Genomic DNA, 56045 nt, shown 5'->3' with positions numbered 1-56045 from the left:
GGAGCTCTGAGTTGTGCCGTCGGGCTCCTGGGCGTGCAAGCCGTCGGCAGCCCCATCACCCTGCCCGGCGTCTCGATGGTGATGGGCCGTGACATCGCAGACCACTCGTGCCCAACGGTCATCGCTGCTGACAATATATAGGTCAATTTCATGGACAATTCTAGTGGTAGTTAACGTAATATCCTTGGTTAAGCTATGCCGATGAGCACAATCCGACGGTCAGCAGTTCAGTGACAAATTGCGACAATGACCGCGAGTACATGAGCACGCACCCATGGATCGACTTTGATGCCGGTGTTGTGCAGCGCATGGACGCACGTTCGTGGATGCGCATCGGCGAGGCGTATGCGCTGTGCGCCGAGCTATCGGGCACGCCGCTCGTTCCCGCCGCGGCAGCGAGACTTCACGAAGTCGCGCTCGTCCGCGGCGCGCAGGCGACCGTAGCCATCGAAGGCAACACCCTGACCGTCGAACAGGTCGAAGGCATCCGCTCAGGGGCGTTCTCAGCGCCTGACTCGCGTGCGTACCAGGAACGTCAAGTGCGCAATGTGCTGGACGCATTCGTCCGATTGAACGAGATGGTCATGAGTGACCGCGAGATTCGCTTGAGCAGCGGACTGGTGTGCGACCTGAACCGGTGGGTACTTGACGGCGTTGATCCCGACGTCGAATCTGAGCCCGGCACGATCCGCACGCATTCCGTTGCCGCCGGCCTCTATCTCGGACCCCCCGCCCGGGACTGTCAGTACCTATTGGAGCGACTCGTCGATTGGATCGATAGCGATGCCTTTCGGCCGCAATCGGGAGGGGCCGAAGAGCGGCGCGACGCGTTCGCGCTCTGCGTCTTGAGTGCTCTGTTCGCGCACGTCTACATCGCGTGGATCCACCCGTTCGCCGACGGCAATGGCCGCACAGCCAGGCTGCTCGAGTACCTGATCCTCGCCCGCTCAGGAATGATCCCCTTGGCCGCGGCAAACCTCATGGCGAATCATTTCAACCTCACTCGCGACAGGTATTGCCAGCGCCTTGCTGCTGCAAGTCGGGAGCGAGACGTACTCGGCTTTCTGGCGTACGGAGTCGAAGGGCTCGTCGACGGTCTGTCCGACCATTCAGCGGCTGTACGAGAACAGCATCTCCATCTTGCTTGGGCGAGCTACGTAGCAGAAGTGATGTCGACGTTCCCAACGAGTCCCGCTTCGGAGCGCCAACACGCATTGGTAATCGCATTGAAACAAGGAGAGTCGGTTCCACGTGTGGATGTACCCGGGCTGACACCGCAACTGGCTCAGATGTACGCCCGCACTGGACCGCGCACCATCGCCCGCGATCTGAACCGTCTCAAGGACGCAGGCCTGATCGAGGTCGATCGCCGCGGCGTGCGCCCTCGGATCGATCTCATGTCAGCGTTCCTGCTACCGACGTCGAATTGAGGGACGAGGATCGGAACCGCGCCGTATGGCGGTCTCGGGAGGACCGAGAGGGCCTCGGGTAACGTCGAGTGCGCCGCAGGGGAATCAGGGGGGAACTGCCATGGCTTACGTCGAGGACAGGATCATCCACGACGCGGACGCTCACACCATGGAGCCGCCCGAGTGGCTGGAACCGTTCGCTTCCGCCGAGGTAGTCCGGTATGCGCTCGACCACTTCTCCATCGGCGACAACGAGAAGGCTCTCGCCGACATCGAGAAAGCACGCGCTCGCCAGGCCGACCCTGAGTTCCGCGCCGGGGCTGCCGCCGAAGTGATGCTGCGCAAGAACTACCTCGCGCCCGGCGCGTGGGATTCCGCTGATCGCACCCAGGCGCTCGACGATCTGGGTTTCTCCAGCCAACTCATCTTCCCCTCCATGCCGAACACGCTCATCGAAGAGATGGAGCACCAAGCCGAGCCCGATCTCACCTACGCCACGGCAACGGCGGCGAACCGTGCCCAGGTCGCGTTCTGTTCGGGCGATCCGCGCCTGCTCCCGGTGTGCTCGGTGCCGCTGCAATCGATCGAGCATGCGGGTTCGCACGCCCGCCAGGCCATCGACGGCGGCGCAGCGGCGCTGCTCATCCCAAACCGGATGCCCAAGCTCCATGCTCACAGTCACGTGGGCTTTGACCCGGTGTGGGCTGCAGCCCAGGAAGCCGGCATCCCGGTCGTCATGCATGTCGGCATTCCCGAGTTGGTGATGCCGCCGCAGCATCGCAACAACGGCCTGCCGCCCGAGCCTGACTTTCACGGCGGCGGCGAGAACTTTCGCTCCGTGTCGTATATGGCGATCTGTGCCGCGCCGCTCCAAGCGCTGTCAATGCTGATCTTCGACGGCGTGCTCGAGCGTTTTCCTGCGTTGAAGATCGGCGTGATCGAACTGGGCGCGGTGTGGCTGCCTGGCTTCCTGCGACAGCTCGAGGCCGCGTTCGACGCCTTCGAGCGGCACGAGCAACGCTTGGGCAAGCTCAACCTGCGCCCTTCGGACTACGTGCGGCGTCAAGTGCGGGTCACGCCCTACCCCACCGAACCCACTGGCTGGATCATCGAGAACTCAGATCCCGAGATCTGCATGTTCAGCTCGGATTTCCCGCACGTGGAGGGCGGCCGCAACCCGCTGCGGCGTTTCGACCGTGAAGTGCAGCACCTGCCCGCCGACCTTCAGGAACGCTTCTTCCGGCTCAACTTCGAGGACCTCATGGGCACGGCTGCTTACGTACCGGCGGCCGCGTCCTAGCGGTCGGGCATCCGGCAGGCCACGCAGGGATCAGATATGGGAATCCGGCTCGAAAAACCGTGGCAGCGGCTCCACGACGAGGTAATTGCAGTGCTGCCTGCGCAGCTGGGCGTGTACCACGTGGCCGACGCCGATAGCACGGTGCTGTCGGTCGGCTTTGCCGGTGCCCGTGAGCCGTTCGGCATGCAGTCTGCGCTCCGCCGGGAAATCGAACAGCTCGGCCAAGCTGCCAGACAGTTCCGCTGTGAGTTCACGTCGAACTACCGCAGCCGCTGGGACGAGCTACTGATGCTGCACCTCGCCGACTATGGCGAGCTGCCGACGCCTCAGCGCGATCAGGCGCAGCGCGTCGGCCGCCTCAGCCCTGCCTGAGCTGCACTGCTGGACTGGCACTCCCGCTGCTGCCAGCGTCATCGCAGCGTCTGCCCGCGACCGACCCGATGTCCACTCCGACACCAGCGCATCCACCTCGTCCATGCGCGCAGCCCGGTCAGCATTGTGACGGTACCGATCGTCGCCGATCAGTTCGTCCCGGCCGATGACCTCCAGAATCACGCGCCAGTGACGGTTCGAGGTGGAGATCACGGCGATGTAGCCGTCGCTGCAGGGGTACACGTTCTGGGGCGCCACGCTCATCGCCGAGTTGCGGTTGGCGGTGCGCGGCGCCGCTCCGGTCTTGCGCCACGCCTGCAAGGCCGTGGTCAGCGTGAAGTACGCAGCTTCGGACATCGACGTCGACACCATGCGGCCGACACCCGTGCGCTGCGCTTCGAACAGCGCCGTCACCACTGCGCCGTACAAGTGCGAACCGCCCAGAAAGTCCACGAACGCCGCTCCCGACTTGACGGGCGGCCGGTCCGGATAGCCGGTGATGGCCATGGCCCCCATGTGCGCCTGCACGGTGATGTCCATGGCGGTGCGCTCCGCATCGGGTCCGTCGAGGCCGTACCCGCTGGCCTGAGCGAACACCAGCCGGGGGTTCACCTTCTACAGCGAGGGCGCATCGATGCCCAGCCGCTCGGGCACGCCGGGGGCGAAGTTGCACAGCACCGCGTCGGCCGCCGCAGCCAGCTGCAGGAACAGCTCGCTGCCCCGCGGCGCCTTCAGGTTCAGCGTGACGGCTTCCTTGGCGGAGTTGATCATGGCGTAGGGCAGCGAGTCGCCCAACGCACGCAGGGTGTCGCCCCTCGTGTTCTCCACTTTGATGACTCGCGCCCCCGACATCGCCAGCAGGAACCCGGCGTAGGGCCCCTGGTAGATCTGCCCGAGATCGAGCACCGTGATGCCCTCGAGGGGCAGCGGGCGGGACAGCCCGTCTGCGGGGGTCACTTGAAGCTGCCGCCGAGGATGTCGCGGGCCATGATCAGCCGCTGCACCTCGCTGGGGCCTTCGCCAATCCGGCGGATGCGCAGCTCCCGGTACCAGCGCTCGAGCGGCAAGTCCTTGGTGACGCCGATGCCGCCGTGAATCTGAATGCAGCGATCCACCACACGTCCAGCAGCCTCGGAGGCGACGAGCTTTGCCATGGCCGCTTCAGTGCGGAAACGCTCGCCCCGGTCGGCCTTCTGGGCGGCTTCGAGCACGCACCAGCGCCCGTGACGGATGTCGATCTCGTTGTCGACGATCATCCACTGGATTGCCTGCTTTTCGGCCAGAACCGATCCGAACGTCTCTCGGCTGCGGGCCCATTCGATCGCCATCTCCTGCGCCTTGATGGCCGGACCCAGACAGCCCGCCGCGTACGGGATTCGCTGACGGCTCAACCGGTCGTTGGCAATGCCGAAACCGCCGTTCAGCTCGCCGAGCACCTGGTCTTCGGGCACCCGCATGTCGACGAACTCCAGTTCGGTGGCGTAACGGGTTGCCCGCAGCGTGTGCACCACCCGGCGAACGTTGAATCCCGGGGTGTCGGTGTCGACGATGAACGCTGTCACGCCGTTGCGCCCCGGGTCGTCGGACGTCCGGGCGAACAGCAGCGCGTAGTCGGCCTTGTCGGCCCCGGAGATGAACAGCTTGGAGCCGTTCAGCACCCATTCGTCACCGTCCTTGAAGCCCCGGGTTCGGATGGCTCGACCCGGATCGGAGCCACCCGACGGCTCGGTGAGGGCGAAGCAGCCGGTTTTCTCGCCTCGCAGGGTCGGGTAGAGCCATCGTTCCTTCTGCTCGTCGGTGGCCTCGTAGAGCTGCGTCAGACCTGCGCCGCCGAACACCCCGTAGCACGGGTTGTAGAGCCCGGCCCGATGCTTGGACATCTCTATGGCCATGAGAGCCCGCGTGGTGGTGTCGAGGCCCGGTCCTCCGTATTCGGCGGGTATGTCGAGCCCGTAGAAGCCCATGTCGCGGGTCATCTGCGTCAGCCGGGCGGCATCGTCGGGCGCCAGCTCGCCGGCGTCGGGATCCAGGTCGGCCTCGAGAGGAATGATCTCACTCTCCACAAAGCGCTGAACGGTCTCGACGATCATCGCCTGCTCGTCGTTCATGGAGAAGTCCACGCCCCGCCCCCTTGTGTCGTCAGTCAGGTCAACAGCACGCGACGGTATTGCAGCAGAGCCGAACGGCCCACGATGTCAACTACGACTACCTCGAACCGACTCCCGTCGGAGTCAACCATGTCGAGCGGGTCGCCGAACGCAAAGTTCACCGGCTGCTGTAGACCCTGGTTGACAGCGATATTGCTCGCATAGATGTAAGTCCGTCCAAGGTTGTCGAGGATCGGATTCAGTCGGCCGTTCAAGCCCGGAAGATGGCCGGTCGACTCGGCGAAAATCGCCGAACCGCCGTCGGCCAGTGCTTCGAGATTGAACGACATCGCTCCGTCAGCGGGCACCCATCGCCCACTGTGACCCGCTTCGCGGCCCGGCGCCGCGGCGAAGACGGTCAGCGGCAAGTGCGTCGCGTACAGGTCGAGCATCGCTTCGCCATTGCCGTCGGTCGTGGCCCGCTTGTGGGTCTTGTTCGGGAACAAGGCCAGAACCTCCGCTCCTTCGAGCGGCGTTGCATCCCCGTACACGGTCACCACTGTCGTCGCAGGGGTCGGGTCAAGCGATGCGGCGGGGATTGTCAATACGAGATCGGTGTCGTCGATGAGACGGTATTGGGCATCCTTGCCGCTCGCCGCGTGGGTCTCGTTCAAAATGATCGGAACGCCGTCGCCGCGCCGCTCGACGAGGAATCGTCGCTCGCCGGCACCGTCGATTGCGCCAACCTCGATGCGCTGAACGATGGAGGCGATGGTCTCGTTGCGCGTCACCTGCCGCGAAGCCATGCTCTCGATGGTCAACCCATTGGGCAGAGTTCCAGGCGAGATAATTTCCAGCCGGTCGTCGAACATCATGAGGCGGATTGCGCTCGCTGCAATGGCGTAGTCACGATGAATTACCGCATTCACCACAGCCTCAAAGATCGCCTTGGTGCTGTATTCGGGGATGTCGACGCGATCTGGGGCTTTGCGTGCGGCGATCTGGTTATGGCGTCGCACGAATGCCATCGCCTCGACGATCTGCTTCCGCAAGTGACCTGAGATCTCGCGGGCATCCGATTGGCCCGACGATTGCGATCGTCCTGCATACCGAGTGGCAGTGATGCGTGCCTGGGGCAGCCAGTCATGGGGCCTCTCGCTGCACAGCAGAATCCCTGCAACAGTCGCTCGCAAGGCACCGTCGGAGTCCTCGACCAGAATTCCCATCTGCATCAGCGACTGTTCTGGATGCGACGCTCCCTGAGCACTGAGCAACGGTTGCCAAAGTGCCGGATCAAGGCTCCCAAATCCCGTGCCTGACACCGGCTGTTTGTCGAACCAGAGATACCGGCCTTGTGCACGGCGCTCGGCCAATCGCAGCCGCTCGTCGCTGGTCATCAGCCGCTTCGAGCTTCCGACGCGCACAAAGCTTCGCCCCCTGACTTCATGCGCGGTCGTTCCAGAAGGGATTTCGGCGACAAGGAGAGCGCGCTTGTCCAGCTCACGTCGGTGGATGCCGGGAACGAGCGGCGGTTCGATGGAGTCTCGACAAATCTCGACGACGAGTGACTCGACCTGGTCAAGTTGGGCCCGACTCGTGGGTTGAACGTCGCCGCTGTCAGTCACGTCACAGAGAAGCAGTCCGCCTTGGGCGTTGGCGAATGCAGCGATTTCCTCCGCGAGGTCGTCACGCTTCGGTGACACCGGACGGTCGCCGCTGAACTCGAATTGCTTGAACTCCCAGCGCGAGTCCTCGCCAAGTCGCAAACGCGTCCGCAGCTCATCGTCGCTGATTGGCACCCGAGTGTCCTCCGAGGTGGCTCTCGGCAAGGTTATGGCGGGTTGGACCAGGCCAGTTGGGCGAATGCGGGTGCGACGACGAGTCGGTCTCCGACAGTCACTGCCATGTCGACGCTGAAGCCGGCGTCATCGACGGTCGCAATGGTGCCGGCGCACGACACTGCGTTGCCGGCCAGGACAGGGGCTCGGTTTCGGTAGGCCAGGCGGGTGAGGCAGGCGCCCGGTCCGGCGAAGCGCAGCACGCACTCGGCCAGCAGTGCGCCGAGCATCTGGCCGTCCACCAACGGGGCCGGTGCGCCCAGTCGAAGCGCGTGTGCGGGGTCGTAGTGCAGCCGGTGCCAGTCCCAGGTTGCTGCGCCGTAGGCGACCATGTCGGGCAGCGCGATGCGGCGGTTCAGCGGCGGGATTTCGGTGCCGACGTGTGGCCACTCCCCCGGTGCCAGCCGTCGGGCGTGGGAGGCGCTTGCCTCAGGTTCGCTCGCTGATGTCAGCTGCTCGGTGTGGGGAGCGCTGGCCTCGGGTTCGCCCGCTGATGTCAGCTGCTCGGTGTGGGGAGCGCTGGCCTCGGGTTCGCTCGCAGATGCCGTGGCCTCGGCATCGGAGGCTGCCCCCTCGGGCTGAGCGGATCCGAGCGGACGGAAGATCATCGTCTCGGCGTTCGTCGCCAGGAGATCGTCACTAGCCGTGTAGGCGGCCTCGGCGGTCACGAACAACAGCGGATCGCCTGCCCGATTGCGCCGCTCAGTCGCATCGACCAGCGTCCACGAGGTGCGGATCACGTCGTCGAACCGGGCAGGCCGGAAGAACTTGTAGTCGTTGCCGCCCCGGAACATCGCGCACGGCCGCGGCAGCGGCAGCTCCCAGGTGTGGCCGAGATACGAATTCCCGTCTGGTGCCGAGCGGCCCGTCAGCTGTGCCGTTTCGCAGATGAGCGTCGGCGGCGCCTCGTCGCGCCACCGCTCGGGATCGGCTCCGATGGCCAGCGCGAAGTACCGGATCGAGGCCCGGCTGAGCTGCTCCGGTGCGACATAGGTCACGGAGGTGCCGAGCGTCGCTCGCACCTCTTCGGTCAGCAGCTGTGTCATGCCCCGGTCATTCCCCGGCTCAGGGCATCAACGCGATGGCTTCTACCTCGATCAGCCACCTGCGACTCAGCAGCCCCGAGACCACAACACCGGTCGAAGCAGGGAACGGTCGCCCGAGCACGTTCTGGCGTACATCTCCGACAGCCCGGTAGCCGTCGACGCCGTCGGGCGTCACGTACTCGACGGTCTTGACGAGGTTGTCGATAGAGGTGCCCGCCATCTCGCAGATGTTGGCGATCTCGCTGTACACGAACTCGGCCTGGCCGCCGATGTCGCCCTCGGCGACGGTCTCGCCCGCCGACATGTTGAAGGCCGTCGTGCCGGAGATGAACAGCAGTCCGCCGGCCTCTACTGCGGGGCTGAACGTCAGCGACGAGTACACCTCGGCCTGGTAGGGCACGACCGTCTTGGGGTGTGCGGATGCCCACATGTCGAGCGCGACAAGCGCATCGGGATGGGGCAGTTCGGGCATCAGCAATCCGGTCGAAGACGGGAATTGCGGTCCAAGAAGCCGCCGACGCGCCTCGCCCGTGTCGTTGTACCGGCGGCGGGTGGCCGGTGTGGTCTGCTGGACCACACGCACCACATGGGACAGATCCATGCCGTGACGCTCAAGCCGTCGTCCGGCCTCTTCGAGCGCCCATTCGCACTGGCCCACGAAGTCGCCGGGCAGCACCACGTTGCCGTCGTCGTCCACCGGCATGACCTGCGGAATGTGGACAAGGCCGTCAACCCGACCGGCCACTACCTCTACTTCGACCAGTGCCTCGGGCCGCACCAACGCTTCCACGATGAACGTCGAGGGTCGCACCCCGCCGACCGCCGAACCCAAGCTGTGGGGTCGCTCCCCTGCGATCGCATCACGCTCAGGGGCGCCGGCCACCGTGATGTACTCGGTGACCTCGGTGCACGCACTGATATCTCGACCGGCCGTGTCGAGCACGGCTTCTACCTTGGCCCAGCACACACTGGCCTGTTCGGCCCCATCGCCGCGCACTGTGACCCGGCCCGTCTCGGCGTCGTACGCACCCGCGGTCTGGCCCGCCAGCCACGCGGCACCTGCGGCCTCGATGCCCTGTGAGAACGAATAGCGACTGGTGTCCAGCCAAGGGAAGGGCTCCGGGGCGATCTCCCTCCGGGACATGGTGTGCGCTCCTCGTGCACGTGCAACGGTGCCGCCGCTGCCACTCACACTCTGTCTAGTGCGCGCAAGCGTTCTGCGCTAGGACAGTCGCCCCCGCACTCATGCGAGATAGTGCAAGGCTGCGCCGGGTTTGGCAGGCAGCCCTGCTCGCCGCCGCGTGAATCAGTTGCCGGTGAAGTTGGGCGCGCGCCGCTCCACGAACGCTGCGATGCCTTCGCGCCCGTCGTGGGTGCGCATTGCGGCGGTGATCGTGGTGCCCTCCACCTCGCCGGCCTGTTCCAGCGGCGTGTCGAAGCCTTCGTACACGATGCGCTTGGCGTGCCCGAGCGCCCATGCCGGGCCGTCTGCGAGCGACTGGGCCAGATCGCCGGTGGCCGAATCGACCTCGTCGTCGGGCACCACCCGGTTCACGATGCCCCACTGCTCGGCTTCGGCCGCGCTGAGCGTGCGATTCGTGAGCGTCAAGTCGAGCATGCGACGGACGCCAATGTGCCGGGCGAGGAAATAGGTGGACGTGCCGTCGGGAGTGACCCCCGCCCGTGTGTAGGCCATCGTGAAACGGGACGACTCGCCGGCCACGACCAAGTCGAAAGCACTCACGATGGACATGCCGGCGCCGCCTGCCGCGCCGCCCACGCCGGCAACGAATGGCTTGGGCACGCGGTTCATCTTGTAGATGGCGCCGTGGAAGTCGACAAGCATGTCGGAGGCAAGCTTGGGCAGGCCGTCTCCCGCAGCGTAGAACTCCTTGAGGTCGCCGCCGGCGCAGAACACGCGGCCTTCGGCGGTGACCGACACGGCCTTCACGGCGTCGTCCCACTCGATCTCGAGCATCACGGACCGCAGCTCACGTGAGAACTGTGGATTGACCGCGTTGGCACCTTCGGGACGGTTGAAACGCACGTGTGCTACGCCGTCGCGCACGCCGTAGGTAATCGTTGACAGGTCCATGGCTGCTCCTCTTGCGTTTTCGCGGGTGCTGGGGAGACTACGCGGCTTCGCGATGGGCCGACCCGCCTAGCGCCGGGCTGCTGGCGAGAGATCGCGGGCGGCCTGGACGGGGTCGATGCCGCCAAAGGGCATGATCGATATGGCCGAGACATCAACGCCGTTGGCGTGATAGCGGTCAATGTGCTCCCGGCACGCCTCCGGAGGGCCGTGAACAAGCAGTTCGTCGACGAGGTCGTCGTCGATGACTTCGAGTGCGCCCTTGCGGTCGCCCTCGGACCAGCGTTCCCACATGGCGGCGAGAAGCTCTCCGCGGCCGAGCCAGCGGTGGAACTCGGCATAGACGGGAACGTTCAGATATGCAGCGATCGCTCGCCGGAATCCTGCGCGCACGACGTCGGCATCAGGATTGGGGCACACGAAGATGCGTGCAACGATTTCCTTGCCGTCGCCGCCCTCGTCGACGTACGGCCGGACGGTTGCGACGTCGTCCGCCGAGAGCCAGTTGATGATGGCGCCGTCGCCCTCGGCGCCTGCAAGCCGGAGCATGCCGGGCCGCAGGGCTGCCAGCAGGATCGGGGGCTGGATCTCGGGTGGACGGCCGAGGCGGAAGCCCTGGATCTCGAAGGTGTCGTAGGACTCGCTGATCCTCTCGCCGGTGAGGGCTTGTCGCAGGAACCGGGCGGTGTCCCGGGTGCGCTTGAAGGGTTCGTCGAAAGGGATGCCGTTCCAGCGCTCGACAATGACGTTGGAGGAGGCGCCGATGCCCATGGCGAAGCGGCCGGGTGCGGCCTCGCACATGGCTGCTGTCTGCTGAGCCAGCAGTGCCGCGCCACGGGTGAAGGCGGGGATGATGGCGGTGCCGAGACGCACGTCGGGCACCCATTGCGAGGCCAGCACCAGTGGTGTGAAGCCGTCGGTGCCGTCGGCTTCAGAGCTCCAGAACTCGGTATAGCCCAGGTCGGCAAGCTCGCGGTAGAGGTCGGCTTGAGTGTGAAGCGGTTCGCCGAAGGGGACGGTGATGCCGTAGCGCCAGTCGTGTTGATGATCGGTCACGCCGCGCAGGCTAGTGAGGCGGCTCGGCGGGCATTCGTGTAACACCCCCTGTCCACACTGGGCACATGGCAGAACAGCTTGATCTCGGGCCTCAGCTCCGGTTGGTGTCGACCAGTCGGGTGCCGCACCGGCTCAGCCGCGCAACGCGCCAAGTCGGCCTCCAAGGCGTGGCTCGGGCACGCGCCGCACTGGCCGCCACGCCGCGCCCGCCGGAAATCGATCTTGACGCCGCCTGATGCGGGTTCCGGCCGGCAACCGATGGACAATTCGCTGGGCGGGGCTGGCGTAGGCACAAGTACAGTGCCGACCATGAGCATCGCACCTGCGACACAGCACCCCGACGACATCGTCATTGTGGACGCCGTTCGTTCTCCCGTCGGCCGACGTGGCGGCGACCTGAGCGGCATCCACCCATCCGACTTGCTCAGCGACGTCCTGACCTCGTTGATGGAGCGCACGCAGGTCGTCGACCCTGCCAGCATCGGCCAGATCGTGGGCGGCTGCGTCAGCCAAGCCGGCGAGCAGACGGCCAACATTGCGCGCACCGCGTGGCTCGGCGCTGGCTATCCGCTTTCAGTGGCCGCCACCACTGTTGACGCGCAGTGCGGTTCGAGCCAGCAGGCCAACACGCTGGCGTACGGCCTGGTGCGCAGCGGCGTGGTCGATTCAGCCATCGGATGCGGGGTTGAGTCGATGACGCGCAACCCGATGGGCTCCAGCTACAAGAAGGGCCAGCGCACCGCGACCTCCCGCTACAAGGAGCACTACGAGTACACGACACAGTTCCAAGGAGCCGAGCTGATGGCCAAGCAGTGGGGCATCAGCCGCGAAGAGTGCGACGCCTTCGGCCTGCGCAGCCAGAACAACGCCGCCCGTGCCTGGGAAGAGGATCGGTTTGGGACCCAGATCGTCGAGATCGATGCGCCCGTGCTCGACGACGAGGGCAAGCCCACCGACGAGATCCGCCACGTCGTGCGCGACGGCGGCATCCGGCCCACGACGGCCGAGGGGCTCGCCGGAATCAAGCCGGTGATGGACGGCGGCGTGCATACCGCAGGCAGCTCCTCGCAGATCAGCGACGGCTCCGGGGCGGTGCTGCTGATGCGTGCCGGTCGGGCCGCTGAGCTGGGTCTGCGTCCGCTGGCCCGGATCGTCGACACCTGCCTGGTCGGCAGCGACCCGGTGCTCATGCTGACCGGGCCGATCGAGGCCACGAACTACCTGCTCGAGCGCAACGGCCTGCAGATGTCCGACATCGACATCGTCGAGATCAACGAGGCATTCGCATCGGTCGTCCTGGCCTGGCAACGCGAAGTGAATCCCGACATGGACGGCGTCAATCCCAACGGCGGCGCGATCGCGCTGGGTCATCCGCTCGGTGGAACTGGTGCGATCCTGCTGACCAAGGCGGTGCACGAGCTGCACCGGGCCGACCGCAGCACGGCACTCGTGACGATGTGCTGTGGCGGCGGGCTGGGCACCGGCACCATCATCGAGCGACTCTGAGCGACGCGCCAGCAAGCCCTCCGCCCGGCGAGGCCGACTACCGAGTCGGCCGACGGGCCCGCCCCGGGGCCCCCGGTCACAGATTTCGCGACCGGACTTCGGTTCGTGTCGCGGCGCTAGCGGCCGGTTGTGCAGCCGCTTGGGCCGGCTGGCAGTACTTCGATCAAGCCGAACCTACGGCGGATGCTGCGGCCCCCACTGCTGCACTGTCCGTTGTCGCCGACGCTGCGCCCGACGAGGGAATCCCTGCGCTCGAACCCAATGCCGTCGTGCTCACGGTCATCGACGGCGACACGATGGACGTCGATCTCGGCGGGCGCCGCGCAACGGTGCGGTTCATCGGCATCGACACGCCCGAGAAGACCGGCGGCTACCTGCCGGCCGAATGCGGCGGCGACGCCGCCACCCTGCGAACGGCCGAGCTGCTTCCTCCCGGCACCGAAGTGCACCTGCAGCGCGACCAGGAGCTCTACGACCGGTACGACCGGCTGCTGGCCTACGTCTACCGGGCCTCTGATGGGCTGTTCGTGAATCGTTACCTCGTGCTCGACGGATACGCCGGCACCATGCACTTCGAGCCCAACACACAGCACCGGGCTGTGCTCGACACCGCCGAGGCCGCGGCTCGGGCCGCCGGTCGAGGAATCTGGGTCGACTGCGGCGGCCCGAACCAGCAACTCGAGGGCGCCAGTTAGCGTGTCGGCGTGGCACCGCTGCCCCAGCGGCTCGGATACGGCCCCGACGACAGACTGCTGATCATCAGCGCGGCTGGACTCGGCGGCTGCCATGCGATGAACGAAGGCGTGTACGCGGCTCTGCGGGACGGCCTGGCAACCACGGGGACACTGCTGGTGCCATGCCCGTGGTCACGCGAGGCGGCGGCGAGGTTCCGGGGCGAGGACATCGGCGTCGCGCTCACGCTGAACGCTGAGTTCGAGTTGTACCGGTGGGGGCCGATCACCTACGCCCCGTCTCTGCTCGACGGCAACGGCGGGATGCCGAGCACGGTGGGCGATGTGTGGGACCACGCAGATCTGGACGAGGTCCGGCGGGAATGCCGAGCACAGATCGAACGGGCAATCCTGTGGGGCTTCGACGTCACGCACCTCGACAGCCACCTCGATGTGCTGAGCGTGCGCCCCGAATTCTTCGACGTGTACCTGGAGCTGGCGGTCGAGTTCGGGCTGCCTGTGCGGCTGATCTCTTCGGAGGCTCGGCGGCAACTGGGTTTTCCCGTGGAGGAGCTGATCGCGTCTGAGGGGGTAGTGACCCCGGATCGGGTCATGCGCATCGCGCCCGGGACAATGGGCCGCTACCGGCGCATCGAGGTGCTGCTGGACTCGCTCGAACCTGGTTTGACCGAACTGCAGGTCCAGCCGGCGGCGGACCTGCCGGAGCTGCGGTCGCTGACAGCCGACTGGGGATCGCGTGTGGAGGACCTGCTGCACCTGCGAGACAACGCCGAGCTGCGCACCCATATCGAGCGCAGCGGGATCCGGTTGATCGGCTATCGGGAGCTGCGGCAGTTGCAGCGATCCGGCCCTGCCTGAATCAGCCCTATCTGAATCAGCCCTGGCTGAATCAGCGCTGGCGCTCCGAGCGAGCCAGCGGCACGCCAGGCCGGCAGCAGCTCCAGCCAGAGCGCCATGTCGCCGGAGACCTTGAGATCGCCCGCCATGTAGTGCGGGGCGGGGTCGGCGTCGCCGCAGACCACGTCGGCGGCGAGCTGCCAGGGGGCTTCGAGGGTCAGATCGGCGCCCCGGGTGGTGCCGGGAGCTGCAGACTTCAGGACGCCGGATTCGAAGGTCAAGCTGGCGCTGACTTTGCCGTCGGGACCGCCAGCGGTCTTCATCACCACAGTGCCCGACACGCCGCCGAGCGGCTCGTGGCCGGCTGCGGCCCAGCTCGTCAAGAACTCCTCGTCGAGAAAGCTCACCGGCGCAGCCCGGCGAACAGGTCGTTCTCCATGGGCTCGGTCGAGATGCGCGACTCGAGCAGCATGTACTCCTCATAGGGATGGACGGAGTCGGCCACGTCGTCGGGCAGGCCGAACCAGAACGGTGAGTTGGGATCGACCTGGGTGGCATGGGCCAGCAGCGCCTTGCGCCGCACGGCGTTGTTGACCTCGACGACTGCGGTGATGCGGTCGTCGCGGCTGGGCCGCCCAAGCCATTTCTCGTCGAAGGGCGATTCAAGGTTCAAGTCCAAGAAGGCCTGATGGATGAGGCGCATGCGCTTGTGGGACCACAGCGGCGCATACATCTTCAGTGGCGTGAAGGGCGGTCCGCACTCGGGGCGCCAGGCGGGCTCGCCGGCGTGGGCGAACGCCGGAATACAAATCGCCGTGACCTGCAGGTGGTCGGGGTGCGGGTAACGGGACTGCACCAGCGGGTAGGTCAGGATGACCTGCGGGCGAACTCGCCGGATCACCGTCACCAGCCTGGCGACTGCCTCGTCGAGGTCGGCGTTGGCGAAAGCGTCAGGGTGGGCGTTGGGTTCCGTGTCGGGCATGCCCGAGTCGCGGTAGCCGAGCATGACCACCTCGTCGTAACCGATCTCCATTGCGGAGGCATCGAGCTCGGCACGCCGGATCTCGGCCAGGTTCTCTGTGACTTCGGGTCGGTCCATGGCCGGGTTGAGGATTTCGCCCTCCTCGCCGCCTGTGCAGCAGACGAGCGTCGTGCGGATGCCCTCATCGGCGTACCGGCGGATGGTGCCTGCCCCCTTCGACGCTTCGTCGTCAGGGTGGGCGTGCACCGCGAGAATTGACAGTCCAGTGTCCTGCGACATCGGCGGTCAACCTATCGAGGTCAGCTCCGTTCCGACCCTCCGTCGGATGCCGCCCGTCAAGATCTCGGCGGAAGACCTACCGGGGTCAGCTCCACGTGGCCGGTTTCCTCATCGATGTCCATGGAGTAGCCGAAGATCGCAGCAAGACGATCGCGCCCCTCCTCGGGACCTGACGCGATCAGCTCGTCGCCGACCCACAGCCGCACCGTGCGGGGCGGGTTGTAGATATAGCTGGCGGCGCGGCGGATGGCCAACACGTGATAGCCGGGGTCCACCGCGAGCCCGAGCGACCCAAGCGTCGAGTCGTCGGCCTCTGACCCGGGCGCCACCGGCACCTGGACCACGACATCGTCGGTGTCGCCGAGCGCGAGCGCCAGCACCGGGTGTATGTCCTCGTCTTCGAGCACGAGGGACACGATGTTGCGGGCCTGATCGCCGATGTCCTCGGCAGCCTCGGCGACGTGCAGCAGGCCGCGCAGTCCCGCAGGGTCGGCCTCTGCCGCGTGGGCTGTGTCCGCAGCTGCGCGCAGCACCCAGGTCTGCATGGAGACCTTCATGCCGTCGAGTCGCTCTTGCATGGATCGCACCTCGCGGGCGAGCGACAGGTCATCCAGCACGAGCGCGGAATAGGCCAGCCCGATGGCCGCTTCGGACAGGTTCTTCATCTCGACGAGCGTGTCCACGGCCCGGTCGAGATCGCTGAGCACCGGCGCCGCGTCGGGCTCGGGCGGGTTCCAGCGCTCCATGGCCGCCAGCTCGCGCAAACGCACGATGCCCGCCGGATCGCCGCGCATGAACAGCACATCCCCCGGTTCGATGATGCTGTCGCCGCCCACATCGGTCAGCCAGCGGCGCCCGCGCTGGATGGCAACCACGCGCATGCCGACCGCCACGGGCAGCTCCATGTCGCGCAGCGGCCGGTTCGCCAGGTGGCTGCCTTCGGCCACCACGAGCCGATGCGAGACTTCGGCGGCCTGCGCCAGATCCACGATGAGCCCCCGGGGAATGCCCAAGTGGTGCAGCACGATCTTGGAGATGTCGACGGCAGCGTTCGCGATCTGCTCGATAGACGACACCACCTGCAGCACCGAGCTCATGCCGTCCACTTCGCGCGGATGCCGGACGGCCAACATCGCCAGCGATCGCATCTCGTGTACGAGGTTGGACATATTTTCTTCGAGGCCCAGCACGGCATCGGCCATGCCCTCGTCGTCGAAGTAGAGCGCGGCGTATGCCAAATCGACCATGAGCTCGGAGGCGTCCTTGGCCTCCGAGAGCATGGACTTCAGATTTCGAGGTTTCTCTTCAGGGTCTGATCGCATTTCAGATCGTCAGCAGGCAGCGCGACGAGCTCCGTTCAACTTGGGGACACGATTGCGCCGCTGCCCACAGCGTAGGCACAGCGGCATGGGGGCGGGGAATGCGGTCGTGACAGCCGATCGCATCTCGCCTGTCACGACAGGCCGATCGCATCTCGCCTGTCACGACAGGCCGACCCAACTGACGGCCAGCACGAGCGCTGCCGCACCGGCCAGGTCGACCGTGCTGTTCACGAGTGGGATGCCGTAGGTGTCTGGGTCCACGCCTACGCGCGTGGCGAGGACCGTGCCGTAGTAGGCGATTGCACCCGCCAGTGCCGTGGCGATCATGCCTCCGATCAGCGAGATGGCCACGAGCCGGAACAAGCCTGGCGACGACATCGAGAACACAAAGGCAAAGACGTTGGCAAGTACGCCGTTCAGGACGAATACCGGAACGGTGAGGGTGAAGGCGAACAGGATGTCGAGGCGGGCACCTCGCTGCGGCAGCGCTCGGGGTTCGATGACTCCGAGATGCAGCTTGCTCGACAGCCGGCTCGACAGGATGCCGCCGATGGCGCCCGCAGCTGCGAGGCAAGCGGGCACCAGGATGAGCACCGCCCGCTTTTCCACGAAATCCTCAAGGCGGTGCTCGATCACGACGCCCGCCACGATGAGCACCAGGCCGCCGACGCTCAGAACGGGTACCGACTCGCGCAGGATCGCCCAGAGCTGTTCCAGTCCTGACCGCCACGCCCAGACCATTGCGGCGACCGCTCCGATGACGCTGGCCACCGCAATGAGTGGCGTCAGGGCGGTGATTCCCACCAGGTAGCTGGCCAGGAACAGCGCAGGCAGCGTCACGGCGTCGCCCACTGCGGAGATGAGGGGGGCGCTGACGTTGTCGAGATCCCATCCGCGCCGAGTGGAGCTCGCCGCGAGCCCGAGCGTGACGACAAGCACGACGACCGATGCCAGCTCGGCCCCGACGACCGACACCACGATCAGATCGGTGATGCCGATGATGTTCGACAGCCCGAAGACCGGGGCCAGCACCTTGGTCATCACGCCGAGCGTCACGGCCGTCACGAGCGTCAGCACGGCCGCGGCAATGACGTTCTGGCCGACGATGGTGTCGCTGCGAGCCGTGGCGCGGAAGGTGCCGGCGTGAATTGTCGTGGCGAGCCGGCTGCCGAGTGCGCCGAAGATGTCGCCGCGCATGCCGATGGCAGCAGGTACCAGCACGAGCAGACCCGGCAGGCGCTCGAGTGTGCCGGTGGCCGCCGCCAGCAGCACGCCGGCTGCGGTGGCAGTCAGGCTGCTGACGGCGAGTGCGGTGAGGCTCTGGCGGGCGCCGGTGACGTCAGGGCCGAGCAGACCGCGCAGGAAGCCCAACGGGTGCAGCTTGCCCACCGGCTGGAGCACCCTGGATTGTCCGAGCCCTCCGGCACGACCGATGAACCGAGCGCTCTCGCGGCCCAGCCGGACGCTCTCGCGGCCGAACCGGGCACTCTCCCGGCGCAGCCGATGAGTCTGTGCAATCCGCGGCGCTCGACGCGCCCTCTTACGGCTCGGGCGCAGCAGACCACGGCCGGCCCCCGCAGCGGCGCGCCGGGTCTGCCTGCTCGTGCGCCTCGGGGCGCGGCGCGACGCGGAATCGCCCTCGGCCATACGCCAAAGGGTGGCAGCCGCAGGACCCGACGCGCGAGATGTGATCCCGGCCCCCGGGAACTCGCGGTCGGTTCGGGATGAGCGGTCGAGCGAGAATCAGCCGGAAGGTTCGAGCAGGGTCGCAAAGAAGGCGGCGAGTTCGGTCGGCCCGACATTGCCGGCGAACCGCAACACCACAGCGTTATCCGCATTGACGGCCACGAGGTACGGCACCGACGCCAGGCCGAATGCATCAACGACCGACAGCGCCGACGTGTCGGCCATGACAGGGTGCTGCCAGCCTTTGTCGCGCAGCCATTTCTCCGGCGGATGATTGCCGCGTGTGGAGTCTTCGAGCACAGAGACTGCGAAGAAATCCACACCGGCGGGCAACTCGTTTGTCTCCAGCCACTCCGTGAGATCGGCCACCTCGGCCTGGCAGTGCGGGCACCAGTGGGCGTAGAAGGCGATGACGATCGGACGCCCCTGGCTCTCGATACGCACTGCGTCGCCGGTGAGCAGGTCGGTGCCAACCACGACCGGCGGTGTGCGGCCGACGGCGGGGTCGTCCTCCAGTTGCTCGAACTTCGGCAGCGCGGTGCCGGACACTTGCGTCGGACCTGGTGTCGTGTCTTCCACAGATGCCGTGTCTTCCACAGACATCGTGGCCGCGGACGTGGCTGGTGCGCTCGTGGCTCCAGCAGCCGTGTCAGCGGGTAACGCCGGCTCTCCACCACCGCAGGCCGCTGCCAACGCCACCGCACACAGACCGATCAAGGCTCGCCGCATAGCCGACAAGGCTAGGCACCACATCGACGGCGCCCGACTCGGACGAGAGACGCGAGCCCGGGGGTTGATGGACGACCGATGGCAGACTTGGCCCGTGGAGACCCGCCAGCTCGAATCGACACCCGGCTTCGTCCTCTATGACCTGCCCGGCGCTCAGCATTACGTCGGGGAGACCCGCCTCGGCAGCCGCCTCATCCCCGGCAACGCGACGATGCTGGTGCGGCACATCACCTACGTATTCGCCACCCTCGAGCAACAGCGCAGCGGCGCCAGCGTCGGCTTGAAATCCGACCCGTCCGACGCCGCCGGCGCCGTCGAGGCTCTGGCGACCGAACTGGCCGACGATTTCACCAGCGGCAAACTCTCGACCGGGCCGGGTCTGCGGCTTGATGCCGAGCTGCTGGCACCGGCGCTCGCGCACGACCAGCGCAATCTCATCGGCAACGACGACCGCGACGGCATCTCGTTCAACAGCGAGCTCATCGGAGTCGGTGCCACTTCGGCGGCGGCCAGCCTCGTAGGCGGCCTCGACGGCAAGCGCATCGCTATCGAGGGATTCGGTCCGGCCGGTCTCGGCATCGCACGCGAAGCCGCGGCCGCCGGTGCCATCATCGTCCGTGTCGCCACGGCGAAGGGGTGTGCGAACGGCCAGCTCGACCCGGTGACGCTCGCCGAGGCCTGGCTGGCTGACGGCGAGATGTGCGTGGCCACGCTGTCGGGCAATGGCGAGCCGGCAAAGCCGTGGACAGTCTGGAAGGACGACGTCGACGTGCTGTTCTGCGGCTCGAAGCCTGCGGCCATGTCTGGCAACGGCGCATCGACGGCGGGCGCCACACCGGTGGTCGCGTTCTCGGCCGCAGCGGTGTCGTCGAAGGCGCTGGCAGTGCTGCGCGCCGCTGGCACCCCGGTCGCTGCTGACTTCGTTGCCGCCGTCGGGCCGGCGCTGGGGTGGTGGGCTGACCCCGCGCTCACACATGAGGACCTGCGTGCCGCTACGGCTGACACCGTCAATGCGATCATGTCGGAGACCGCCAGCCATGACGACGGCCCGTTCATGGCCGCGTGTTACAGGGCTGAGGCGTTCCTGACGACCTGGCAGGAAGAGCTGCCCTTCGGCCGACCGCTCGGCTGACCTGCCCGACGGCTGTCAGTCGTTGCGAGCTGCAGCTATCGATGCCGCCTCGGCTTCGGCTCGGCTCTCCGAATCACGCTCATATTCCGCTTCGCGTTGGGCCAAATAGTCGTCGGCCTCCGCCAACAGCTGGTCGGCATTGGGATGCCCTCGAATGAACTTCTCGTTCCATTCCGTCGTGGGACGGAGATCAAGCTGTTGGCGTCGGCGGAACAATGCCATCACGTTCACGCTAGCGCCGAGAGCTGTCATCGGATGTTGCGCGTATCCGCTTCATGAGCTTGTTGCCAAGTGCCTGTCGAACAGAGCATCGGCCTGGCGGACCATCTTGTTGTACCAAGAGCGCCCGCCGACGCCTGCCTTGTCCAGATCGGAGAGGGAGGCGCGCCATTCCCGGTATTCCTGGGTGTCAAGCACTTCCCACACAAGCTCGCCACTGTAGGAAGGGGTGAGACAGAGCAAGCGTCCAATTTCCGCGTACTGCAATTGCTCGGTCTACGAGCTATCTGAAGTCGCGGCTTGCTACCGAAGCAGCCACATCGAGCGCTTCGAACCTCTCGGCGATCACGTTCGCCACACCCTCATGACGCTCGAGACGGCCTGACACCACCAGCGCGGGCAGATCCCTCACCACCGAGCGGTACCGCATCCAGCATCCTTTCGATACCACTACGTTCACCAGACCTGTCTCGTCCTCAAGATTCAGAAACGTTGTGCCCCCAGCCGTCATGGGGCGCTGGCGGTGCGTGACCAAACCGGCGACGCGGATCTTGCCCGGTGGGCACGTGAGCAGTTCCGCTGCCGTGCGGATCCCTGCCGCTGACAGCCCGTCCCGCAGGAATCGCGTGGGGTGACCGTTGGGAGAAACACCTGTCGCCCACAGATCTGCAGCAGCGGTCTCGATCCCCGACATCGGCACAAGCGGCGGCGGCGATGCCCCGGTCACAACTCCAGGCAGCCGATCCGCACGTGCTTGATGCACGGCCCCTGCCGTCCACAGTGCTTCGCGCCGCGACAACCCGAAGCAGTCGAATGTCCCAGCGGTGGCCAGCGCCTCCAGCGCCCGCAGTCCAACATCGGTCCTGCGACACAGGTCCTCCATATCGCGGTAAGGACCGCCGACCGCAGTCCGCTCGGCAAACTCGTCGCCCACCCCCCGCACCGACGACAGCCCCAGCCGGACTGCCACTCCCCCAGCTGAGGCGTCGCACAGCTCCAGCGTGGCCATCTCAGAGGACAGGTTGATGCAAGGTGTGTGCACCACCACGCCATGACGGCGAGCGTCCTGGCAGAGCGAGTGCGGCGAGTAGAACCCCATCGGCTGCGCGTTCAGGAGCGCAGCGCAGAATGCTGCGGGATAGTGCAGCTTGATCCACGCCGAGGCGTACACCAAGTGGGCGAACGACACCGAATGGCTCTCGGGGAAGCCGTAGTCGGCGAAGGCAACCATCTTCTCCCAGACCCGCTCGGCCACGTCGCCGACCAGCCCCCGTTCGGACATGCCCTCGAACAGGCGCTCACGCAGGCGGCCCATCCGCTCGCGGGACCGCTTGGCACCCATGGCCTGGCGCAGCTTGTCGGCTTCGGCCGCGGTGAACCCGGCAGCGTCGATGGCCATCTGCATGAGCTGCTCCTGGAACAGCGGGATGCCCAATGTCTTGGCCAGCGAGTTCTCGAGCAGGGGATGCAGGTAAGTGACCGGCTCGGTGCCGTTGCGCCGCCGGATGTAGGGGTGCACCGAGCCGCCCTGGATGGGGCCGGGGCGAATGAGCGCAACCTCCACCACCAAGTCGTAGAAGCAGCGAGGGCGCAGCCGCGGCAAGGTGGCCATCTGGGCACGTGACTCCACCTGGAAAACGCCGATGCTGTCGGCCCGGCAGAGCATGTCGTACACCTCGTCTTCTTGCGGCAGCATGCTGAGGTCCACCTCGACGCCGTGCGCGTCGGCGATCAGGTCGACGGCGTAGTGCAGGGCCGACAGCATCCCCAGCCCCAGCAGGTCGAACTTCACCAGCCCGGTCGCTGCGCAGTCGTCCTTGTCCCACTGCAGCACCGAGCGGTTGACCATGGTCGCCCATTCGGTGGGACAGACCTGCGTCACCGGCCGATCGCAGATGACCATGCCGCCTGAGTGGATGCCCAAGTGGCGCGGTGCTCCTTCGAGCGCGGCAGCCAGCTCTGCTACGTCGGCGGGAATGCTGGGCTCGTTGCGACTGGGCTCGTTGCGACTGGGCTCGTTGCGACTGGGCTCGTTGCGACTGGGCTGTTCGACTGTTGGCTCGGGCCCCGCGTCACGCCAGTCGCGCTCACGCGGACGATTGCCCGAGCGCTGAGGGGAGTCGGGCCCGGTCACCGAAGGCAACGGGCTGTACCGGTCCAGCGATTTCGACCAGGCATCGGCCTGGCCGGATTCCCACCCCAGCGCTCGGGCCATGTCACGCACCGACGAGCGCGCCCGGTAGGTGATGACGTTCGCCACCTGCGCCGTGTGGGCGCGGCCGTAGCGCTCGTACACGTACTGGATGGCCTCCTCGCGGCGGTCGCTCTCGATGTCGACGTCGATGTCGGGCGGCCCGTCGCGCTCGGGCGACAGGAAGCGCTCGAACAGCAGCCCCAGCGCAACCGAGTCGACATTGGTGATGCCGAGCGCGTAGCAGACCGCCGAGTTCGAGGCTGAGCCGCGGCCCTGGCAGTAGATGTCGCGGCTTCCGCAGAACGACACGATGTCGGACACGACCAGGAAGTAGCCGGCGAAGCCGAGATGGTCGATGAGGTCGAGCTCGTGGCGTATCTGTGCCCAAGCGCCCGGTACCCGTTCGGCCTCTGGGGGGCCGTAGCGCTCCAGTGCGCCTTGGGAGGTGAGATGCCGCAGGTACGACATCTCGTCGTGACCGTCGGGACACCGATACGGCGGCAGGTTCGGCGCTATCAGCGACAGGCTGAACGCGCAGTCGCGGCCGAGCTGCGAGGCCGAGGCCACCACGCCCGGCCAGCGGGCGAACCGGCGGGCCTGCTCGGCACCGGATCGCAGGTGTGCCGTGGCCGACGGCGGCAGCCATCCATCCAGCTCGTCGAGGCTGCGCCGGGCACGCACGGCGGCCACGGCAGTGGCCAGCCGCCGCCCTGTGGGAGTGGCGTAGTGGACACCGTTGGTGCAGATCGGCTCGACCCCGGCCCTGATGGCCACCGAAGCCAATGCGTCGTTGCGCTCGCTGTCGAGCGGGTCGCCGTGATCCCACAGCTCGACGAAGACGTTGTGGCGGCCGGCTGCTTCTGTGAGCCGGTCAAGCTGGGCTGCTGCTGCGCGCGGCCCTTCAGCGATGAGTGCTGCGGGGACGGTGCCCTTGCGGTGCCCGGTGAGGATCGCCCATTCGTCGCGGTGCGCCGCGGCGGCCGCCAGGAACTCGCTCGTGTCGAGGCGCGGGGCGTGCTTGCGGCCCGCCATCTGCGCTGCCGAGATCAACTCGCCCAGCGAGGCGTAGCCGGACGGCGAACGCGCCAGCACCACCACGTGGGATCCCGCAGGGTCGGCGCACCCGGTGCGCTGCGGCTGTACTCGGCGCTGAGTGCCGGACATCAGCTCGCCGGCGCCATGAGCGCCGGGCATCAACTCAGTGACGCCGTATGCGTCGAGCGTCAGCTCAGCACCGAACACCGTCGGCAGTCCGGCCTCGGCGGCAGCTTCCGCGAAGCGCACCACGCCGTAGAACCCGTTGTGATCGGTCAGCGCCAACGCGTCGAGCCCCAGCCGCACTGCTTCGTCCACCAGCTCAGCCGGGCTCGACGACCCGTCCAGGAAGCTGAAGTTCGAGTGAGCGTGCAGTTCCGCATACGGCACCACCGAAGGCGGGGCTTGCGTCCGAGCGGCAAGTTCGAACCGCTCGCCGTCGACAGCGACGCTCTTGCCATAACTGTGCTCAATGCGCCGGCCCTTACTGGGCCGGCCGTGGGGTGGTGGCCGGTCGGACAGCCGCCGCTCCAGTTCCCGCCAGGAAATTCCCGGATTCGTGAAACCCACGGCGCCACACTAACGAACAAAAGTTCTCAGAACAAGAGTTCTGAGAACAGAAGTTCTATCGCCTCGCCTGCCTCGGCGCGGCCACCTCGGCGCGGTCACCGCGTCTCATGACCCCGAGACCGAACCGAACTACGTTGCGTCCATGGCTGAGACATCACCCACTGGCGCATCCACTGGCACATCTACTGGCGCACCAGCCGGAGACCTGCCCGACGGCGTGGCCACCGCCGAGCTGTTCGCCTCGGGAAAGGCCTCAGCCGTCGAATTGCTCGACGAGGCCATCGCCCGGGCCGACCGGGTGAACCCCGAGATCAACGCCATCATCGGGAGACTCGACGACAGCGCACGCAGAGCGGCTGAACGGCTCGATGCCGCACGCGACGCAGGCGAGGCGGGCGGTTCTCTGGCAGGTGTCCCGTTCCTCACCAAAGACCTGACCTGCACAACCGAGGGACAGCCCTACCACGCCGGCAACGCAGCACTCAAAGAGGCCGGCCACACCGCATCGAGCACCGCTCACCTCGCCGCCATGTTCGCCGAGCTGGGCCTGGTCAACTTCGGACGGACGAACACGCCCGAGTTCGGCCTGACCATCACCACCGAACCGCTCGCGTACGGCCCCACCGCCAACCCCTGGAACACCGGTCATTCGACGGGCGGGTCCAGCGGCGGGTCCGCCGGGGCGGTTGCTGGGGGCATCGTGCCCATCGCCCACGCCAACGACGGGGGCGGCTCCATTCGCGTGCCTGCTGCAAACTGCGGGCTGTTCGGGCTGAAGCCGAATCGGGGGCGGGTCTCGCTGGGACCCGATTCGGGCGACGGCTGGTCCGGGTTCACCGTCGACGGCGTGGTCAGCCGCAGTGTGCGCGACAGCGCCCGCGTGCTCGACGGCATCAGCAGCCCGTGGCCGGGCGATCCCTACTGGGCACCGCCGCCGTCGGGCACGTTTGAGTCCGCAGCGGGGCGCGAACCGCGGACGCTGCGGGTAGGTCTGTGCGCACACTCAGAGTGGGGCCCGGTGGATCCCGAGTGCAGCCAGGCAGTCGAAGATGCCGGGCGGCTGCTCGAGAGCCTCGGCCATCAGATCGACTACTCGGCACCCGACGAGCTGTTCCATGAAGACTTCTTCGAGCACTTCCGCACGATCGTGTCGGCGTGCAACGTGGCAATGCTGGCCGGCTTCGAAGCCGCGCTGGGCCGGCCCATGGCGCGCGTCGACACAGAAGGCGACACATGGGCGCTGATGCAACTGGGCCGGGACGTGGCGGGCTCGCAGTACGTGTCGGCAGTCGAGTGGTGCCATGCATGGACTCGGCGGCTGGCCGAATGGTGGGGCGACCATGACGTCCTGGTCTCGCCGATCATGACCGAGCCGCCCCCAAGGCTAGGCGAGCTGCGCAACCCCGAGACCGGCCGCGGCCGGCTGAACGACCTGCTGCAGTTCACGGCGCAGTGGAACGTGGCCGGGCAGCCGGCGATGTCGGTGCCGCTGGGTTGGACTGCGGGCGGCCTGCCGGTGGGCGTGCAATTCGTGGGCCCACATGCCAGCGAGGAGATGCTGCTGTCGCTGGCCGGCCAGCTCGAGCTGGCGGCCCCATGGGCGGGCCGCACCCCGCCCGTGTGGGCGGGGACTGGCTGACGCAGCCAACATGCCTGCTGATCGCCGCGACCACGACGCCACGGCGCTGGCAGCGGCATTCGCAACTGGCAACACAGATCCGGTCGAGGCGACGCAGGCTGCGCTCGACCGGCTGGAGCGGCTGAATCCCGCCTTGAACGCAGTGATCCATCCGAGGCCCGAGCGGTCGCTGGCCGAAGCTGCCGAGGCGTCGCATCGCTGGGCGAAACGGCGCGATGCTTCCAGCGATCACGGTGACATGCCGCTCGACGGCGTGCCCATGGCAGTCAAGGACCTCGGCTGCGAGCAAGCGGGCGAATTCCATCACGCCGGGGCACGATTCCTCGTCGACCTGGAGTGGCGCGGCACGCTCGACAGCCACCTGTACCGACTGCTGCGCGACGCAGGCATGATCTCAGTGGGGCGCACGAACACGCCAGAGTTCGGCACCACGATCACCACCGAGCCGGCCGCCTATGGCCCGACGGCGAACCCGTGGGATCTGACCCGCTCGCCGGGCGGTTCCAGCGGCGGCTCGGCGGCCGCCGTGGCAGCGGGCATCGTGCCGGTCGCGCACGGCAACGACGGCGGCGGCTCGATCCGTGTTCCCGCCGCGGCATGCGGCCTCGTGGGATTGAAGCCCACCAGAGGACGGGTGTCGACCGCACCACGTCTCGGCGAGCACCGCGGCGGCTTCGCCGTCGACGGGATGCTCACCCGTACGGTGCGCGACGCTGCGCGGTGCCTCGATGCCATCAGCCGCCCGGCACCCGGGGATCCATATGTCGCTCCCCCGCTGGAGCCGGGTGCGTCCTTCGCCGACGCACTGGTGACCCCGTTGCCGCGGCTGCACATCGCAGTGTCGACAGGAATCCCGAACCGTGCGAGCGAACCGGTGCGGCGGGCCACCGAGCAGGTCGCAAGCCTGCTGGACGGATTGGGCCATCGCATCGAGACCGACACGGCGCCGGACGGCTGGTTCAGCCCTGACATCGCGGACCAGATGATCGTGGTGCGCACCGTCGGCATGGCCACTGAGGTTGCGGGGTGGGCAGAACGGCTCGGCCGCCCGATGACCGCCGACGACATCGAGCCGGCCAATTGGTGGTCGGCCGAACTGGGCAGGTCGTTGCCCGCCTCCGCCTATGTGCAGGCACTCGAAGAGCTCGCCCGCTGGCGCAGGCGCGTCATGTCGTTCTGGGACCCCAGCCCGTTCGGCCGACCGGGGACGCCGGGCCACAGTCGCTGGGACCTGCTGCTCACGCCCGTGCTGGCTGATGTCACACCGCCGCTCGGCTACCTGTCCGATCCGCTCGACGGCGCCCGGCGCATCGCTGACCTGGCGCCATTCGTGAACCAGGCGAACGTGAGCGGGCAGCCGGCCATCTCGCTGCCGACTGCACATGACCCCGACGGCCTGCCGCTGGGGGTGCAGTTGCACGCCGGGCACGGCAATGAGCAGATCTTGCTGGCCATCGCCCAGCAGATCGCTGATGCCGGCGGCCTCATCCCTCTCGGCGACCTGCCGCTGGAACTGCCGTGAGTCCCCCAGAGCGGGCGCTCGCCCGAGCAGTGGAGCTGCTCGGCGAGGCCGGCGTGAGGGTGCGCAGCGCGGTGGTGGTCACCGATGCCGAGACCGCCCGGGCACACCGGCGCGTCATGACCGTCCGGGTTGTCGCATTCGCTCTCGGCGCCGCCCTGGCGATTTCATGGGGCATCGGCTGGCTGCTGATTGTGGCCGCGGTGGTCGCTCACCAACTGCTGTTCAACGTGCAACGCCTGCTGGCAGCCACCGACGAGGGGCTCGTTCTGGCAGACATCAGCTTCCGCCGGGCCGTCATCGTCGCCCGCTGGCAGACCGGTACCGACGCCACCTTGGTGCTGCGCACGGACAGCCCGCGGGTGGAAGTCACCGTCGAGCCGCCGGTGGACGACACGGGCGTCGGCGAGCCTTGGACCGGACACGTGAGCGGAACCGACGTCGACGGCTTCGAGACCACTATCCGGGCGGCCGGTGGCGAACCGCTGCGCCGCACGGCGACCGACTGAGTCTCGCCGGGGTCCCAGCCACCTTTGACGGCCCCGAATTCGGCGCGGTCAACAACTACGGTGACGCGCCGTGAGACTGCTGCGCTACAGGATTGCCGAGGAAAGCTCTACCCATATTGGCTTGGCGACCGCCGATGGCGTGGCGCGACTCGACGGCCTCGATGTGGGCGGCGGGCCGATCACCACCATCGGACAGGCGGTCGCCGCCGCCCTGGCTGATACGGCAGCACTCGCACAAGCGCCCCTCGGGTACGCCTGGGACGACATCACGTTCGCCGTGCCGGTCGATCCCGGCGCCCGCCTGCTGTGTGCCGGGGCGAACTATCACAAGAAGTACCCGCTGGGCGGCAACGTGCAGGCCCCGGCGCAGCCCGTCTACTTCAACAAGCCTCCCGGCACCCTCGTCGCCCACGGCGACAATCTCGTCAGGCCGTCGGTGTCGATCCAGTTCGACTACGAGGTGGAGCTGGCGGTGATCATCGGGCGGGCGGGCCGTCACATCGACATCGCGGATGCGCTCGACCACGTCGGTGGCTACTCGGTGCTGAATGACGGCTCGGTGCGCGACTGGCAGCGCCACAGCGTGGCGGCGGGCAAGAACTTCTTCCGCTCCGGTTCCATGGGTCCGTGGATCACCACCGCTGACGAGATCGCCGACCCTGCGGCGCTGGAAGTCATCTGCCGTGTGAACGGCGAGGAACGACAGCGGGCCGGCGTCGGCGAAATGATCTTCTCGGTCGGCGAGATCATCGCTTACATGTCAAGGGTGATGCCGCTCGAACCTGGCGACGTCATTGCCACAGGCTCACCCGAAGGCACCGGCGGGTCGCACGAGCCGCCGCGCTGGCTGAAGTCCGGCGACGAGATCGCCTTTGAGGTCCCTGGAATCGGCGTCCTGCGCAATCAGGTGATCGACGAATAATCCCACGCGGCCCGACCTGACCCACGCCGCATGAGATCAGCCTGAGAATTCGCCGGGCGACACCCACAGCCGACCGCTCATCGGTACCTTGGGCCGGAGGTTCCTGTCGTCGCCCGCGACGGCCATGACTCGACGACGAAGCTGGCCTGCGCCGGCTTCAGCAAGGACGCTCCCGTTGCGAGGTTTACGGCGACTGTCACACCGAGGGGTGGCACGCCGCTGTTTGGCGGCGTTCGCGTTTGCCCTCGTGGTGAGCGTTGTGCCGATCGCCGGTACCGGCGCGCAGTCCCAGCCGTCTGACGCTGAGCTGAAGAAGCGCCAGGAGCAGCTGGAACAGCAGCAAAAGGAGCTGGAAGCTCAACTCGCCGAGGAGCGGCGCATCCGCGATGAGGCCCAGGCGGAGCTGCTTGCGAAGATCGGCGCGGTTGACCTGGCGCAGGCTGATGTCAACGAGGTGCTGGAGGCCTTCGACCAGCTGAAGCTGCTGGTGAACGAGCAGCGGGCCGATCTCGACCGGGCCGAGTTGGCCCTCGCTGCTGCGGAGGCGTCGGTGGAGGCTGCGATCGGGCGGGTCATTTCGCTCGATGCCCAGCACGACGAGCTGGGCCAGCGGGTCATCGATCTCATCGTGCAGACCTATATCGGGCACGACGCTTCGGTCGAGGGTTCCTACGGCTTGGTGCGCACCGGTGACATTTACGACGCCGCCCGCATCCGCGTGCTGATCGGCGCGGCGCTTGGCGACCTGAACGAGACCGCTGACCAGTTGCGGGCGCTCACGATCGATGCAGAGCTGGCAGTGCGCGAATTCCAGCGCGCCGAGGAACTTCGAGACATCCGCCGCGTGGAGTCCGAACGGGCGCTGGAGGATCTGCTCGACGTCGTGGAACTAGAGGCGATCGTGCTCGCGCAACTCGAGCACGAGTTCGAGAACTTGCTGTACGAGCAGCAGGCGCTGCAGGAGTGGAACGATGCCGCTGCTGCAGACGTCGCCGAGACGGCCGACCGTGTCGCCAGTGCCATCTCCGAGCAAAGGCGCATCGAGTCGGAGCTGAAACGTCGCAAGGCAGAAGAGGAACGACGTCGGCGCGAAGCGGAGGAGCGGAGGCGCCGGGAGCTCGAAGGCACCGTCGGGCAGCCCACCAGCAACAACATTCCTGCCAGCGATCTCGCTTGGGTGGGCGGCATCCGAGTGCACGTGTCGATCGCCAACAAGGTGCAGGACCTGCTGGAGCACGCTGCCGGCGACGGGATCAGGCTGGCTGGCGGCGGCTATCGCAGCGCTGCCTCGCAGATCTTGCTGCGCCGGGCGCACTGCGGCACAAGCCAGTGGGCGATCTACCAGAAACCGGCCTACCAGTGCCGCCCGCCCACCGCCCGGCCCGGTCGATCCATGCACGAGCGCGGCCTCGCCATCGACTTCCGGCACAACGGCCGCTCGATCGGCAGCCGCAAATCGACAGCATTCAGGTGGCTGAAGGCCAACGCAAAGACGTATGGCCTGTACAACCTGCCCAGCGAGCCCTGGCACTGGTCCACCAACGGCAACTGACCTGGCAAGGTTGCATGTGGCTTCGGCGTCGCTGCGCTCGTGGGCTCAGTCGTAGGTGGCTTCGCGCTGCCAGCGGCTGCCTTCGACAGCGCAGAGATGAGCGGTGCCATCGTCAAGCACTAACTGGAATCGTGCCTGGCGTCGTGATCGGGAGCTCCACCAGCGTTCGTCCAGCGGCCAGGGTCCTGCCCATGCCGTGATGGCGCTGGCGCGCCCATCTGCTCGGCGCAGCACGGCGGGAGGTGCGCTGACCTGTGCCCTGCCGCTCACACCCACCGGCTCGCCGTTCGCATCGAGCACCGCGAGCGGCTCGGGCTCAGCCAGCACCTCAGCAGGGGCCGGTACACCCAGCCGTCCCGGCCATGGGGGTGCTGTGCTGGCTGTGCTTGATGCGCCGGCCCCACGAGGGCCGGCTGTGTTCGATGCAGTTTCGGCTTGGCCAGTGGTGCCGAACGGGAGGCGCTGTTCGAGATCGGCAAAGCGGCGGCCGGAGCCCAGGCGGCCCACGGTGACCCCGTCGAAGCCCACCAGCGCCTGTACCCGACCCATGGCTCGCTCGGCCCGCTCGTCAGCCTCGGACTGACCGCCCCAGAAGCCGAGCTGGCGCCCTTCATCGGGAGCTGTCTCGGCCACTGCCAGCCCGATGAGCGAGATACGGCCGCTGGGTCGGCTGCGATTGTCGCTGCGCCAGCCATCGAGCTGCCAGCGCACACGGTCGACCACATCGGGCGGGCTGAAACGGAACCCGTGACGCCACCGCCTGCTGGAAGTCTCGCCGTGCTCGGTCTCGGCGCTGATCTCCACGCACACCAGCGCTTGGCCGAGCCGGGTCAGCTGGGCATCAAGCTGATCTGCCAGGGACTTCGCCATGAATGCCACCGTGTCGAGCCGGTCCGCTGGCGGATCGATCTCGGTTTCGACGCTGAGCTCAGGCCCCGCAGCGGCAGGTTGGCTCAGCCGGAAATCACGCCCGCTGGCCAGCCGGTGCGCCCACTCGCCCTGTGTGCCGAACCTGCCGATGAGGTCGGTGACAGGCAGGGCCGCCACGTCGCCCAAGGTGCGCAAGCCCAGCCGCCTGAGCACATCGGTGAAGTCGGCGGCTGCGTCAGGGTCGTCTCCCAGCGGCGAGAACGCTCCGGCCAGTGTTCGCTGCGACAGCCGGCTGAGGAAGGCTGCACTGGCGCCCGCAGGCACCACCATCACCTGCGTTGATGGATCTCGGGCCGATGCCAACCGGGCGGCAAGACCGGCGGCGAACAAGCCGTCAGCGATGCCGACACGGATGGTTGTGTTGGCAGGTACGTCAGTCTGTGCATCGACCAGCACCCCGGCGACGGTCTGGCGCACCAGCTCGGCCAAGGCCTCGTCGCCGCCGTAGTAGCGCGACGGGCCTCGAGTGGCGACGACGCAGCATCCAGGTGCCAGCACTTCGACCCTTGGCGTCAGGTCTTCCAGCGCAGTGACTACGGGAACGAAGCGTCGAGCGTCGAGATCGGGGTCACGCTCGACCAGCTCCAAGGCGGGACACTCGGACTGGGCCTGACGGCGGCGCATCCCCGTGCGTACCCCGGCCGCGGCGGCAGCGGGCGTCAGCGCGGTGATCCGCCCGGCAGACACCACCGCTGCAGGCGTGGCCGGGTCGAGTCCCGCCGCGATCGCAGACCAGTGCTCGACCTCCACCACCAGCATCCGCGGTGGGATGTCGGCGAGGTGAGCTCGGTTATCCCGCACGGCGCTGCAAAGGGACGACCACATCGGTGCCGGTTCCCGAGATGCCAGCCGCCGAGATGCCAGCCGCCGAGATGCCGGTCTGGGAGGAATCGGCCGAGGCAGGCCAGGAAGAGGCAGGCCAGGAGACAGTGTCAATGGCACCGCGGACCCCGGTGATGCGGCCGTCGGCATCGGGCAGCCACAGGACGGCCCGCCGCGGCAGCGACGCCGCGCCGCGGCCCGCAGCGACCACCTCGGCCCGCCGCTCCCGCAACCGTCCATGACCTTGCCCGAGACCGGTCCACGCGGCACGTTCCACCGTCAGGGTCACGTCTGGACTGAATGCGCCAGCCCCACGAGGGCCGGCTGAGCTGAATGCGCCGACCCCACGAGGGCCGGCTGTCTTCTCCTCGGTGACCTCGATCACCACGGTCCCCCGCTCCCGTAGGCGGGCACGCAGGCGCCGGCTGTGAGCGGTCGCCAGCCGCACGCCGGCGGCCAGCAAGACCACGTCGACGTTGCCGATCAGGGCGTTCAGCACTTCGGCTGCGGCGTCGCCGGGTTCGTCCACGAACGCCCACCGGTCCAGCGACGCCCCTCGCTCGGCCACTGCCGACACGCCCATGCGTCCCAGCCCGACAGCGGTCACCCATCCGCCCGTGCGTGAGACCTCTGCCGCGAAAGCCGTTGCCAAGGTCAACGCCCCGGGACCCTGAGCGGCCAGCACCGATCCGGGAACGAGCCCCGGCTGAGTCAGCAGCGAGGCGAGCTCGTCGGCGACGGGCAGCAGCCGCTCATCGTGCCTGATGTCTGCAACACGTGCTAGGTCCAACGCACCGACCCCACGAGGGCCGGCTGTGCCCAATGCGCCGACCCCACGAGGGCCGGCTGTGCCCAATGCGCCGACCCCACGAGGGCCGGCTGTGCCCAATGCGCCGACCCCACAAGAGTCGGCTGTGTCACGCAGCTGCACTGCCATCGCGACAGACTAGACGAACAATCGTTTCCGAAGCTGCTTTCCTTGCGAGCCTCTTCGAAGGCCCGCTCGCTGGCTGCAGACGGCGGGACGGTCCGGCCGGGCTACTTCGCGCCGGACTACTTCGTGCCGGCCAAGATCGTGGCGCCGATCGGGCCAGCCTGCTCGAGGTGCACCGTGCCGGCCGGAACCTCGCACCACTCCCCTGCTTCGAAGACTCGGATCTCGTCTTCAAACCCCAGACGAAACTCGCCCTCGGTGACCATCACCATCGCCGAGAACTCGTGGCTGTGAAACTCCCCGTCGGCATCGGGCGGGAACACGAAACTGCGCGGCTCGCCATAGCCACGCGCCGCGAGCTCAGTACGAAACTCGTCCTCAGTCATGGCCGCAACGGTAGCCCTCGGGCGTCGCTAGCGGCCGAGCTTGTCGCTACCGCTAGCGAGCTAGCGCCGTGTCCATTGCTACCGCTAGCGAGCTAGCGGTAGTGGGCAAACAGCTCTTCGATGAGTTCGGTGATGCCGTCTGAGGTGTGGCCCCGCGAGATGTCGATCGTGGCCACATTGCCGTAGACGTGTACGTGGTCGACGCCACCGCGCTGGAACAGGCGCCACGCCAGCAGGTCGGCCGGGTCCTCGGCGCTGGCCGCATCGTCGGCGCTGTTGTAGTAGCGGTGGCCCGCCCCCGTCAGCGGACGGTCGGTCTCGAAGCGCACCGTGCCCGGACGTGCGGTGGATGGTCGCTCTGCTACTCGAACGGGCTGACCCATGGCCGATGAGCGTAGCGAGACAAACCACTAGCTTGGGGCCGCTCGCAAGCCGGACTTCCCCCGCAGTTCTTCCTACGAAACAGGAGCCCGACATGGCCGCTGCCAACACCGCCGAGATCACCGAGGAACAGTTCACCGCCGAGGCAACAGCGTTCCTCGAGGCCAATGCCAAGCGCAAGGCCGAACGGCGCGAGTTCGTCTGGGGCGTGGGACCCGACAATGCAGCGCTCTTCGAAGAGATCGACCACGAGCGCGAGCGGCAGGAACTTGACCAGGCGAAGGCGTGGCGAGCCACCAAGTTCGACGCCGGCTATGGCTGGATCGGCGGGCCGACGGAGTTGGGTGGCAGCGGCCTGCCCCGCAAGTACGAGCGCATCTGGGGCCAGCTCGAGAGCCAGTTCGACACACCCGACGGCGGCTTCTTCGGCATCGGCCTAGGCATGGTGGCCCCCACGATCCTGGCGCACGCCAATCCTGAGGTGTCTGCTGACGTGCTGCCCAAGATGTTCCGAGCCGACATCGTGGGCTGCCAACTGTTCTCCGAGCCGGGTGCGGGATCCGACCTGGCCAGCCTGCAGATGCGGGCCGACCGCGACGGAGAGGAATGGATCCTCAACGGCCAGAAGGTCTGGACCTCGGGCGCGCACTATTCCGAGATCGGCGAGGTGATCGCCCGTTCCGACTTCGATCTGCCCAAGCACCAGGGCCTGACCGGGTTCATCGTGGACATGAACGCACCCGGCGTGGACGTGCGGCCGCTGCGGCAGATGACCGGCGGGGCGAACTTCAACGAGGTGTACTTCACCGACGTGCGGGTGCCCGACAGCCACCGCCTTGGCGACGTGAACCAGGGCTGGGGTGTGGCGCTGACGACGCTCATGAACGAGCGCGCGGCGATCGGCGGAGGGTCCGGCGGCGGCGGCAGCTTCACCAAGCTTGCCGCCATGGCCACCCACTACGGCGTGAGCAGCGACGCCTTGACCCGCCAGAAGCTCGCCGAGATCTACACCCACGGCAAGGTGCTGGGCTGGTCGAACCAGCGCACGATGGATGCGCTGCGCGCCGGCCGCACGCCTGGGCCAGAGATGTCGCTGTCGAAGATGGGGCTGATCCGCCAGATGAACGCCACCTGCAACTTCGTGAGCAACACGCTGGGGGAAAAGCTGGCGGTCGATACCGGCGAGTGGGGCACGTTCTCGTGGGCCGGATACGTGCTGGGCTTCCCCGCCATGCGCATCGCCGGGGGCTCGGACGAGGTGATGCGCAACATCGTGGGCGAGCGCGTGCTGGGGCTGCCCAAGGAGCCCGGCATCGACACGACCAGCCCGTTCCGCGAGCTGAAGGTCGGCACTCAGCGCGCCGAATAGTCAACACGGCCGCCGCTGACAGCAGCCCCCTAACGACTTTCCCAACCGCCTAGGACGGCTGTCTGAGCGGTTCTCTCTCGGCGTCGCCGAGTTGTGCCCATCGTGCGAGGTCACAGCGCTCTTGGATGTGCTCCCCGACGGGCGTTGGTGACCAGAGTATCTGCGGCCTGCAAATGTGAATTAAATACATGTTTACATGCGCTATCGTTCATGCGTCATTCAGTCAATGTCAGTTCGAGTCCCGGCGTGGTGCTGTGCGGCAGCGAGCTGTTGTGGGCCTGCCAAGGCCCTGAAGCCCTCTTGGAGTGAAGCCCGTGGCCTCTGACGCACTGCGTTCCCATACCCCCCCCCCCCCCAGGAATGAGGCCCCGCAGGCGCAGACGGGCTGTGCCCGCAGCGCTGGCGGCGATGGCGCTCGCGGCAGCAGTGCTGTCTCCTGCCGTGGGAGCCTCGTCTAGCTCGCTGCATCCCAAGGGCCTGTTCGCTCAGCTCCAAGATGGCGTGGTCACCCTGGGCTGGAACGCGCCCACCGACGACAACGACGGGGGTGTTGCTGATTCGGCGGTGTCGGTCAAGTCGGACGTGAGCTACCAGCAGAGCAACCAGGACAACAAGCAATTCGTGCCCCCGCCCGACGAGGGCGAAAGCGTCGTGCCGCGGTCCTCGCCCCAGAACACGGAATCCGTCCAGTTCCAGGACCGCTCGACCCTGCCGGGCCTGCCCGCCAGCCACCCCAGCCCGCTCGGCGGCAACCCCCGTCCCCATGAGCACCCGAACGGCTTCGTCGCATCGGTACTTGATAGTTACTCCGCTAAGAACTTCGTGCCCCGCAGTGGCACCACGCAGCTGACGGCCGACGGTATCACGCTGACATGGCGACTCCCGAGTCAGTTGACGGCATGCGCCAGCTACAAACGAGTCGGCAGCACCCCGCCGGATTTCAAGAGGATCACTCGTCCTGACAGCCTCACAGCATGGGTGGACACGACGTCGCGTCCCCTCTACAAATGCGCCGACCAGCGCACTCATTCCGGCTTTGAGATCTACCGCACCTCGTTCGGTCACGTGAACCGCAACGGCGCTGAGGTGCTGCTGTCGGACAGCCAGCCCTACCTCATCGGCACGGTCGGCAGTAACGACCTCGCGTTCACTGACCAGAGCCACGACGCGCTGGTCGGTCCGCGTCGGCACAACTACCAGATACGCGCCCTGTACGGCCTCGACAGCAATGGCAACCCGGACCACGACTTCGGCGGCCGACTGTCGGCGAGCACCTGGATCGACCGCGAACACGACGCCGCTCAATAGCTGACAGATCAGAGTCGTGGGTCAAGACCCCAAGCGATGGCTCCATAGAGCCACCAGCGGCACACAACGAGCCCCTCATTCCAGTCGTGCGAGATGCTCACGAACTCGTCGTCGTTTACCGGCTTCTCGCGGTCGGCTGACACTTAGCTTCCCAAAGCGGCGATCCAGACGATCCCGCGCCGCCGGACGCAAGTGGCTACGTGCTGATCGCGACGGCGCCCCGCACGGCTCGGTGCCGTCGAAACGCACGGGCATTCCGGCAATGCGTGACCGGTACAGACGACAATCAGCAGCGCCTTCTGAGGATCATCGGCCGTATGCCGCTCGCGAGCGTCGATAATCTGACGGCGGTCATCGATGTCGCAGCACCGCAGCTCCGCCAACAGCTCGCTTCGCTGCGCAACGCAGGTTTGGTTGCGTCAACCCGGCGCGGGATGAGCGAGAACTCGCAGGATCGCTGGTTCTTGACGAGCCAAGCGATCCCGTCGGTGTACGCAACCGACCACACGCATCTCACTCCCCGGGAAGGGGCTCGCGCCCCACGGGCCGCACGCCTTCGTCGCGACGCTGGTGTACCCAGCGCACCCGGAGGGGCTTTCGCGCCGGATCATGAGCACCTGGCGCACCTCGAGGAGCCGTGCTTGTCGCCCTTCGTCCCTCCGGTCACCGCAGGCGGCACCTCGACAAGCCTCCATGAGCATCCGCCGTGGACAGCAACAGCGCGAGGCATCAGAACGTGCCTGCGGCGGCTGCCCATGCTCGAAGCGGTGTACCGGATCGCGCCAGACCTGATGCGCAACGGTTCGACGATCTGGCCGGCGGACGGCGTTCCCGCGGACGCCGAGCTGCACATGACCGACTTCCGCCTGCTGCGACATGGCGGCTTTTCCACGCGGTCGCCCGATACGGCGAACCGATCTGGGTGACTTTCACCTATGTGGGCCTGCACGCGACAGAACGAGTGCTGAGACGCAAGCAACAACACCGCTTCTGGGGAATCGACTGCTACGTCGCTCATCAAGACCGCTGCTTCCGCATCGCAAACCGGGTCTTCTACGAAGATCCGGAGCAAACGGTCGAGCCTTCGGCGCAGGTCATCGTGGCCGCCGACGCTTGGGCGGCGGATCTTGCTCGCCGCACCCTTGTCGAGACAGCGCCCACGCTCATCTGCACCGCCGACGGACGATGGAGAGATGCCGTGGAAGTACGGCCGTCCCGCGACCGGGTATCGGATCCGCCGGGGCATCCTCAGCTCGGCTGCGTGGAAGACATGCAACGCTGGACGTCTGCGAACTTCGATCTTGAAGCGATCGAGGGTCCGGCCGCATACCGGATCTTCCTGACGATCGCGCAGTTCCCGGCAATGCGCGCAGCGTGGCTCTGCGAACTGGTCCGCGAATCAGCAGAGGCTGTCGACGAGTTGCTTGCCCGCTTCGTCGACCTTGGGCTTGTCGCCGAATTCGACGGGCGTTTCTATCTTGCGGAGCGAGGCATGCTGCGCGCGGCCAACCTGAGCCGGGTGCTGCCGACGGTGATTCACAGCCGCCATGGCGCCCTGCTCGAATCCGACTACCAGCAACATGAGGCAGCGCACAACGACGGGATCAATCGGCTCGTCGTGCAGTTCGCGCGCGAAGGGGCCGCAGCGTTCGGCGGATGGCGCGCGGAGGTCAACCTTCCGAACATCACGCAGGTCAGGCCAGACTTCGTCGTCCTGGTCGCGGAGGGGCCCTTCGGCGCAGGCGGCTACTGCGTCGAGTACGAGCGCAATGCGACCACACCGTCAGAGGTGCACCGCAAGCTGGGTCCGTACCGCAAATGCGTATGGCAGGGGCAGCCGCTCCCGCTCCTGGTGGTCTGTGAGACCGAGAGGGCCGCGTACAACTTCCAGAACACGATCTTCGGCTTGCCCCTGCTTGTCACCTGTTTCGACGCTGCATTGGCCGGGCCGCTGACCGGCGACGCCACCGTGTGGGTACGCGAGGGCGAGACAGTCGCGCTGCATTGTCGTGAGCATGTGACGCTGGTGAGTGATGCGGCTCAACAGACCGAGCGGACGATGGACATGTCGAGCGCGGCGACTCAGTGAGCCGGATTCAATCGCCGACCGGCCAGTGTTGGAGGTCGAGCTCTGGCATGGGGAAGTCCGCGAGATTCGCTGTGGCGAGCGACGCGCCTGCGCCGACCGCCGCAGCGGCAATGAGGCAGTCCGCTTGGTGGAGTGTGACGCCACGTTGCGCGAAGTCCCGTCGCCACCGGCCTGAACGCTCTGCCTCAGCAGCGCCGATGGGTGCGTGCCGCAACGCACCGATGAGGCGCCGGGCAATTGGCTCTTCGTCAGCGTGCAGTCCCCGCCAGACCTCGTCGATCGAAATCGCGCACACCCACGGCTCGATGCCGTGCCGACGGAGGCCTCGAAGCCGGTCGGCAGCGGGCCGACCACGCAGTGCATCAATCAGCACCGTGGAATCCAAGACGAGGCGTGACACGGTCAGCCGGAGCGTCGCTCGTCGGCGTGACGTTGCTGGCGGACCCACTCGCCGGGATCGGCATCCCAAGGGTGGCCATGGTCATCGAGCGCGCCCAGCGTCGCCTCGATCTCATCCCATCGTCGTTCGTCGTCGAGGCACTGGCGGATGAGCGCCACGATGAATGCGCTCCGGCGCCGGGGTCCAGCTCGCCGGTCGAGCTCAGCGACAAGATCGTCGTCAAGCTGTATGTGTAAACGCATGTGTTGAGTTTTACACATGAAAATGGACCCCTTTCGCCGGATGCTGGCTTCGTTCGTGGGCTTGCGTGGGCGGAACGTAACGCGAGGCCAGGTGCGTGCAGGTCTGGATTTCGCGCCGCACTTCGGCAGAGCGCACGCACAGCCATCCGCGTATTGGGCAGACCCCATGAGGTGAAGCGGGTGGCGCGCTAGGTTCGCCGCGCATTGGCAAGGGCGGGGACACATGAAGATCGGGTTGGCGACACCGAACAGCGACTATGGACAGCGCACCACCGACATGGCGGTCGAGGCGGAGCAGCGGGGCTATGACTCGCTGTGGGTAGGCGAGCACAGCCACATTCCGGCGAGCCGAGAGACCCCGCACCCGGCTGGCATCGATCTGCCCCAGCTCTACTGGCATATGCGCGACCCGTTCACCTCGCTGGGGGCGGCGGCTGCGGTGACGTCACGGATCAAGCTGGTGACCGGCGTGTGCCTGGTGCTCGAGCATGAGGTGCTGGACCTGGCCAAGAGCGTGGCAACGCTGGACGAGGTGTCGGGCGGGCGATTCCTGTTCGGCGTCGGCGTGGGCTGGAATCGTGAAGAACTGGCCAATGTGTCGCCGGTGCCGTGGTCGCAGCGCTATGGGGCCATGCGCGAGACCATCGAGGCGCTGCGTGGACAGTGGAGCCAGCACGAGGCGGGGTACTCGGGCACGCATGTGCACATCGAGCCGTCGTGGGTGTACCCCAAGCCGGTTCAGCAGCCGGGTCCGCCGGTGCTGATGGGCTGCCAGGGTCGGATCGGCCTGCAGCATGCCGCGGAATACGCCGACGGGTGGTGCCCGCTCGACGACTTCCTGCGCGATGCCCGCAAGGCCGTCGACCGTTTCCGGGCTGCCGTGGAGTCCTACGGGCGAGATCCTGATGGTGTGCCGATCTCGATGTACTGCTTCAGCCGGCCGACCGAAGAGAAGCTGGAGCTGTACCAGGAACTCGGCGTCGAACGGACCGTCTTCGGCGCCCCCGACGAGGCCGACAAGCACCAGCGCTTCGTCGACCGCAACCAGCACCTAGTCGACACCTTCGCCGACTGATCCCGGTTCAGCGGACCGCTTCGGCAGGTCGGTCAGCAAGTCGACCTGAAGAAACCTGTTGGTGTGGCTCTGGCTGGCGTCGTTACGTTGACGGCGTGACCGGTTCCGACAGTAGTTCACCGAGAGCAGACCATATGCCCTACCATATGGTCATGGCCCGGCGCGAGGTATTGGTTCAGCTAGATGACGAACTCATCGAACGGCTGGCGGCGATCGCCGCCGCTGAGGGAACGAGCAGGTCTGCTTTGCTGCGGCTCGGTGCGCGTGCTGTCATCGAAGCCGCCGATCTGGCCGCTGCCGACGCCCAACTTGTTGCTGCGTATCGCCGCCAGCCGCAGGATCCAGCGCTCATCCAAGCAGCGGCGCGACTGGCGGCTGAGACAGCGCCACCGTGGTAGCGCGCAACGAGATCTACTGGGGTGATCTCAGTGGACCCGGCGGGCGGCGGCCCCTGTGCGTGCTGACGAGGGACGCGGCGGCTTCAGTACTGACGGCTATCACCTGCGCTTCCATCACACGCACGATGCGCGGCATCCGCTCGGAGGTGGAGATCGGCGTCGACGAGGGTCTGCCAGAGTCGTGCGTCATCAGCTGCGACAACATCGTCACCGTGCCGATTACCCGCCTCGACCCTAAACCAGTCGGCCAGCTCGGTGCCCTCAAGCAGGCACAACTCGATCAAGCACTTCGCTACGCAATGGACATCGTCTACTGATGAGCCCCGTCCCGGAAACTGAATATGCGCTCGGCCTGCTTCGCAAGCTGACCGGGGACTCACAGGCCGGATTCCGCGACGAACAGCTCGGCGTAATCCGTCGTCTGGTCGCCGAGCGTGCGCGAGTACTGCTGGTGCAGCGAACCGGCTGGGGTAAGAGCGCGGTCTACTTCATCGCGACCCGGCTGATGCGCAGCGCAGGCTTCGGCCCGACGCTGCTGGTATCGCCGCTGCTCGCATTGATGCGCAATCAGATCGAGGCGGCAGAACGCCTCGGCGTACGCGCCGTCACCATCAACAGTTCCAACCGCGACGAATGGGAAGCGGTCATCGCACAGATCGAAGCAGACGAAGGGGATGTCGTGCTGATCTCACCCGAACGGCTGGCGAACCGCGAATTTCGCAGCGAGGTGCTTCCGGTCATAGCTGCGCGATGCGGCCTGCTTGTCGTCGACGAGGCCCATTGCATCTCCGACTGGGGTCACGACTTCCGGCCGGACTATCGGCGGCTCGTTCTTATGCTCGATCTGCTGCCCCAGGGAATACCGGTGCTGTGCTGCACCGCAACGGCCAACGACCGGGTCGTCGCCGATGTCATCACGCAGCTCGGGTCCGAGTTCGAGACAGTGCGCGGGCCACTCGGCAGGGACAGTCTGCGATTGCATGCCCTGACGATCCTGTCGCCACCGGAGCGTCTGACATGGCTGGCGGCGACGCTGGCGAAGCTGCCGGGCACCGGCATCGTGTACTGCTCCACCATTCGAGACACCGAACGCGTCGCTGGCTGGCTGATCTGCGAAGGCATCGATGCTGTGGCCTATAGCGGTGGGACCGAATCGTCCCGGCGGCCAGAGATCGAACAGGCACTGCTCGGCAACTCGATCAAGGCAGTCGTCGCGACCTCCGCGTTAGGCATGGGCTTCGACAAACCAGACCTGTCGTTCGTGATCCACTACCAGTCGCCGGGATCGCCAGTCGCCTACTACCAGCAGGTCGGACGGGCGGGCCGGGGAGTGCCGGAGTCGTGGGGCATCGTGTTGCGGGGCACCGAAGACGCCGACATTCAGAACTACTTCATCGAGACGTCGTTCCCCAACCCCCGGCTCGCTGAGCACGTCGTCGGACTGCTGGAAGAACGCCACGAGCCGATGCGGCTCAACGAGTTGCTCCCGGAGGTGAACGTCGGCAACAAACGTCTCGAGAATCTCCTGAAGAATCTGGAAGTGGATGGCGCAATCGAGCGCGTCGGCAGCCGGTGGCAACGGTCGCTGCGACCTTGGAGCTTCGATCACGACAAAGTCGAAGCGGTAACTGCGTTGCGCTGCGCCGAACTCGAACTGGTACGCCAGTACATCGACACCGACCAGTGCCGAATGCAGCTCCTGAGGCAGCATCTCGACGATCCGGTAAGCGAGCCCTGCGGCTCGTGCGACAACTGCACCGGCGACACCATGGCGCTGACGTTCGATCTGTCCGAGGTGCAACGGGCAGTGGAGTTCTTGCGCAGCGAGAGCATGGTGATCCAGTCCCGTAAGCAGTGGGCGAGCGCCAAGTCGATCCCGGCAGAGCTTCGACTTGAAGACGGTCGAGCGCTGTCGAGATGGGGTGATGGCGGCTGGGGCAATTTGGTACGCAATGGCAAGCAGTCGGATGGCCGATTCGACGACCGCTTGGTGGACGCAGTCGCAGAGTTCATCAGCGACCGATGGCAGCCCGTACCCGCACCGACCTGGGTCACGTTCGTGCCATCGCGCCGTTACCCGACACTCGTTTCCGACTTCGCCACCCGGCTTGCGGACGCGCTTGGGCTGCCGTGTCACGATGCGGTCGTGCAGGTTCGCGATACGCAGACACAGAAGTCGATGCGGAACAGCCATCAGCAGTTCCGCAACGTTGACGGGGCGTTCAGTATCAGCGGACCGGTGCCCGAAGGCCCGGTGCTCCTGGTCGACGATGTGGTCGATTCCCGTTGGACGCTGACGGTCGTGGGGGCGCAGCTGCGCACCGCCGGAGCGGGTCGTGTGTTCCCGTTGGCCTTAACCGAGACGTCCGAGAGGGCGGGCGGGTGAGGCGAGGAGACGACGCTCTGGCGGCGATCTCTCTCGTCAGCCGGCTGTGTGCTGACCGAGTGCAGCCGCTGAAGGCATCGGAGTTCTGGAAGCTGTCAACTCGCCTGGGCCAGGGACCGAGTTGCCTGCTCGGAATGAAGGCCGACGATCTCGCAGCGGCGCACGACTTCATAGGCGATTTCGCTCATCGCATCGGTGCTCTGATGGGCCGAGCCACGGCACTCGCGTTCGAGTTGGAGCGGCTCGAGCAGTCGGGTATCCGGACGCTCACCCCGTTCGACCTGCACTACCCGACACGCTGGCCCGAGCGCCTCGGGCACAAGGCGCCGCCGTTGCTCTATGCGGCGGGCACAACCGAGTTGCTCGGTATCGCAGGTCTCGGTGTCGTGGGCAGCCGCGACGTAAGTCCGACCGGCGCCGAGGTTGCCGTCGAGGCTGCCAAGTGCGCAGCCGTTCGCAACATTCCACTCGTTTCGGGCGGCTCTCGCGGCGTCGATCAGCTCGCAATGAATGCGGCACTGGATTCTGGGGGTGCAGTTGTCGGCGTGCTGGCGGACTCGCTGTCACGCAAGCTCCGCGACGCCCACGTCCGCGCAGCGATTCATGATGGACGGGCCGTCATGTGCGCGCCCTACAGCCCCGACGCCGGCTTCAATGCCGGCAACGCGATGGGTCGCAACAAGCTCATCTATGCCCAGGCCGCAGTCACGCTTGTGGTCGCGAGCGACAAGGGCTCAGGCGGCACCTGGACGGGCGCAACTGAGGCGCTCGAGTGCCAATTCGGCCGGGTCGCGGTCTGGCGAGGACTCGGCGAAGGGCCGGGCAACGAGGGTCTCGAACGACGCGGTGCCGTGCCGGTATCCGAGATCGAAGGGCTCGATGCCTTGCTCGACGGTGATGAAGCTGATCCAACCCTCGATCCGCCACCGCTCGTGGCGGTGACTGAACAGGGAACGCTCTTCGACTCAGCGCTCAGCTAAAGAATGCGGTTCGCCAGCAGTGGGTTCACTTGGCGCTTAGGGGCCGCGCGGATAGGTGGTGGCGTCTCGGAGAGTTGCTGTGACGCTTTCTGTGTGCAGATTTGCCGTCTGTGGCGGCATTTCTGCGCAAAGTCCAGGCGTCGGGGCTACCGGGCATCGCCGGCTATCCGCTGAGGCTCTCAGCGAAGCCACAAGCCAACGTCGTCGCTTCCGGAAGAGCGTCGTGAATTGCACCGTCAAGATGGCGACCGCCAGCCTTGGGAGTTCGGCCGCCCCATTGCTTGAAGAAGAACGCGACGTTTGGGGCGGTGCACTGGTCGCGAAGGTCTCTGACCCAATCGGCTTCCATCGGTCGGGCGCCTGGACCGCTCTCGCCTCCGGCGATGAGCCAGTGAATGTCAGTGAGATCGAGATTCGGCAGCGCCTCCAAGAGCGGTTCGGCGCTAATGAAACGCACCGCAGCGCCTACCGAGCGCAGATGGTCGATGCGGAAGGCGTAGCGGGGCGTCTCAACCGTGACGCCCATCCAGACGTTCGAAGGCCATTCCAGATCACCTGCGACAGCCGCAAGCCGTTTCGACCGCTTCGTGAGCACCTGGTAGGTGTGCTGAGGTGTGTCGGCCATCACGGCGAACACCTTCTGGACGAAGTCGAGCGGCACGTCGGGATGGAACAGATCGCTCATCGAATTCACGAAGATGAGGCGGGGCCTGCGCCAGTGCCGGGGCCGGTCGAGCAGGTCGTAGTGCAAAGTCAGACCGAAGCCTGGGCCGCTCAGGGCGGGATCGCCGTCACGTTGGTAGCGCAGATTGCCCATCGCCTTCAGACGCTTCGCCAGCGTGAGCGCGTAGCAGTTGTCGCAGCCCACCGAAGTGCGGTCACACCCGGTGGTGGGATTCCACGTCGCCTCAGTCCACTCGATGCCCGTCCGCTCGCTCATGATCACTTCGCTTCGGCCGTCGCGGCGAGGCTGTCGGCGAGGGCTTGGATCTCGGCGAGGGCGGATTCGAGGTCTTCGGCGATCTCGGCGGCGAGGACTGCTGGGGGTGGGAGGTCGTCGGTGTCTTCGAGGCTCTCGTCGCGTAGCCAGAAGAGGTCGAGGCTGACTTTGTCTCGGGCGATCAGCTCGTCGTAGGTGTAGCGCTTGAAGCGCTCGGACTCCTTGCGCTTGTGGCGCTCTTCCGGCCGGTACCACGTCACGAAGTCGTCCAGGTCGGCCCGCGTCAACGGGTTCTGCTTGAGAGTGAAGTGCTTATTGGTGCGCAGGTCGTATACCCACAGCTCGCGGGTCCACGGCTCTGCGGCGCCCTCGCGGCGACGGAAGAACAGCACGTTGGCCTTCACGCCCTGGGCGTAGAAGATCCCCGTGGGCAGGCGCAGCAGGGTGTGGACCTCACAGTCGTGCAGCAGCCGGCGGCGGATCGTCTCGCCGGCGCCTGCCTCGAACAGCACGTTGTCGGGCACCACCACCGCAGCGCTGCCGCCGATCCGCAGAAGGCTCACGACGTGCTGCACGAAGTTGAGCTGCTTGTTGCGGGTGGTCGCCCAGAAATCGTCCCGCTCGTAGCTGTCCGACGACGATCGACCGAAGGGCGGGTTGGTCAGCACCATGTCGAACGGCTTGCCAGGAGTATCCCGCACGGCGTCGTCAACGATGATCGGCGAGTCGGACTCCGGGCTCTCGATGCCGTGCAGCAGCATGTTCATAGCGCACAGGCGAGCAGGCAGGTCGGCGATCTCCCAACCGGTGAACGCACCCGAGCGCAGGTGAGCGGCCTGGTCGGGTTCCAAGTGCGGGAACCGTTCGACGATCGACCGGTAGGCGCCCAGGAAGAATCCGCCGGTGCCGCAGGCGGGGTCGCAGATGCGGTGGTCCGGCTCGGGGGCCATCACGTCGACGATGGCGTTGATGAGCGCTCGGGGCGTGAAGTACTGGCCCGCTCCCCTGGCGCCTTCCTGGGCGGTCTTTTCGATCAGGCCCTCGTACGCGTCGCCCTTGAGGTCGGCGTCGTAGCTCATCCAGGGGTGCTGGTCGATGAACTCCTTGATGAGCTGTTACAGCTTGGCCGGCGTCTGGATGCGGTTGCGGGCCTTGTGGAAGACCACGCCGAGCATGTCCTCGCTCGTGCCCAGTGCGGCCAATGCATCGCTGTAGTGGGCTTCGAGCTCCGTGCCCGAACGGCTCAGCAGCGACTGCCGGTCGTGCTCGACGGGCACGATTCGGTCGCCTCCGAGCATCACGTATTGCTCATCGGCCATCTTCAGAAACAGCAGATACGTGAGCTGTTCCAAATAGTCGCCGTAGGACAGTCCGTCGTCCCGCAGCACGTAGCAGAAGTCCCACAGCTTCTGCACTGCCGCCTTGGGATCGTGTGCGGGCACCCGCTCACGCGACGCCCCATCAGCGGCGCTCTCGCGGTAGCAATCTCCGTTCGACCGGTACCAACAAATTGGAAGGCTCTCTCGCGACGGTCGACATCTAGCGTGGCACGATGTCGTCGCCGCCGACAAAGAGTCAGGTCAACAAGGCAGGAAAGACGCTGCGGCGACATCTCGCGGAGGCGCAACCGGTATTGGATCGTGACCGGCTCTTGCAAGCAGGTCGTGTCGTGTACGCATTTCGAGAAGCTCATCAGAGCCCGCTCGTCAGTGCCCGAACCGGACTGGCGTCATGCATTCGTTCGGAACAGGCAACGGTGCTGTTGCTGACACAGCGTCTCAAGCGTCTCGAAACGATCTTCCACAAGTTGACGCGGGAGCCAAGGATGGCTCTCGCCGAAATGCATGACATCGGCGGCTGCCGAGCGGTGTTCTTGCATCGGCAAGATGTGGACGAGGTCGCGGTGCGGTTCTCACGCAACAGCCTCATCCGCAACGGGCGACCAGACCGCTTCATCGACTACATCACGTCACCGAGATCATCGGGCTATCGCGCCGTGCACATCCACACCCGGTATCAAGAGCGCTTTGTCGAGGTGCAGCTGCGCACGGTCTTGCAGCACGCGTGGGCCATCATCGTTGAAGCCGTAACCAGTGCCACCAGTGTCGACGTTAAGAACGGCGCAGGGGGACAGGACGTTCATCGCTACCTAACGCAATTGGGCACCCGGTGGGCTGCACACGAGGCGCAGCTTGGTCCCGCGACCGCGCCCGAACGCGACTGGATGTACGCTGCGCTCGAAACAGCGGCCAAGGAATTGACCGAGCTGGTCACGGAAACCGGGTGAGTTGCCATGAGTCATCGAACCACTACCCACTTCCTGATCGTCTACGACCATCAGGAACGCGAGCAGCTCGCCTTGAAGACCTACACCGACAGCCGGTCAGCTGTTGCGGCCTACAACGCAACTGAGCAGGACTACGAGGATCGCTCCCACATTGAGGTCGTACTCCTCGGTGCCGATTCTGAGGAAACCATCCGAATCACCCATCCGGTCTACTTTCAGTCAGGCCCTCTAGATCCTGTCGATCTCTTCAGACCCTTCCAAGACTTGCTCGCCCGGGCCTGACCAAGAGTCCTACCGACACGCCAATAGCGGGCGGCTGACCAGCCCGGTCTGCATCGTCGCCTTCGGGTCGTGCGCAGGCATCGGTACGCGCTCGGCCTACTCGGCAGCTCCCGCATGGCCGGGGACTGCTGCGCCTGGCACGGACACGGCGACGATTTCGAGATCGGTGATGCCCTCGAAGTCTGCGGGATTGGCGGTGTACAGGGGCAGACCGTTGGAGACTGCTGTGGCAGCGATGAGCGCTTCGTAGGCGCGTGCTGCGGGCTTGCGCCCCGATGCCCGCAGGTCGGCGGCAACCTGGCCGAAGGCTCTGGCGGCGGCATCGTCGAAGGGCAGCGGATCGAAGTCGGCCTCCGCTTGCTGCAAGTGAGCCTGGCGTCTCCGTCGCTCGGCGGCGTCGGAGGCTGCCAGTGGCCCGACCGACAGCTCAGCGAGCGTGATCGTCGTGATGGTTGGCTCCGCGGGCAGCATCCCGGCGTCAGCGATCCGCGGCAATGCGATCACCGCGTTGGTGTCAAGCACCCCGCGAACGTGCAGGTGCGGGGCGCTCACAAAGACGGGTCCATCACGTCGTCAATGTCGGAACGAAGCCGCACTGGGTCAACGGCCGGAAGGTGACGCCAGCGTTCGAGCAACGTCGAGGCGTCGAGCGCCTGGCGGGGCAAGGGACGCAGTTCCGCCACCGGCCGACCCGACCGGGTGACCGTGAGCCGTTCACCCGCCTGCACACGATCCACAACATCACCCCCATGGTTGCGAAGCTGCCGGATGGTGACCTCGCCCATGGCCTCAATGTATCACTGGTGATACATCTTGGACCAACGGTGGATGATGTCGGCATCAGAGCAGATGTTGCCGAAGGCTGAACACCACGCATCAGCATCGGCCCGCCCACAGGCGTCCCCGTCACCACGGCGAGACCAAGCCGCGGTATACCGGGGGTCTCACGACCGCTCTCGAGGGATGGCCGCAGCTATGACAAACAGATTCGTCGCTGCGATGGCGTTCACAGCGCTGGTGCTATCGGTACTGTCGCTCTTCGTCGCGTTGGGTGCCACCGACGATCAAGTGACCTCGCCAGCCGCCGAGGTTGCCCCGCCGACGACCGCTTCTGTTGCCATCGAGGCACCAAGCACGACGGTCGCCCCTCTGGCTGGGAACGCACCAGACGAAGTTGCCCCCGTCACGGTGCCCACAGCTACCGAACCGCCCGTGACGGCTGCCACGACACCGCCCACGACGGCACCGCTTCCCGGCACGCCGTCGGCAGTCGGACCAGCAGCGGGCACGCAACTCGGCGTTGTCGGCGTCAGCCACGACGATTTCCTCAACGTCCGCGACGTGCCCAACGGCAATGTCGTCGCCACGCTCACGCTGCGCATCGCAAACTCGGCCAGTGGCGAGCAGTCGATCCTGGTCGGAAGTCCCGAAGCCACCGAGACAATTGCGACACTGGACGTCGTAGGTGTGACAGCCACAGGTCGCACACGCGACCTGCGCACCAGCACCTGGCACGAGATACAAGCCGGCCCGGTCACCGGATGGGCCAGCAGCAACTACCTCGCCCCGCTGTCGCCCGATACCCGGCTCGATGTGACCGCACAAGTCTTGGGTGCCATCGGCCCCACCCCGTCGGCACCGACCATGACCGAACTCGCCACCCAGGTCGCCGCCGAATTCGCCTCCGACGAACCACCGTCACGCATCAGATTCACGTCCGCGACGAGTGCGTTTGAAGCCTTGGCCGAACTCACTGTCGATGTGGTCGGCCAGCCCGATGACGCAGTACGCGGCTATCGCTTGTGGATCACCGCTGAGACCGCCGGAGATTGGATGGCCGCCCTCAGCGACGGCGACATCAATACCGATGCAGGCCCGTACACGCTGCGAAGTGTTGCGGCCACACCCCTGTGCTACAGCCACCGCGACGTCGGCAACGACGGCAACTGCGACTAGCGCCCCAGCGACCGACGGAGCCCTTGCCGTGTCGCTCGTCTCGGCCGCAGCTACGCGGCCTGCGAGCTGCAGATGGCGCGCTTTGCAGACTTGCGATGCTTGCCAACCGCCGCACCCGCATTGCGAGACGGTGTTCCCGTCGAGACGGAGGGCGGAATTCTGCTGCAGTGGCGTGACACCGAGTCATTGGTGGCGACACCCTGAGCCGCGGCCACCGCTGCACTCTTGTAGTCCTGCACCACCCAGCCGCAAGCTTCCAGCTGCTCGTCGATATCGCGACGGGCCATCTGCTCGGGGGCCAGGTAGTCAGTCATGGAGTCCCCGTATCAAGATCACCAAACCGCACCAGCGGTCATCGTACGATCTCGCACTGGTCGGCGGAAGCGCCACCCGGCATGTCCCGATCGGCGACGCTTCACTTCGGCCTGCCGGGATTCGTGATTCTGGACCGACCGTGATTCATCTCAAGTCGATTGGCTGTCAGTAGTTGGGGGGCGTCACCATGCCTTCGAAACTTGTTCCTGCAGAGGCGTTTCCGCCGGGTGAGCATCTGCGTGACGAACTCACTGAGCGTGGCTGGACGGTCGCACAACTGGCCGAGATGATGGGTCGACCATCTCATGTCGTGTCGGAGATCCTTGAGGCCCAAATTGAGATCACGCCGGATCTGGCCCAAGTGCTCTCCGCAGCTCTCGGCACATCGACCCAACTGTGGCTCAACCTCGAAGCGGCCTACCGGCTACACACGCTCATCCATGGCACGTAGAGCCATCGCGATCTCCTCCACGCCCATGTCGCTCGATGCAACGTTCATGACGAGGTCGTAGACGTCGTCGTTGGTGGCGGCGCTCACGCTCGCGTCATTGAGTTCCAAGAACACGGCCGCCGCGAGCCAGCCGAGACGCTTGTTGCCGTCGACGAGCGGATGGTTGTTGACCACCGAGTGCAGCAACGCCGCGGCCTTGGACCAGACGTCGGGGTAGGCATCTTCGCCGAACGCGGAGGCCTGTGGTCGCGCCGCTGCCGCCCCAAGGAGGCCGATGTCGCGAATCGGTGGCGGGTCGCCGAGCAGGCGGCGCGCCAACTCGACAAGATCCTCGGTGTCGAGGTACTCAAAGCTTGCGTTCACTCGCCGAGGCGCCGGAGCGCGTCGCCATGACGCTCCATGATGAGGTCGGCCGCCGAAGCGACCCGGTCCCGATGCTCGGCCTTGGTGACGTACTCCCGCACCGCCCGCCGAGCCGCTTCCTGCATAGAAATGCCGTCGAGTGCCGCTCGTCTCCGCAGGGCTTCTTGCTCGTCGTCGGTGAGCCTGAGCGTCATCGCCATGGACGTATGGTATCACTTCGATACCACGCTCTTCCCGATGCCCAATCAGCCGAAGCCGAGGGTTCTCAGCAGTCGAAGCGGAGGCGGCGGGCTTCGGCGACCAAGAGGTCGGCTGCCTGCGGGACAGTCAACTCGGGGTGAACCGACACGATCCCGACGGCATCGCCGACAGCCATGTGCGCCAGGACGTCGATGAGCGCGGCCGTCGCCATGGTCTGCCCTCCCTGTGGCCCACCGTGATAGCTGCGATTTGCGCCTGCGTCGCGTTGGTTCTCTCGGCTCTGCCGGAGCATCTTCGGCAGTTTGTTCGAACAATTCGATGAATCAGCCAATGAACTTCAACCCGAGCAGGCGTTCTTTGTGAAATCAGACGCAGTTCGGACCCATTCGGTTCCCCGCTGTTGAGGATCGGATCGGCGAGCAACCGCTAAAGGAGCGATGCGGCGTCCGGGTCGAGGACGACCGTCACGCTTGCATGGAGCTGCAGAGCTGAGGCGGGGACCGCCTCGCACAGCGGGCCGTCCACTGCGGCTGCCACAGTCGCTGCTTTGCGTTCGCCGCACGCGAGCAGCAACAGCTCAGTCGCCGCAAGGATGGCGGCGATCCCCTGCGTGATGGCACGCTCAGGAACGGGTCGGCCGTCGCTGAAGCAGCCCGCATTGTCGGAACGGGTCTGCTCACTGAGGGCCACGATGCGAGTGACGCTGTCAAATGCAGAACCTGGTTCGTTGAAGGCGATGTGCCCGTTGAACCCGATGCCCAGGATCTGCAGGCCGATTGGTGCACTGCGAACCAAGTGCTCGTAGCGACAGCACTCGCGTGGGAGATCGGGCGCGTCAGGATCGGGGCAGTGAACTGCATCACGGCGTAGGTCGACCTGCTGCGCTAGCTCCCGCTGCACGACGCTGCGAAAGCGGCACGGATCGTCAGGATCGAGGCCCACGTATTCATCAAGCAGGTACACGTCGACGCCGGCGAAACTGAGACCCTCATGTTGGTGGCGTCGAACTAGCTCGTCATACAGCGCCTCGGTCGTGCGCCCGGTTGCAACCCCAAGGCTTGCCCGTCGCTGGTCGCGCACGAAGCGTTCGACAATGTCCGCTGCGCATTCTGAGGCAGCCACTCGATCCTCAGCGACGATGATCCTCATTGCGTGATCGGCATGCCAGCGCCAACGTCATCGCTGCGGAGACCCTCGTCGGCTCCGGGCGCACGCTCGGCTTCCAAGCCGACCATGGCTGCGACTGCGGCACCGACGATGCCGGCATGCATTCCTCGGTGTGCGACCGTGATCGGCTTCGAGAGGTCGAGTTCCGAGGCGAACCGGTCGAAGTCATTGCTGAGCCCTCCGCCGACGACCCAACAAGACGGGTGCAGCATCGCTTCGATCATCTCGAAGAACGGCTGTGCCCGTTCCGCCCACTGACTTGGTGTGAGCCCGTCGGTGGATATCGCACGCCCAGAGGCCGCCTCTTCGAAACAAGCCCCGCCGACGATCAGGCCGCCTAACTCGGAGTTCGGGATGAGACTGCCGTTGTGCAGCAGCGCGCTGCCGACACCGGTCCCGAACGTCAGCACGATGGCGAGCCCGGTCGTCCTCAGTGTGGCCTCGCCGTATCTCAGTTCTGCGAGGCCGGCTGCATCAGCGTCATTGATCAGCACCGTGTTGGCCCCAGACGCCGCACGCAAGCAAGACAGTGCGTCGGCGTCCTCCCAGGAACCGCCAAGGTTCGGCGCATGTCGCAACGACAGACCGTCGATCACACCCGGCAGCGCAACACCGACCGGTCCCGACCATCCGACCGCCGACATGATTCGACCGATTGCCGCCATCACGTCATGCGGTGTTGCCGTGGGAGGCGTGGCTTCGGTCAGGACGGGCCCTGACAGCTCCCCCACGGCGACATCCACGACAGCTCCCTTGATGCTCGTTCCGCCCACGTCGATGCCGATCTGCAGCGAGCTGTTGCCGGCGACGGTTCGCGACGACCCGAATTCGCCCGCGTCTTCAACCTCCGATTCGGGTCGCACGCCCAGGTCGTCGCTCATGGCTCCGGACCGTCGTGGCGGGAACCGGTGATGTATGCAACGAGGTCATCCTTGGTCACCGCGCTGACATCGACCTCCGCAGCTGTGCGCCCCTGACGCAGCACGACCGCCCGGTCGCACACTGCCATGACCCTGTCCATGTTGTGGGTGATGAGCAGGACGGCCACGCCGGCGCTGCGCAATCCGCGAATGAGGTCCAGGACGCGTGCAGCCTGCTCGACACCCAATGCAGCGGCGGGCTCGTCGAGCAGCACGATCTGCTGTCCCCATGCGGCAGCCCTGCCGATCGCGACTGCTTGGCGCTGGCCGCCCGACAGCGCGCTCATCGGGCGCCGCAGCGAAGGGAGTCGGATGTCGAGGCGACCCAGAATCTTCCCGGCCTCGACGCGCATGCGCTTCTTGTCGAGCACTCCGAGCCATGACCCCAAACGTCCCCCACGCGTGTGCTCGCGGTTGAGGAACAGGTTCTCCACGACATCGAGCGGGTCGATCACCGCCAGCGTCTGATGCACCGTCTCGATGCCCAGCGATCTGGCTCCTTCCGGTGATCCGATCTCGCGCCTGTGTCCATTGACGAAGACACTTCCGGCGTCAGGCCGGTACACCCCAGCGATGCACTTCACCAAAGTGGACTTGCCGGCTCCGTTGTCGCCGAGCAACGCGGTCACCTCGCCGTAGCGCAAGCTCAGCGTGACATCGTCGAGCGCCCGCACAGCACGAAACGACTTGCAGATGCCCGTGGCTTCCAAGGCTGTGACGGCAGTCATGTCGAGCTCACCTCGACCCGATCCCCGAAGCCGTTCCACACTCCGACCACCCGAGGCTGGCCTTGCGACACTCCCGACAGCCCAGTGACAAGCGCCCTGGTCACGAACGCCTGGATCCTGAAGCCGAAGACCACCGTCGCGCCTTCCGTCACGGTGCAGCCAGCGTCGGGGTGCAAGCGGGCGTAGTAGTCGATCGCTGCCGGATCAGGCATGTCCACGGGCACGGACGACGTCGAAATCTCTGCAGCGTCATGGGCCACGACTGCACGGACCTGGTACTCGCCGAACACCGGGTCGACATACAGACCGCCCCCGAAACAGAGCGGCACACCTTGATGAATGTGGGCCACCTCGCTGAGGTACAAGACCCCTGGCTGCTCAGGCAGATCCCGAACGGCGTGCAGCGGCGTGGTGCCGGTGAGTCCGTGGCCGGGCTCGACTTGGGTGGCCCCGGACTCGGCGAGCAGCCCGAGGACTTCGGTGGAGGTGGTCCCCGGCAGGTTCATCTCGAGGTGAGCGGGACAGGCCGGGTGCCGTCGTACGAGGTCGGCTGCCCGTGCCAGCGTCTCGACGTTTCGGGTGGCAGCGACGCTGCCCCGTCGTTCATCGAAGAGCATGGCCGGAAAGGTCGTGAGTCCGGCGAACTCGGCCCCATCGAGCGCTGCGATGACGTCGACCGCCGAGAGAAGGTCGCCGAGCGGCACGCCTCCTTCGTGACCGGCATAGAACGTGTCACCCGGGTCGAAGACCCGCAGCAGGAGGCGCTGAGTTCGACCGCTGTCACGTGCTGCTGCCGCGGCCTCCGCCGCCTTGTTCACGGAGAAGACCGTCCAGTACTCGGGCGCCATCGTGGCTGCCTCGCCCGCTTCGGAGCGAGGAACCTGAACGAGGTGTCCGAGGTGACCGAGTCGGTGGCCATTGCGAATGATGGGGCGGGCACACGCCATGTCGACCGCAACGAAGCCGTCCACGCCGCCGGCCGCCATGGCCGCCATCGCGCCGGCGGCCCGGCCGATCTGCTTGGTCATCGCGTACACGGTGAGGTCGAGTGTCCGGGCCCGAGTGCACAGCACGTTTGCGTTTGCCTCGATGGCGTCGAGGTCCAGCACGTAGCTGTTCGCCGGGATCTTCCCCGCCTGGTGCAATTCGACAGCGGCTTCGACGAACCCGGGATTGCGGTCGAGCAGGGATCGAAGGAACATCTCCTCAGCGCTCCCGCTGCTCGCGCATGCTCAGCGCGACGGCCAGGATGATGATGACGCCCCTTGCGATCAACTGATCGGCAACTCGCAGCCCCATCAGGATCAAGCCGTTGTTGAGCATGGCCATGATGACCGAGCCCATGATCGCCCCGGCGACCGATGCACGCCCGCCGAACAGGTTGGTCCCGCCGATGACGACGGCGGCTATCACCGTGAGCAGCAGGTTCTCGCCAAGATCGTGGCGTCCGATGGCCAGTCGGCCAGCCAGCAGCACGCCGGCGAATGCAGCCGCTGCAGCGCTGGTCACCAGCGCCGCGATGCGGATGCGGTCCACGTTGATGCCCACCGCTTCTGACGCGGAACGGTCGGCTCCGACCGACAGGACGTGGCGGCCCCAACGAAGCTGATGAAGTGCCAGATGCCCGATGAGGCCAACGACCACGGTCCAGATGAGCAGCGAGGACACGGGACCCAGCGAGCCCGCGCCGAACACCGCCGAGAACGTGTCGTTTCGTATCGGCAGCGACTGCAGGTTGTTCATGTTGCGCGCTATGCCGCTGACAATCCCGAGCATCCCCAAGGTGACGAGGAATGACGGAATGCGCACCTTCACAGTGATCAGGCCGTTGACCAACCCGATTGCCGCGCCGACGGCGACCGCCGCCAAGGCTCCAGCGAAGAATCCGTAACCGCCCACCGCTTCTGCGGCCACCAACGACGAAAGCGCCGCAATCGAGCCGACGGAAAGATCGATCTCGGCGGCAGCGAGGGCGAATGCCATCCCTACTGCCATGACGGCTATCGGTGTTGCCTGCCGGCCGATATTGAGCAGGTTGGACGCGCTGAGGAACCCATCGTCGTGCAAGGTCACCGCGAAGACTCCGAAGATGAGCGCCGACGCCACGTAAACGACGTATCCGCGAGATCCTGAGTCCTGGCGATTGGACAAGAGCCGCCCAAGACCCCTGGGAGGGTTTGACTGGCCCGGGGCGCCGAAGTCCTGCGTCAC

60 protein-coding genes and 2 pseudogenes (1 of these 62 cut by a window edge) are annotated in these 56045 nt (G+C 66.4%); 28 read left to right on the top strand and 34 right to left on the bottom strand.

All coding sequences use genetic code 11. The features are described 5' to 3' along the window. From ACPXYO_RS11500 to ACPXYO_RS11485, 4 genes are all read left to right on the top strand, one after another. A protein-coding gene (locus ACPXYO_RS11500; protein ID WP_423920468.1) for an ATP-binding protein crosses the window boundary here: on the top strand, positions 1–10 show its final stretch. Its footprint begins 1271 nt before the window's first position; the window shows 10 of its 1281 coding nt (coding positions 1272–1281); the start codon falls outside the window, past its left edge; it ends in the stop codon at positions 8–10. A 250-nt stretch (positions 11–260) separates the two neighbouring features. Then, positions 261–1430, top strand: coding sequence for a Fic family protein (locus ACPXYO_RS11495; protein WP_423920466.1), 1170 nt, complete (start codon positions 261–263; stop codon positions 1428–1430). A gap of 100 nt (positions 1431–1530) precedes the next feature. Beyond that, on the top strand, positions 1531–2709 hold the full coding sequence (locus ACPXYO_RS11490) for an amidohydrolase family protein (protein ID WP_423920464.1): 1179 nt from the start codon (positions 1531–1533) through the stop codon (positions 2707–2709). Positions 2710–2745: 36 nt separating this feature from the next. Beyond that, positions 2746–3081 carry a DUF7508 domain-containing protein gene (locus tag ACPXYO_RS11485; protein ID WP_423920461.1) on the top strand — a complete coding sequence of 112 codons (336 nt, stop codon included), beginning with the start codon at positions 2746–2748 and terminating at the stop codon, positions 3079–3081. Here the strand turns inward: ACPXYO_RS11485 and ACPXYO_RS11480 are convergent. The 7 genes and pseudogenes from ACPXYO_RS11480 to ACPXYO_RS11450 form a co-directional block, all read right to left on the bottom strand. Next, positions 2992–4038, bottom strand: a pseudogene (locus ACPXYO_RS11480) (CaiB/BaiF CoA transferase family protein). The gene ACPXYO_RS11485 and the pseudogene ACPXYO_RS11480 overlap by 90 nt on opposite strands. Beyond that, the gene (locus tag ACPXYO_RS11475; RefSeq protein WP_423920458.1) at positions 4035–5201 is read right to left on the bottom strand and encodes an acyl-CoA dehydrogenase family protein; all 1167 of its coding nucleotides are present in this window, start codon (positions 5199–5201) and stop codon (positions 4035–4037) included. Before ACPXYO_RS11475 ends, ACPXYO_RS11480 begins: the two are co-directional and overlap by 4 nt. Positions 5202–5224: 23 nt before the next feature. Beyond that, positions 5225–6967, bottom strand: coding sequence for an ATP-binding protein (locus ACPXYO_RS11470; protein WP_423920455.1), 1743 nt, complete (start codon positions 6965–6967; stop codon positions 5225–5227). A 32-nt stretch (positions 6968–6999) separates the two neighbouring features. Next, positions 7000–8052 carry a hypothetical protein gene (locus tag ACPXYO_RS11465; protein WP_423920452.1) on the bottom strand — a complete coding sequence of 351 codons (1053 nt, stop codon included), beginning with the start codon at positions 8050–8052 and terminating at the stop codon, positions 7000–7002. Positions 8053–8071: 19 nt separating this feature from the next. Beyond that, on the bottom strand, positions 8072–9196 hold the full coding sequence (locus tag ACPXYO_RS11460) for a RidA family protein (RefSeq protein WP_423920449.1): 1125 nt from the start codon (positions 9194–9196) through the stop codon (positions 8072–8074). A gap of 162 nt (positions 9197–9358) precedes the next feature. Then, entirely contained in the window at positions 9359–10147 is a 789-nt protein-coding gene (locus ACPXYO_RS11455) for an enoyl-CoA hydratase/isomerase family protein (protein WP_423920446.1), read from the bottom strand. A 66-nt stretch (positions 10148–10213) separates the two neighbouring features. Beyond that, positions 10214–11200, bottom strand: coding sequence for an LLM class F420-dependent oxidoreductase (locus tag ACPXYO_RS11450; RefSeq protein ID WP_423920444.1), 987 nt, complete (start codon positions 11198–11200; stop codon positions 10214–10216). Between the two features lie 65 nt (positions 11201–11265). Here ACPXYO_RS11450 and ACPXYO_RS11445 point away from each other — a divergent pair, with 65 nt between their 5' ends. The 4 genes from ACPXYO_RS11445 (at position 11266) to ACPXYO_RS11430 (ending at position 14256) form a co-directional block, all read left to right on the top strand. Beyond that, positions 11266–11436: a hypothetical protein gene (locus ACPXYO_RS11445; protein ID WP_423920441.1), complete on the top strand. Its 171-nt coding sequence runs from the start codon at positions 11266–11268 to the stop codon at positions 11434–11436. Positions 11437–11509: 73 nt separating this feature from the next. Further along, positions 11510–12706 (top strand): steroid 3-ketoacyl-CoA thiolase, encoded by a 1197-nt coding sequence (locus ACPXYO_RS11440; RefSeq protein WP_423920439.1) that lies wholly within the window; start codon positions 11510–11512, stop codon positions 12704–12706. Continuing rightward, positions 12658–13401: a thermonuclease family protein gene (locus ACPXYO_RS11435; RefSeq protein ID WP_423920436.1), complete on the top strand. Its 744-nt coding sequence runs from the start codon at positions 12658–12660 to the stop codon at positions 13399–13401. The genes ACPXYO_RS11440 and ACPXYO_RS11435 overlap by 49 nt, the downstream gene beginning before the upstream one ends. Positions 13402–13410: 9 nt before the next feature. Further along, positions 13411–14256 (top strand): ChbG/HpnK family deacetylase, encoded by an 846-nt coding sequence (locus tag ACPXYO_RS11430; protein ID WP_423920433.1) that lies wholly within the window; start codon positions 13411–13413, stop codon positions 14254–14256. On the opposite strand, the gene ACPXYO_RS11425 is transcribed toward ACPXYO_RS11430, so the two are convergent. The 5 genes from ACPXYO_RS11425 to ACPXYO_RS11405 all read right to left on the bottom strand — a co-directional run bounded on the left by ACPXYO_RS11425 (position 14214) and on the right by ACPXYO_RS11405 (position 19233). Next, positions 14214–14642, bottom strand: coding sequence for an SCP2 sterol-binding domain-containing protein (locus ACPXYO_RS11425; RefSeq protein ID WP_423920430.1), 429 nt, complete (start codon positions 14640–14642; stop codon positions 14214–14216). The two genes, ACPXYO_RS11430 and ACPXYO_RS11425, sit on opposite strands and share 43 nt — an antisense overlap. Further along, complete coding sequence (locus ACPXYO_RS11420) at positions 14639–15496, bottom strand: PIG-L family deacetylase (protein ID WP_423920427.1); 858 nt, start codon at positions 15494–15496, stop codon at positions 14639–14641. The genes ACPXYO_RS11425 and ACPXYO_RS11420 overlap by 4 nt, the downstream gene beginning before the upstream one ends. A 56-nt stretch (positions 15497–15552) precedes the next feature. Further along, complete coding sequence (locus tag ACPXYO_RS11415) at positions 15553–16776, bottom strand: potassium channel family protein (protein ID WP_423920425.1); 1224 nt, start codon at positions 16774–16776, stop codon at positions 15553–15555. Positions 16777–16977: 201 nt separating this feature from the next. After that, a complete protein-coding gene (locus tag ACPXYO_RS11410) occupies positions 16978–18207 on the bottom strand; it encodes a magnesium transporter (RefSeq protein ID WP_423920422.1) in 1230 nt (409 codons plus the stop codon). A gap of 354 nt (positions 18208–18561) precedes the next feature. After that, positions 18562–19233, bottom strand: coding sequence for a TlpA family protein disulfide reductase (locus ACPXYO_RS11405; protein WP_423920420.1), 672 nt, complete (start codon positions 19231–19233; stop codon positions 18562–18564). Between the two features lie 94 nt (positions 19234–19327). Here ACPXYO_RS11405 and ACPXYO_RS11400 point away from each other — a divergent pair, with 94 nt between their 5' ends. After that, positions 19328–20365, top strand: a complete 1038-nt coding sequence (locus tag ACPXYO_RS11400; RefSeq protein ID WP_423920417.1) for a hypothetical protein — start codon at positions 19328–19330, stop codon at positions 20363–20365. Positions 20366–20380: 15 nt separating this feature from the next. Here ACPXYO_RS11400 and ACPXYO_RS11395 read toward each other — a convergent pair whose 3' ends face one another. The 3 genes from ACPXYO_RS11395 to ACPXYO_RS11385 all read right to left on the bottom strand — a co-directional run bounded on the left by ACPXYO_RS11395 (position 20381) and on the right by ACPXYO_RS11385 (position 24383). After that, the gene (locus ACPXYO_RS11395) at positions 20381–20587 is read right to left on the bottom strand and encodes a hypothetical protein (protein ID WP_423920414.1); all 207 of its coding nucleotides are present in this window, start codon (positions 20585–20587) and stop codon (positions 20381–20383) included. 51 nt (positions 20588–20638) lie between these two features. Beyond that, positions 20639–20791 carry a hypothetical protein gene (locus ACPXYO_RS11390; RefSeq protein WP_423920411.1) on the bottom strand — a complete coding sequence of 51 codons (153 nt, stop codon included), beginning with the start codon at positions 20789–20791 and terminating at the stop codon, positions 20639–20641. Positions 20792–20867: 76 nt separating this feature from the next. Further along, entirely contained in the window at positions 20868–24383 is a 3516-nt protein-coding gene (locus ACPXYO_RS11385) for an error-prone DNA polymerase (protein ID WP_423920408.1), read from the bottom strand. 142 nt (positions 24384–24525) lie between these two features. On the opposite strand from ACPXYO_RS11385, the gene ACPXYO_RS11380 reads away from it, so the two are divergent. The 5 genes from ACPXYO_RS11380 (at position 24526) to ACPXYO_RS11360 (ending at position 30524) form a co-directional block, all read left to right on the top strand. Further along, a complete protein-coding gene (locus ACPXYO_RS11380; RefSeq protein ID WP_423920405.1) occupies positions 24526–26022 on the top strand; it encodes an amidase in 1497 nt (498 codons plus the stop codon). A 10-nt stretch (positions 26023–26032) separates the two neighbouring features. Beyond that, the gene (locus ACPXYO_RS11375; protein ID WP_423920402.1) at positions 26033–27544 is read left to right on the top strand and encodes an amidase; all 1512 of its coding nucleotides are present in this window, start codon (positions 26033–26035) and stop codon (positions 27542–27544) included. Next, positions 27541–28050 (top strand): hypothetical protein, encoded by a 510-nt coding sequence (locus tag ACPXYO_RS11370; RefSeq protein WP_423920400.1) that lies wholly within the window; start codon positions 27541–27543, stop codon positions 28048–28050. The genes ACPXYO_RS11375 and ACPXYO_RS11370 overlap by 4 nt, the downstream gene beginning before the upstream one ends. Positions 28051–28120: 70 nt before the next feature. After that, complete coding sequence (locus tag ACPXYO_RS11365) at positions 28121–28972, top strand: fumarylacetoacetate hydrolase family protein (RefSeq protein ID WP_423920397.1); 852 nt, start codon at positions 28121–28123, stop codon at positions 28970–28972. Positions 28973–29180: 208 nt separating this feature from the next. Next, positions 29181–30524: a M15 family metallopeptidase gene (locus ACPXYO_RS11360; protein WP_423920394.1), complete on the top strand. Its 1344-nt coding sequence runs from the start codon at positions 29181–29183 to the stop codon at positions 30522–30524. A 45-nt stretch (positions 30525–30569) separates the two neighbouring features. Here ACPXYO_RS11360 and ACPXYO_RS11355 read toward each other — a convergent pair whose 3' ends face one another. From ACPXYO_RS11355 to ACPXYO_RS11340, 4 genes are all read right to left on the bottom strand, one after another. After that, on the bottom strand, positions 30570–32255 hold the full coding sequence (locus ACPXYO_RS11355; RefSeq protein ID WP_423920391.1) for a DNA polymerase Y family protein: 1686 nt from the start codon (positions 32253–32255) through the stop codon (positions 30570–30572). After that, complete coding sequence (locus ACPXYO_RS11350) at positions 32245–33213, bottom strand: hypothetical protein (protein WP_423920388.1); 969 nt, start codon at positions 33211–33213, stop codon at positions 32245–32247. Before ACPXYO_RS11350 ends, ACPXYO_RS11355 begins: the two co-directional genes overlap by 11 nt. A gap of 116 nt (positions 33214–33329) precedes the next feature. After that, entirely contained in the window at positions 33330–33596 is a 267-nt protein-coding gene (locus tag ACPXYO_RS11345) for a cupin domain-containing protein (protein WP_423920386.1), read from the bottom strand. Positions 33597–33688: 92 nt separating this feature from the next. Continuing rightward, positions 33689–33979, bottom strand: a complete 291-nt coding sequence (locus ACPXYO_RS11340; RefSeq protein ID WP_423920384.1) for a hypothetical protein — start codon at positions 33977–33979, stop codon at positions 33689–33691. Between the two features lie 92 nt (positions 33980–34071). Between ACPXYO_RS11340 and ACPXYO_RS11335 the strand changes: the two genes are divergently transcribed. Both ACPXYO_RS11335 and ACPXYO_RS11330 read left to right on the top strand, forming a co-directional pair. After that, positions 34072–35346 carry an acyl-CoA dehydrogenase family protein gene (locus ACPXYO_RS11335; RefSeq protein ID WP_423920381.1) on the top strand — a complete coding sequence of 425 codons (1275 nt, stop codon included), beginning with the start codon at positions 34072–34074 and terminating at the stop codon, positions 35344–35346. A gap of 387 nt (positions 35347–35733) precedes the next feature. Next, positions 35734–36654 carry a hypothetical protein gene (locus ACPXYO_RS11330; RefSeq protein WP_423920379.1) on the top strand — a complete coding sequence of 307 codons (921 nt, stop codon included), beginning with the start codon at positions 35734–35736 and terminating at the stop codon, positions 36652–36654. A gap of 8 nt (positions 36655–36662) precedes the next feature. On the opposite strand, the gene ACPXYO_RS11325 is transcribed toward ACPXYO_RS11330, so the two are convergent. After that, positions 36663–36797, bottom strand: a complete 135-nt coding sequence (locus tag ACPXYO_RS11325; protein WP_423920376.1) for a hypothetical protein — start codon at positions 36795–36797, stop codon at positions 36663–36665. Between the two features lie 174 nt (positions 36798–36971). On the opposite strand from ACPXYO_RS11325, the gene ACPXYO_RS11320 reads away from it, so the two are divergent. Next, complete coding sequence (locus tag ACPXYO_RS11320) at positions 36972–37580, top strand: hypothetical protein (RefSeq protein ID WP_423920374.1); 609 nt, start codon at positions 36972–36974, stop codon at positions 37578–37580. Beyond that, positions 37577–38743, top strand: a complete 1167-nt coding sequence (locus tag ACPXYO_RS11315) for a hypothetical protein (protein WP_423920372.1) — start codon at positions 37577–37579, stop codon at positions 38741–38743. The genes ACPXYO_RS11320 and ACPXYO_RS11315 overlap by 4 nt, the downstream gene beginning before the upstream one ends. Before the next feature lie 7 nt (positions 38744–38750). On the opposite strand, the gene ACPXYO_RS11310 is transcribed toward ACPXYO_RS11315, so the two are convergent. Next, a complete protein-coding gene (locus tag ACPXYO_RS11310; protein ID WP_423920369.1) occupies positions 38751–39143 on the bottom strand; it encodes a PIN domain-containing protein in 393 nt (130 codons plus the stop codon). Between ACPXYO_RS11310 and ACPXYO_RS11305 the strand changes: the two genes are divergently transcribed. The 6 genes from ACPXYO_RS11305 to ACPXYO_RS11280 all read left to right on the top strand — a co-directional run bounded on the left by ACPXYO_RS11305 (position 39137) and on the right by ACPXYO_RS11280 (position 44224). Beyond that, positions 39137–39379 carry a hypothetical protein gene (locus tag ACPXYO_RS11305; protein WP_423920367.1) on the top strand — a complete coding sequence of 81 codons (243 nt, stop codon included), beginning with the start codon at positions 39137–39139 and terminating at the stop codon, positions 39377–39379. The genes ACPXYO_RS11310 and ACPXYO_RS11305 overlap by 7 nt on opposite strands. Positions 39380–39608: 229 nt before the next feature. Then, positions 39609–40460 (top strand): LLM class F420-dependent oxidoreductase, encoded by an 852-nt coding sequence (locus ACPXYO_RS11300; RefSeq protein WP_423920365.1) that lies wholly within the window; start codon positions 39609–39611, stop codon positions 40458–40460. 152 nt (positions 40461–40612) lie between these two features. Beyond that, positions 40613–40858 (top strand): ribbon-helix-helix protein, CopG family, encoded by a 246-nt coding sequence (locus ACPXYO_RS11295; RefSeq protein WP_423920362.1) that lies wholly within the window; start codon positions 40613–40615, stop codon positions 40856–40858. Next, entirely contained in the window at positions 40852–41175 is a 324-nt protein-coding gene (locus ACPXYO_RS11290; protein WP_423920360.1) for a type II toxin-antitoxin system PemK/MazF family toxin, read from the top strand. The genes ACPXYO_RS11295 and ACPXYO_RS11290 overlap by 7 nt, the downstream gene beginning before the upstream one ends. Beyond that, a complete protein-coding gene (locus tag ACPXYO_RS11285) occupies positions 41175–43244 on the top strand; it encodes a RecQ family ATP-dependent DNA helicase (RefSeq protein WP_423920358.1) in 2070 nt (689 codons plus the stop codon). The genes ACPXYO_RS11290 and ACPXYO_RS11285 overlap by 1 nt, the downstream gene beginning before the upstream one ends. Continuing rightward, positions 43241–44224 carry a DNA-processing protein DprA gene (locus ACPXYO_RS11280; protein WP_423920355.1) on the top strand — a complete coding sequence of 328 codons (984 nt, stop codon included), beginning with the start codon at positions 43241–43243 and terminating at the stop codon, positions 44222–44224. The genes ACPXYO_RS11285 and ACPXYO_RS11280 overlap by 4 nt, the downstream gene beginning before the upstream one ends. A 163-nt stretch (positions 44225–44387) precedes the next feature. On the opposite strand, the gene ACPXYO_RS11275 is transcribed toward ACPXYO_RS11280, so the two are convergent. Next, positions 44388–45164 carry a DUF5131 family protein gene (locus ACPXYO_RS11275; protein WP_423920352.1) on the bottom strand — a complete coding sequence of 259 codons (777 nt, stop codon included), beginning with the start codon at positions 45162–45164 and terminating at the stop codon, positions 44388–44390. A 2-nt stretch (positions 45165–45166) separates the two neighbouring features. Further along, positions 45167–46606 (bottom strand): annotated as a pseudogene (locus ACPXYO_RS11270) (N-6 DNA methylase). 110 nt (positions 46607–46716) lie between these two features. Here ACPXYO_RS11270 and ACPXYO_RS11265 point away from each other — a divergent pair. Both ACPXYO_RS11265 and ACPXYO_RS11260 read left to right on the top strand, forming a co-directional pair. Beyond that, the gene (locus ACPXYO_RS11265; protein WP_423920349.1) at positions 46717–47451 is read left to right on the top strand and encodes a hypothetical protein; all 735 of its coding nucleotides are present in this window, start codon (positions 46717–46719) and stop codon (positions 47449–47451) included. A 6-nt stretch (positions 47452–47457) separates the two neighbouring features. Beyond that, entirely contained in the window at positions 47458–47733 is a 276-nt protein-coding gene (locus ACPXYO_RS11260; protein WP_423920347.1) for a hypothetical protein, read from the top strand. 96 nt (positions 47734–47829) lie between these two features. Here the strand turns inward: ACPXYO_RS11260 and ACPXYO_RS11255 are convergent, their stop codons facing one another. Together ACPXYO_RS11255 and ACPXYO_RS11250 are read right to left on the bottom strand one after the other, a co-directional pair. Further along, entirely contained in the window at positions 47830–48255 is a 426-nt protein-coding gene (locus ACPXYO_RS11255) for a type II toxin-antitoxin system VapC family toxin (RefSeq protein ID WP_423920344.1), read from the bottom strand. 26 nt (positions 48256–48281) lie between these two features. After that, the gene (locus ACPXYO_RS11250; RefSeq protein WP_423920341.1) at positions 48282–48518 is read right to left on the bottom strand and encodes a type II toxin-antitoxin system Phd/YefM family antitoxin; all 237 of its coding nucleotides are present in this window, start codon (positions 48516–48518) and stop codon (positions 48282–48284) included. 190 nt (positions 48519–48708) lie between these two features. Here ACPXYO_RS11250 and ACPXYO_RS11245 point away from each other — a divergent pair, with 190 nt between their 5' ends. After that, complete coding sequence (locus ACPXYO_RS11245; RefSeq protein ID WP_423920338.1) at positions 48709–49689, top strand: hypothetical protein; 981 nt, start codon at positions 48709–48711, stop codon at positions 49687–49689. 50 nt (positions 49690–49739) lie between these two features. On the opposite strand, the gene ACPXYO_RS11240 is transcribed toward ACPXYO_RS11245, so the two are convergent. Beyond that, on the bottom strand, positions 49740–50003 hold the full coding sequence (locus ACPXYO_RS11240; RefSeq protein WP_423920335.1) for a hypothetical protein: 264 nt from the start codon (positions 50001–50003) through the stop codon (positions 49740–49742). Between the two features lie 188 nt (positions 50004–50191). On the opposite strand from ACPXYO_RS11240, the gene ACPXYO_RS11235 reads away from it, so the two are divergent. Continuing rightward, entirely contained in the window at positions 50192–50455 is a 264-nt protein-coding gene (locus ACPXYO_RS11235; RefSeq protein ID WP_423920332.1) for a HigA family addiction module antitoxin, read from the top strand. Here the strand turns inward: ACPXYO_RS11235 and ACPXYO_RS11230 are convergent. The 8 genes from ACPXYO_RS11230 to ACPXYO_RS11195 all read right to left on the bottom strand — a co-directional run bounded on the left by ACPXYO_RS11230 (position 50429) and on the right by ACPXYO_RS11195 (position 56045). After that, positions 50429–50818: a type II toxin-antitoxin system death-on-curing family toxin gene (locus tag ACPXYO_RS11230; RefSeq protein ID WP_423920330.1), complete on the bottom strand. Its 390-nt coding sequence runs from the start codon at positions 50816–50818 to the stop codon at positions 50429–50431. The two genes, ACPXYO_RS11235 and ACPXYO_RS11230, sit on opposite strands and share 27 nt — an antisense overlap. Beyond that, a complete protein-coding gene (locus tag ACPXYO_RS11225; protein WP_423920327.1) occupies positions 50815–51018 on the bottom strand; it encodes a ribbon-helix-helix protein, CopG family in 204 nt (67 codons plus the stop codon). The genes ACPXYO_RS11230 and ACPXYO_RS11225 overlap by 4 nt, the downstream gene beginning before the upstream one ends. 65 nt (positions 51019–51083) lie before the next feature. Continuing rightward, the gene (locus tag ACPXYO_RS11220; RefSeq protein ID WP_423920324.1) at positions 51084–51230 is read right to left on the bottom strand and encodes a hypothetical protein; all 147 of its coding nucleotides are present in this window, start codon (positions 51228–51230) and stop codon (positions 51084–51086) included. 215 nt (positions 51231–51445) lie between these two features. After that, complete coding sequence (locus ACPXYO_RS11215; protein WP_423920321.1) at positions 51446–52168, bottom strand: glucosamine-6-phosphate deaminase; 723 nt, start codon at positions 52166–52168, stop codon at positions 51446–51448. Next, positions 52165–53067: an ROK family protein gene (locus tag ACPXYO_RS11210; protein WP_423920318.1), complete on the bottom strand. Its 903-nt coding sequence runs from the start codon at positions 53065–53067 to the stop codon at positions 52165–52167. The genes ACPXYO_RS11215 and ACPXYO_RS11210 overlap by 4 nt, the downstream gene beginning before the upstream one ends. Continuing rightward, positions 53064–53834 carry an ATP-binding cassette domain-containing protein gene (locus tag ACPXYO_RS11205; protein ID WP_423920315.1) on the bottom strand — a complete coding sequence of 257 codons (771 nt, stop codon included), beginning with the start codon at positions 53832–53834 and terminating at the stop codon, positions 53064–53066. The genes ACPXYO_RS11210 and ACPXYO_RS11205 overlap by 4 nt, the downstream gene beginning before the upstream one ends. After that, positions 53831–55036 (bottom strand): alanine racemase, encoded by a 1206-nt coding sequence (locus tag ACPXYO_RS11200; protein WP_423920313.1) that lies wholly within the window; start codon positions 55034–55036, stop codon positions 53831–53833. The genes ACPXYO_RS11205 and ACPXYO_RS11200 overlap by 4 nt, the downstream gene beginning before the upstream one ends. Before the next feature lie 4 nt (positions 55037–55040). Continuing rightward, a complete protein-coding gene (locus ACPXYO_RS11195; RefSeq protein ID WP_423920310.1) occupies positions 55041–56045 on the bottom strand; it encodes an ABC transporter permease in 1005 nt (334 codons plus the stop codon).

This window comes from Candidatus Poriferisodalis sp., from assembly GCF_965237655.1.
Taxonomy (GTDB): Bacteria; Actinomycetota; Acidimicrobiia; order Acidimicrobiales; family Poriferisodalaceae; genus Poriferisodalis.
The sequence above is the reverse complement of the archived record's forward strand: the minus strand, read 5'-3'. Positions and strand labels throughout refer to the sequence as shown.

Coding starts and splice junctions, on each gene's coding strand:
- ACPXYO_RS11495 (WP_423920466.1), top strand. CDS start 261: ATGAGCACGCACCCATGGATCGACTTTGATGCCGGTGTTGTGCAGCGC.
- ACPXYO_RS11490 (WP_423920464.1), top strand. CDS start 1,531: ATGGCTTACGTCGAGGACAGGATCATCCACGACGCGGACGCTCACACC.
- ACPXYO_RS11485 (WP_423920461.1), top strand. CDS start 2,746: ATGGGAATCCGGCTCGAAAAACCGTGGCAGCGGCTCCACGACGAGGTA.
- ACPXYO_RS11465 (WP_423920452.1), bottom strand. CDS start 8,052: ATGACACAGCTGCTGACCGAAGAGGTGCGAGCGACGCTCGGCACCTCC.
- ACPXYO_RS11460 (WP_423920449.1), bottom strand. CDS start 9,196: ATGTCCCGGAGGGAGATCGCCCCGGAGCCCTTCCCTTGGCTGGACACC.
- ACPXYO_RS11455 (WP_423920446.1), bottom strand. CDS start 10,147: ATGGACCTGTCAACGATTACCTACGGCGTGCGCGACGGCGTAGCACAC.
- ACPXYO_RS11445 (WP_423920441.1), top strand. CDS start 11,266: ATGGCAGAACAGCTTGATCTCGGGCCTCAGCTCCGGTTGGTGTCGACC.
- ACPXYO_RS11440 (WP_423920439.1), top strand. CDS start 11,510: ATGAGCATCGCACCTGCGACACAGCACCCCGACGACATCGTCATTGTG.
- ACPXYO_RS11420 (WP_423920427.1), bottom strand. CDS start 15,496: ATGTCGCAGGACACTGGACTGTCAATTCTCGCGGTGCACGCCCACCCT.
- ACPXYO_RS11415 (WP_423920425.1), bottom strand. CDS start 16,776: ATGCTCTCGGAGGCCAAGGACGCCTCCGAGCTCATGGTCGATTTGGCA.
- ACPXYO_RS11405 (WP_423920420.1), bottom strand. CDS start 19,233: ATGCGGCGAGCCTTGATCGGTCTGTGTGCGGTGGCGTTGGCAGCGGCC.
- ACPXYO_RS11395 (WP_423920414.1), bottom strand. CDS start 20,587: ATGGCATTGTTCCGCCGACGCCAACAGCTTGATCTCCGTCCCACGACG.
- ACPXYO_RS11380 (WP_423920405.1), top strand. CDS start 24,526: ATGGCTGAGACATCACCCACTGGCGCATCCACTGGCACATCTACTGGC.
- ACPXYO_RS11375 (WP_423920402.1), top strand. CDS start 26,033: ATGCCTGCTGATCGCCGCGACCACGACGCCACGGCGCTGGCAGCGGCA.
- ACPXYO_RS11350 (WP_423920388.1), bottom strand. CDS start 33,213: ATGGCAGTGCAGCTGCGTGACACAGCCGACTCTTGTGGGGTCGGCGCA.
- ACPXYO_RS11345 (WP_423920386.1), bottom strand. CDS start 33,596: ATGACTGAGGACGAGTTTCGTACTGAGCTCGCGGCGCGTGGCTATGGC.
- ACPXYO_RS11340 (WP_423920384.1), bottom strand. CDS start 33,979: ATGGGTCAGCCCGTTCGAGTAGCAGAGCGACCATCCACCGCACGTCCG.
- ACPXYO_RS11335 (WP_423920381.1), top strand. CDS start 34,072: ATGGCCGCTGCCAACACCGCCGAGATCACCGAGGAACAGTTCACCGCC.
- ACPXYO_RS11320 (WP_423920374.1), top strand. CDS start 36,972: ATGCCGCTCGCGAGCGTCGATAATCTGACGGCGGTCATCGATGTCGCA.
- ACPXYO_RS11300 (WP_423920365.1), top strand. CDS start 39,609: ATGAAGATCGGGTTGGCGACACCGAACAGCGACTATGGACAGCGCACC.
- ACPXYO_RS11295 (WP_423920362.1), top strand. CDS start 40,613: ATGGCCCGGCGCGAGGTATTGGTTCAGCTAGATGACGAACTCATCGAA.
- ACPXYO_RS11285 (WP_423920358.1), top strand. CDS start 41,175: ATGAGCCCCGTCCCGGAAACTGAATATGCGCTCGGCCTGCTTCGCAAG.
- ACPXYO_RS11275 (WP_423920352.1), bottom strand. CDS start 45,164: ATGAGCGAGCGGACGGGCATCGAGTGGACTGAGGCGACGTGGAATCCC.
- ACPXYO_RS11265 (WP_423920349.1), top strand. CDS start 46,717: ATGTCGTCGCCGCCGACAAAGAGTCAGGTCAACAAGGCAGGAAAGACG.
- ACPXYO_RS11260 (WP_423920347.1), top strand. CDS start 47,458: ATGAGTCATCGAACCACTACCCACTTCCTGATCGTCTACGACCATCAG.
- ACPXYO_RS11250 (WP_423920341.1), bottom strand. CDS start 48,518: ATGGGCGAGGTCACCATCCGGCAGCTTCGCAACCATGGGGGTGATGTT.
- ACPXYO_RS11245 (WP_423920338.1), top strand. CDS start 48,709: ATGACAAACAGATTCGTCGCTGCGATGGCGTTCACAGCGCTGGTGCTA.
- ACPXYO_RS11240 (WP_423920335.1), bottom strand. CDS start 50,003: ATGACTGACTACCTGGCCCCCGAGCAGATGGCCCGTCGCGATATCGAC.
- ACPXYO_RS11235 (WP_423920332.1), top strand. CDS start 50,192: ATGCCTTCGAAACTTGTTCCTGCAGAGGCGTTTCCGCCGGGTGAGCAT.
- ACPXYO_RS11225 (WP_423920327.1), bottom strand. CDS start 51,018: ATGGCGATGACGCTCAGGCTCACCGACGACGAGCAAGAAGCCCTGCGG.
- ACPXYO_RS11220 (WP_423920324.1), bottom strand. CDS start 51,230: ATGGCGACGGCCGCGCTCATCGACGTCCTGGCGCACATGGCTGTCGGC.
- ACPXYO_RS11215 (WP_423920321.1), bottom strand. CDS start 52,168: ATGAGGATCATCGTCGCTGAGGATCGAGTGGCTGCCTCAGAATGCGCA.
- ACPXYO_RS11210 (WP_423920318.1), bottom strand. CDS start 53,067: ATGAGCGACGACCTGGGCGTGCGACCCGAATCGGAGGTTGAAGACGCG.
- ACPXYO_RS11205 (WP_423920315.1), bottom strand. CDS start 53,834: ATGACTGCCGTCACAGCCTTGGAAGCCACGGGCATCTGCAAGTCGTTT.
- ACPXYO_RS11200 (WP_423920313.1), bottom strand. CDS start 55,036: ATGTTCCTTCGATCCCTGCTCGACCGCAATCCCGGGTTCGTCGAAGCC.